Origin of the sequence: Roseovarius sp. D22-M7 (assembly GCF_037083785.1) — a bacterium.
Taxonomy (GTDB): domain Bacteria; phylum Pseudomonadota; class Alphaproteobacteria; order Rhodobacterales; family Rhodobacteraceae; genus Roseovarius.
Genome location: NZ_JBAPKY010000001.1, coordinates 170,995 through 215,440 on the forward strand (window position 1 = coordinate 170,995; position 44,446 = coordinate 215,440).

Annotated in this window: 37 protein-coding genes, 3 tRNA genes, 3 rRNA genes and 1 pseudogene (1 of these 44 cut by a window edge); 29 read left to right on the forward strand and 15 right to left on the reverse strand. The window is 65.4% G+C overall.

Annotated features, from left to right (window positions below; all coding sequences use genetic code 11):
* Positions 1 to 819, forward strand: partial view of an ABC transporter permease gene (locus V8324_RS00795; RefSeq protein WP_336418005.1) — the end only. Its footprint begins 1,704 nt before the window's first position; the window shows 819 of its 2,523 coding nt (coding positions 1,705-2,523); the start codon falls outside the window, past its left edge; it ends in the stop codon at positions 817 to 819.
* Between the two features lie 4 nt (positions 820 to 823).
* Here the strand turns inward: V8324_RS00795 and V8324_RS00800 are convergent, their stop codons facing one another.
* Together V8324_RS00800 and V8324_RS00805 are read right to left on the reverse strand one after the other, a co-directional pair.
* Positions 824 to 1,027 carry a hypothetical protein gene (locus tag V8324_RS00800; protein ID WP_336418006.1) on the reverse strand — a complete coding sequence of 68 codons (204 nt, stop codon included), beginning with the start codon at positions 1,025 to 1,027 and terminating at the stop codon, positions 824 to 826.
* A 39-nt stretch (positions 1,028 to 1,066) separates the two neighbouring features.
* Positions 1,067 to 1,711 carry a pyrimidine 5'-nucleotidase gene (locus V8324_RS00805; protein ID WP_336418007.1) on the reverse strand — a complete coding sequence of 215 codons (645 nt, stop codon included), beginning with the start codon at positions 1,709 to 1,711 and terminating at the stop codon, positions 1,067 to 1,069.
* A gap of 107 nt (positions 1,712 to 1,818) precedes the next feature.
* Between V8324_RS00805 and V8324_RS00810 the strand changes: the two genes are divergently transcribed.
* Complete coding sequence (locus V8324_RS00810) at positions 1,819 to 2,463, forward strand: GntR family transcriptional regulator (protein WP_336418008.1); 645 nt, start codon at positions 1,819 to 1,821, stop codon at positions 2,461 to 2,463.
* Here the strand turns inward: V8324_RS00810 and V8324_RS00815 are convergent.
* Both V8324_RS00815 and carA read right to left on the reverse strand, forming a co-directional pair.
* Positions 2,404 to 4,347: a glycosyltransferase family 2 protein gene (locus tag V8324_RS00815; protein WP_336418009.1), complete on the reverse strand. Its 1,944-nt coding sequence runs from the start codon at positions 4,345 to 4,347 to the stop codon at positions 2,404 to 2,406. The two genes, V8324_RS00810 and V8324_RS00815, sit on opposite strands and share 60 nt — an antisense overlap.
* 157 nt (positions 4,348 to 4,504) lie before the next feature.
* The gene (carA, locus tag V8324_RS00820; RefSeq protein WP_336418010.1) at positions 4,505 to 5,653 is read right to left on the reverse strand and encodes a glutamine-hydrolyzing carbamoyl-phosphate synthase small subunit; all 1,149 of its coding nucleotides are present in this window, start codon (positions 5,651 to 5,653) and stop codon (positions 4,505 to 4,507) included.
* A 166-nt stretch (positions 5,654 to 5,819) separates the two neighbouring features.
* Between carA and V8324_RS00825 the strand changes: the two genes are divergently transcribed.
* The 3 genes from V8324_RS00825 (at position 5,820) to msrP (ending at position 8,897) form a co-directional block, all read left to right on the forward strand.
* Positions 5,820 to 6,278 carry a GatB/YqeY domain-containing protein gene (locus tag V8324_RS00825; protein WP_336418011.1) on the forward strand — a complete coding sequence of 153 codons (459 nt, stop codon included), beginning with the start codon at positions 5,820 to 5,822 and terminating at the stop codon, positions 6,276 to 6,278.
* A gap of 143 nt (positions 6,279 to 6,421) precedes the next feature.
* Positions 6,422 to 7,915 (forward strand): FMN-binding glutamate synthase family protein, encoded by a 1,494-nt coding sequence (locus tag V8324_RS00830; protein ID WP_336418012.1) that lies wholly within the window; start codon positions 6,422 to 6,424, stop codon positions 7,913 to 7,915.
* Positions 7,916 to 7,991: 76 nt separating this feature from the next.
* Positions 7,992 to 8,897: a protein-methionine-sulfoxide reductase catalytic subunit MsrP gene (msrP, locus tag V8324_RS00835; RefSeq protein ID WP_336418013.1), complete on the forward strand. Its 906-nt coding sequence runs from the start codon at positions 7,992 to 7,994 to the stop codon at positions 8,895 to 8,897.
* 8 nt (positions 8,898 to 8,905) lie between these two features.
* Here the strand turns inward: msrP and V8324_RS00840 are convergent, their stop codons facing one another.
* Positions 8,906 to 9,304 carry a DUF2306 domain-containing protein gene (locus V8324_RS00840; protein WP_336418014.1) on the reverse strand — a complete coding sequence of 133 codons (399 nt, stop codon included), beginning with the start codon at positions 9,302 to 9,304 and terminating at the stop codon, positions 8,906 to 8,908.
* A 37-nt stretch (positions 9,305 to 9,341) separates the two neighbouring features.
* On the opposite strand from V8324_RS00840, the gene msrQ reads away from it, so the two are divergent.
* Together msrQ and V8324_RS00850 are read left to right on the forward strand one after the other, a co-directional pair.
* On the forward strand, positions 9,342 to 9,962 hold the full coding sequence (gene msrQ, locus V8324_RS00845) for a protein-methionine-sulfoxide reductase heme-binding subunit MsrQ (protein WP_336418015.1): 621 nt from the start codon (positions 9,342 to 9,344) through the stop codon (positions 9,960 to 9,962).
* Positions 9,963 to 10,743: 781 nt separating this feature from the next.
* Entirely contained in the window at positions 10,744 to 11,076 is a 333-nt protein-coding gene (locus V8324_RS00850) for a transposase (protein ID WP_336418016.1), read from the forward strand.
* 87 nt (positions 11,077 to 11,163) lie between these two features.
* Here the strand turns inward: V8324_RS00850 and V8324_RS00855 are convergent, their stop codons facing one another.
* The 3 genes from V8324_RS00855 to V8324_RS00865 form a co-directional block, all read right to left on the reverse strand.
* Positions 11,164 to 11,448: a hypothetical protein gene (locus V8324_RS00855; RefSeq protein ID WP_336418017.1), complete on the reverse strand. Its 285-nt coding sequence runs from the start codon at positions 11,446 to 11,448 to the stop codon at positions 11,164 to 11,166.
* 500 nt (positions 11,449 to 11,948) lie between these two features.
* A tRNA-Gln gene (locus V8324_RS00860) sits at positions 11,949 to 12,023 on the reverse strand.
* Between the two features lie 108 nt (positions 12,024 to 12,131).
* Positions 12,132 to 12,623, reverse strand: coding sequence for an SH3 domain-containing protein (locus tag V8324_RS00865; RefSeq protein ID WP_336418045.1), 492 nt, complete (start codon positions 12,621 to 12,623; stop codon positions 12,132 to 12,134).
* Between the two features lie 111 nt (positions 12,624 to 12,734).
* Here V8324_RS00865 and V8324_RS00870 point away from each other — a divergent pair, with 111 nt between their 5' ends.
* The 8 genes from V8324_RS00870 (at position 12,735) to rrf (ending at position 22,874) form a co-directional block, all read left to right on the forward strand.
* Positions 12,735 to 13,721, forward strand: coding sequence for a 2-hydroxyacid dehydrogenase (locus V8324_RS00870; RefSeq protein WP_336418018.1), 987 nt, complete (start codon positions 12,735 to 12,737; stop codon positions 13,719 to 13,721).
* Positions 13,722 to 13,728: 7 nt separating this feature from the next.
* The gene (locus V8324_RS00875; RefSeq protein ID WP_336418019.1) at positions 13,729 to 14,841 is read left to right on the forward strand and encodes a THUMP domain-containing class I SAM-dependent RNA methyltransferase; all 1,113 of its coding nucleotides are present in this window, start codon (positions 13,729 to 13,731) and stop codon (positions 14,839 to 14,841) included.
* A gap of 10 nt (positions 14,842 to 14,851) precedes the next feature.
* A complete protein-coding gene (ggt, locus tag V8324_RS00880; protein WP_336418020.1) occupies positions 14,852 to 16,624 on the forward strand; it encodes a gamma-glutamyltransferase in 1,773 nt (590 codons plus the stop codon).
* A 616-nt stretch (positions 16,625 to 17,240) separates the two neighbouring features.
* Positions 17,241 to 18,709 (forward strand): 16S ribosomal RNA (locus V8324_RS00885).
* Positions 18,710 to 19,029: 320 nt separating this feature from the next.
* A tRNA-Ile gene (locus V8324_RS00890) sits at positions 19,030 to 19,106 on the forward strand.
* A gap of 125 nt (positions 19,107 to 19,231) precedes the next feature.
* Positions 19,232 to 19,307: transfer RNA gene (locus tag V8324_RS00895), tRNA-Ala, on the forward strand.
* Positions 19,308 to 19,831: 524 nt separating this feature from the next.
* Positions 19,832 to 22,663, forward strand: a 23S ribosomal RNA gene (locus tag V8324_RS00900).
* 96 nt (positions 22,664 to 22,759) lie between these two features.
* Positions 22,760 to 22,874: ribosomal RNA gene (gene rrf / locus V8324_RS00905) — 5S ribosomal RNA — on the forward strand.
* Together the 16S, 23S and 5S rRNA genes with 2 tRNA genes alongside form the textbook arrangement of a ribosomal RNA operon.
* A 343-nt stretch (positions 22,875 to 23,217) precedes the next feature.
* Here the strand turns inward: rrf and egtD are convergent.
* Entirely contained in the window at positions 23,218 to 24,156 is a 939-nt protein-coding gene (gene egtD / locus V8324_RS00910; protein ID WP_336418021.1) for an L-histidine N(alpha)-methyltransferase, read from the reverse strand.
* Positions 24,157 to 24,292: 136 nt separating this feature from the next.
* Between egtD and V8324_RS00915 the strand changes: the two genes are divergently transcribed.
* From V8324_RS00915 to V8324_RS00935, 5 genes are all read left to right on the forward strand, one after another.
* Positions 24,293 to 25,273 (forward strand): phytanoyl-CoA dioxygenase family protein, encoded by a 981-nt coding sequence (locus V8324_RS00915; RefSeq protein ID WP_336418022.1) that lies wholly within the window; start codon positions 24,293 to 24,295, stop codon positions 25,271 to 25,273.
* The gene (locus V8324_RS00920) at positions 25,270 to 26,112 is read left to right on the forward strand and encodes a class I SAM-dependent methyltransferase (protein WP_336418023.1); all 843 of its coding nucleotides are present in this window, start codon (positions 25,270 to 25,272) and stop codon (positions 26,110 to 26,112) included. The genes V8324_RS00915 and V8324_RS00920 overlap by 4 nt, the downstream gene beginning before the upstream one ends.
* Positions 26,113 to 26,141: 29 nt before the next feature.
* A complete protein-coding gene (locus V8324_RS00925) occupies positions 26,142 to 27,029 on the forward strand; it encodes a class I SAM-dependent methyltransferase (protein ID WP_336418024.1) in 888 nt (295 codons plus the stop codon).
* Positions 27,026 to 27,499: a DUF427 domain-containing protein gene (locus V8324_RS00930; protein ID WP_336418025.1), complete on the forward strand. Its 474-nt coding sequence runs from the start codon at positions 27,026 to 27,028 to the stop codon at positions 27,497 to 27,499. Before V8324_RS00925 ends, V8324_RS00930 begins: the two co-directional genes overlap by 4 nt.
* Before the next feature lie 273 nt (positions 27,500 to 27,772).
* A complete protein-coding gene (locus tag V8324_RS00935) occupies positions 27,773 to 29,050 on the forward strand; it encodes a PQQ-dependent sugar dehydrogenase (RefSeq protein WP_336418026.1) in 1,278 nt (425 codons plus the stop codon).
* An 84-nt stretch (positions 29,051 to 29,134) separates the two neighbouring features.
* Here V8324_RS00935 and V8324_RS00940 read toward each other — a convergent pair whose 3' ends face one another.
* The 4 genes from V8324_RS00940 to V8324_RS00955 form a co-directional block, all read right to left on the reverse strand.
* Positions 29,135 to 30,502: a TRAP transporter large permease gene (locus tag V8324_RS00940; RefSeq protein ID WP_336418027.1), complete on the reverse strand. Its 1,368-nt coding sequence runs from the start codon at positions 30,500 to 30,502 to the stop codon at positions 29,135 to 29,137.
* A 32-nt stretch (positions 30,503 to 30,534) separates the two neighbouring features.
* Positions 30,535 to 31,131, reverse strand: a complete 597-nt coding sequence (locus tag V8324_RS00945) for a TRAP transporter small permease subunit (protein WP_336418028.1) — start codon at positions 31,129 to 31,131, stop codon at positions 30,535 to 30,537.
* Positions 31,132 to 31,179: 48 nt separating this feature from the next.
* Positions 31,180 to 32,265, reverse strand: a complete 1,086-nt coding sequence (locus V8324_RS00950; RefSeq protein ID WP_336418029.1) for a TRAP transporter substrate-binding protein — start codon at positions 32,263 to 32,265, stop codon at positions 31,180 to 31,182.
* 185 nt (positions 32,266 to 32,450) lie between these two features.
* Positions 32,451 to 33,032 (reverse strand): DUF1285 domain-containing protein, encoded by a 582-nt coding sequence (locus tag V8324_RS00955; protein WP_336418030.1) that lies wholly within the window; start codon positions 33,030 to 33,032, stop codon positions 32,451 to 32,453.
* A gap of 67 nt (positions 33,033 to 33,099) precedes the next feature.
* On the opposite strand from V8324_RS00955, the gene V8324_RS00960 reads away from it, so the two are divergent.
* The 6 genes and pseudogenes from V8324_RS00960 to V8324_RS22320 form a co-directional block, all read left to right on the forward strand.
* A complete protein-coding gene (locus V8324_RS00960) occupies positions 33,100 to 34,107 on the forward strand; it encodes an AAA family ATPase (RefSeq protein ID WP_336418031.1) in 1,008 nt (335 codons plus the stop codon).
* Positions 34,107 to 34,988 (forward strand): DUF58 domain-containing protein, encoded by an 882-nt coding sequence (locus V8324_RS00965; RefSeq protein ID WP_336418032.1) that lies wholly within the window; start codon positions 34,107 to 34,109, stop codon positions 34,986 to 34,988. The genes V8324_RS00960 and V8324_RS00965 overlap by 1 nt, the downstream gene beginning before the upstream one ends.
* The gene (locus V8324_RS00970) at positions 34,988 to 37,759 is read left to right on the forward strand and encodes a DUF4159 domain-containing protein (protein WP_336418033.1); all 2,772 of its coding nucleotides are present in this window, start codon (positions 34,988 to 34,990) and stop codon (positions 37,757 to 37,759) included. The genes V8324_RS00965 and V8324_RS00970 overlap by 1 nt, the downstream gene beginning before the upstream one ends.
* Positions 37,756 to 39,804 carry a hypothetical protein gene (locus tag V8324_RS00975; RefSeq protein WP_336418034.1) on the forward strand — a complete coding sequence of 683 codons (2,049 nt, stop codon included), beginning with the start codon at positions 37,756 to 37,758 and terminating at the stop codon, positions 39,802 to 39,804. The genes V8324_RS00970 and V8324_RS00975 overlap by 4 nt, the downstream gene beginning before the upstream one ends.
* Positions 39,805 to 40,430: 626 nt before the next feature.
* Complete coding sequence (locus tag V8324_RS00980; RefSeq protein ID WP_336418035.1) at positions 40,431 to 40,634, forward strand: hypothetical protein; 204 nt, start codon at positions 40,431 to 40,433, stop codon at positions 40,632 to 40,634.
* Positions 40,634 to 41,023: pseudogene (locus V8324_RS22320) on the forward strand (hypothetical protein); the annotation flags it as partial. The gene V8324_RS00980 and the pseudogene V8324_RS22320, both read left to right, overlap by 1 nt.
* Positions 41,024 to 41,111: 88 nt before the next feature.
* On the opposite strand, the gene V8324_RS00985 reads toward V8324_RS22320, so the two are convergent.
* Together V8324_RS00985 and V8324_RS00990 are read right to left on the reverse strand one after the other, a co-directional pair.
* A complete protein-coding gene (locus V8324_RS00985; RefSeq protein ID WP_336418036.1) occupies positions 41,112 to 41,966 on the reverse strand; it encodes an exopolysaccharide biosynthesis protein in 855 nt (284 codons plus the stop codon).
* Between the two features lie 56 nt (positions 41,967 to 42,022).
* The gene (locus tag V8324_RS00990) at positions 42,023 to 42,466 is read right to left on the reverse strand and encodes a hypothetical protein (protein WP_336418037.1); all 444 of its coding nucleotides are present in this window, start codon (positions 42,464 to 42,466) and stop codon (positions 42,023 to 42,025) included.
* Here V8324_RS00990 and V8324_RS00995 point away from each other — a divergent pair.
* The 3 genes from V8324_RS00995 (at position 42,452) to V8324_RS22325 (ending at position 44,385) form a co-directional block, all read left to right on the forward strand.
* Positions 42,452 to 43,360, forward strand: coding sequence for an alkaline phosphatase D family protein (locus V8324_RS00995; RefSeq protein WP_336418038.1), 909 nt, complete (start codon positions 42,452 to 42,454; stop codon positions 43,358 to 43,360). The genes V8324_RS00990 and V8324_RS00995 overlap by 15 nt on opposite strands.
* A gap of 263 nt (positions 43,361 to 43,623) precedes the next feature.
* Positions 43,624 to 44,226 (forward strand): sodium:calcium antiporter, encoded by a 603-nt coding sequence (locus tag V8324_RS01000; protein ID WP_336418046.1) that lies wholly within the window; start codon positions 43,624 to 43,626, stop codon positions 44,224 to 44,226.
* 12 nt (positions 44,227 to 44,238) lie between these two features.
* Positions 44,239 to 44,385 carry a hypothetical protein gene (locus V8324_RS22325; RefSeq protein ID WP_442970437.1) on the forward strand — a complete coding sequence of 49 codons (147 nt, stop codon included), beginning with the start codon at positions 44,239 to 44,241 and terminating at the stop codon, positions 44,383 to 44,385.
* Positions 44,386 to 44,446 lie beyond the last annotated feature (61 nt).

Consider the following 44,446-nt stretch of genomic DNA (forward strand, 5'->3'; position numbering starts at 1 on the left):
TGGGTGGTCGAGGGCGACCGCGCCGTCAGCTATGCCGAGGACCTGCCCGAGCGCACGACGCTGGTCGCGGGCGACTGGTGGGACGACGACTATGCCGGCCCGCCGCAGCTGAGCTTTGCGGCCGAAGAGGCGCGGGAAATGGGCATCGGGATCGGCGACGACGTCACTGTCAATATCCTTGGCCGCGACATCACGGCGCCGATCACCTCGCTGCGCGAGGTGGATTTTTCCAGCGTCGGGATGGGCTTCGTTTTGTTGATGAACCCGTCGGCGGTGGAGGACGCGCCGCATACCTTCATCGCCACGGTCTACGCCGATACCGAGGCCGCCGAGGAGGCGATCCTGCGCGATGTCACCGACCGCTATCCCAACGTGACCGCGATCAACGTGCGCGATGCGTTGAGCCGGGTGACGGATCTGCTGGCGAGCCTAGCCTCCGCCACGTCCTGGGGGGCGGCGGTGACGCTGCTGACCGGGTTCCTCGTGCTGATCGGCGCGGCGGCCGCGGACGCCCGCGCGCGCACCTACGAGGCCGCGATCCTCAAGACGCTGGGGGCGACGCGCGCGCAGATCCTGTCGAGCATCGCGCAGCGGTCGCTGATCCTCGGCGTGGCGGCGGGGGCGGTGGCGTTGGCCGCCGGGATCGGCGGCGGCTGGGCGGTCAGCCGGTTCATCATGGACACGCCGTACGCGGTGATCTGGCCCTCGGCGCTGGCGATCGTCGCGGGCGGCGTCGTGGTGACGCTGCTGGCCGGGCTGGCCTTTGCGTGGCGGCCGCTGCGTGCGTCGCCGGCGCGCATCCTGCGGGCGCAGGAGTGACGCGTCAGCCGCGCGAGCCCCACACCATCAGCACGTAGATGACCGGCACCAGAATCACCGCCGGGATATAGAGCCCGGGAATGCCCCAGATCACGACGCTGCCCGCCCAGGCGGCGATGAACAGCAGCACACCGATGAGCAGGATGGCCTCGGCCTTGCGGTCGGACTTGTCGTCATGGCTGTGCTTGGTCTGGTTGTCGTCGGTCATGTCGTGTCCATTCCTGAAAACGGGAGTGTCGCTACCCTATCACACCAGCCGCGCAAGGAAACCGCCCAGATCATCGGTGTGGTGGTGGATATGCGGCGCCGGTTCGGGCGCCTCGGCGACATGCACGGTGCGCATCCCGAGCGCATGCGGCGCGATGAGGTTGCGCGCGACATCCTCGAACATCGCGGCACGTGACGGATGGCGGCCGTCGCGGGCCAGCACCGCCTCGAACGCCCGGCTTTCGGGCTTGGGGCGGTAACCCGCGTGCTCCACCCCGTAGACGGCGTCGAACACGCCCGACAGACCGCGCCGGTCGATCACCCGTTCGGCATAGGGGGCCGAGCCGTTGGTGTGCACGATGCGGCGGCCCGGCAGCCGGGCGATGGCGGCGCGCAGACCCGGATCGGGGTCGAGATGGTCGAGCGAGATGTCGTGCACCGCCGTCAGGTAGGGGCCGGGATCAAGATCGTGCACCTGCATCAGCCCGGCCAGCGTCGTGCCGTGGTCGCGCCAGTAGTCCGCGCGCAGCGTATCCGCCGCCGCGCGGTCGATCCGCAACGCCGTCATGATATAGTCGGTCATGCGCGTGTCGATCTGGTCGAACAGCCGCGCCGAGGGCGGGTAGAGCGTGTTGTCGAGGTCGAACACCCAAGTGTCGACATGGCAGAAATGATGCTTCGGCATGTGGCGAACATAGGCGGGCGGGGCGGGGCGCGCAATCGCCGCAGGCTTGATCCGCGCCGCAAAGCGCGTAATGTCGCGGCTGACTTGCCGAAGGAGACCGACAGACCATGAAACCGCCGACCACCGACGCCTATGCCCTGCTTCTCGAGGCGATAGATGTCGGGATCTTCAAACCCGGCGATCGGCTGGTGGAAAGCGACCTCGCCGAGCGGTTCGGCGTGTCGCGCACCCCGGTCCGCGAGGCGCTGCAACGGCTCGAGACGCAATCCATGCTGACCCGCGACGGGCGCAGCCTGATCGTCGCGTCGCTGGATTACAACCAGCTGGCCGAGCTATACGTGGTGCGCGCCGAGCTGGAGGGGCTGGCGGCGCAACTGGCCGCACGCCACGCCACCCCCGAGGAGGTCGGCGTGCTGCGCGACATGGTCGAGGAGGATCGCGCGCTGCTGGGCCAGCCCACGGAACTGGCGCGCGCCAATCGGCGGTTTCACAAGCAGATCCATCTCGCGTCGCATAACCGGTTTCTGGTGCAGCAGCTCGATCTGGTGCACCGGTCGATGGCGCTGCTGGCGACGACGTCGCTGGCCGCCGAGGGGCGCGACAAGGATGCGCTGCGCGAGCATGCCGCGATCGTCACCGCGATAGAGGCGCGCGATGGCGAGGCCGCTGCGCAGGCGCTGCGCGATCACATCTCAAAGGCCTTCGTGACCCGGCTGAAGCTTGATTCCGGCGAGGTCCGGTCCGCCCTCTGATCGCTGGCGCCCGCGCGCCGCGACCGACAGGCCGTGCGCCGTCTTGTCCCAGAAGAACGGTTTCACCAAGAGTTCGAACAGCGCCTTGTAGGCGGCGATGGCCGCAAGGGGGGCGTAGAAATGCATCATCGGCACCCAAGGGACAAGGTGGCGATGCTTCGGCCGCGTGACCGAGGCGGCATGGATGGCGAGGTTGAGCACCTCGACCGTCAGGAAGAGGCTGCCCAGACCCAGAAGCGCCGAGCGCGGCAGCACCGGGTCGAGCGGGTGCGGCAGGCCGATCATCACCAGCCAGAAGCTCCAGAGCACGGGAGCCAGCAGAACCTGCGAAAGCGCACTGACGAAGTGCGCCTGGAACCCCCAGAATTTGCGTGCCCCCATCTGCGCCCATAGCCGGCCGGGATGGCGCATGTGCACCAGGTAGGTTGTCATGTAGCCCTTCAGCCAGCGCGAGCGCTGCTTGATCCAGGGCCAGGCGCGGCAGTTCGCCTCTTCCTCGGTGACGGTGCCGATCATCTCGGTGCGGTAGCCGTGGCGCGCCAGCCGAAAGCCCAGATCGGCATCCTCGGTGACGTTATGCGCGTCCCAGCCGCCCAGGGATTCCAGCACGTCGCGGCGGAAATAGAGCGTCGTCCCCCCCAGCGGGATCGCGAGACCCAGCCGCGCCATCCCCGGCAGCATGGTGCGGAACCACGTGGCGTATTCGATGGTGAAACAGCGGGCCAGCCAGTTCTGGCGGGGATTGTAATAGTCGAGGATGCCCTGCAGGCAGGCGACCTCGCGCGGGACCTGCTGGAAGCGGCGGGCGATCTTGGTGATCTGGTCGGGGTCGGGCGCGTCTTCGGCATCGAAGATGCCGATGATGTCGCCCTGGCAGAAATCGAGCGCGTAGTTCATCGCCCGCGGCTTGGTCCGGGGCTGGCCATCGGGCACCACCACCGCGCGCACCCAGGGCGGCAGGTCGATGCCGGCCAGCGTTGCTTGGGTGAGATGATCCTCTTCTTCCAGCACGAGGATCACGTCGAGCAGGCATTTGGGATAGGTCAGACGGGCCAGCCGGGCGATCAGCGCGTGCGCGATCTCGGTCTCGCGGAAGAGCGGCACGAGGATCGACACGCGTGGCAGGGGGGCCGCCTGGCCTGTCGTTTCGGGTTCCACGTCGTCATGGCCCATCATGTGCGCCACCGCCGCCATGATCTTGAGCGCGGCCGCCACCCCGAGGGTCAGCACCGCCCATGCCGCCAGCACCCCGAACACCGCCACCGGGTAAAGCGCGCAGAGCACCGCGATGCCGGACATCGCCGCCAGCGTCAGGCCGAGCCGGCGGCGCATCGACGCGCTCCAGGTGCGGCAGCTTTCGACCTCGGGGACGCGGGCCGAGGCCATGTCGCGCAACGTCTCGCGGTGGTCCTCGGCGACGCGCGCCTGCACCGCGTCGCGGGGGGCGACGGCGAGTTTCGCCAGCGACAGATCAACCGGCAGCGCGCGGCGCAGGGTCAGCAGGCTGTCGGCGCCGTTGGCGACGAGGCGCGGCGCGCCCATCTCGTCGCGGATCACCACGGCACCGTGCCGCAGCAGCAGGCGCGGATCGAGCCCGGTCTCGATGGGCGGGGCCGCGGCGAGCGTGTCGGGCTCGATCCGGCGCGCCTTGAGGCGGCGCGCGTGGGCGGCGAGCAGATCTTCCTCGTCGGCCAGCCCCTCGGCGCGCAGGATCCGGTCGAGCGAGCTGTCGCATTGGCGCTGCACCAGCGTCGCGAGTGCGGCGTCCGAGCGGCTGATCTTGCCCGCGCGGATCAGTTCGCGTCCCAGCGGATCGACGGGGGCAGGCGGCGTCCTGCGCGTGCCCGCGCCAAGACCGCCTTGACGCAGTTCAGAAATTCCCATGGCGCACCCTTGGCCTGTCGCGTTCGAAGCAGGCTAGGGAGCGGAAGGTTAACGATGTTTTAACGAATGGTTAACAGGGGGTAAAATTATCGGGGTCGTGCGTTCGCCGAGCCGCGCATCGCCGGGCCGTTTTCCAAGGGCAAGGGGCCGCGGGGGCTCAGCCGTTCATCGAGGCGGTGAAACGCTCGAAGAGGTAGAAGCTGTCCTGCGGGCCGGGGCTGGCCTCGGGGTGCTGCTGCACCGAAAAGACCGGGCGGCCCTGAAGGCGGATACCGCAATTCGAGCCGTCGAAGAGCGAGACATGGGTTTCTGTCACGCCCTCGGGCAGGCTTTGCCCGTCGACCGCGAAACCGTGATTCATCGAGGTGACCTCGACCTTGCCGGTCTCGAGATCCTTGACCGGATGGTTGGCGCCGTGATGGCCGTGGTTCATCTTGACGGTCTTGCCGCCGACCGCCAGCGCCAGCATCTGGTGCCCGAGGCAGATCCCGAACATCGGCAAGCCGCGATCCAGCACGCCGCGGATCATCGGCACGGCATATTCGCCGGTCGCCGCCGGATCGCCCGGCCCGTTCGACAGGAACACGCCGTCCGGCGAATGCGCGAGCACGTCCTCGGCGGTGGCCGTCGCGGGCAGCACCGTCACCTCGCAGCCCGCGCTGGCGAGGCACCGCAGGATGTTGCGCTTGGCGCCGTAATCGACTGCCACGACCTTGTGCCGGGCCGCGTGCTGGCGGGTGTAGCCGTCGGGCCAGGCCCATCTCATCTCGTCCCAGCGATAGACCTGCGCGCAGGTGACGTCGCGCGCGAGATCCACGCCCGTCAGCCCGGCGAAACCGCGCGCCCGGGCGACCAGTTCTGCGACGTCGAAATTGCCGTTCGGATCATGCGACAGAGCCACATGCGGCGCGCCCTGCTGGCGGATCGCGCGCGTCAGGCGGCGGGTATCGACGCCGCCGATCGCGATGCGCCCGCGCCGCGCCAGCCACTGCGACAGGTGCTGCTCGGCCCGCCAGTTGCTGGGATCGGTGGGCGACCAGCGCACGACCATGCCCGCCGCCACAGGATCCGCGGTCTCGTCATCGTCGGCGTTGACGCCGGTATTGCCGATATGCGGGAAGGTGAAGGTGACGATCTGGCCGGCATAGCTGGGATCGGTCATGATCTCCTGGTAGCCGGTCATCGCGGTGTTGAAGCACAGTTCGGCCGTGGTGTCGCCGACGGCGCCGAAGCCCTGGCCGTAGAACAGCGATCCGTCGGCAAGCGCGAGGCAGGCGGTCGGGTGAGGGCGGGGCGCGTGAGCCATCTGCGGCAACTCTCCGATGTGCATGGGTCGCGACGGTGAGTAAGCGCGCGGGCGGCAAGGGTCAAGGGCAGGCGGGCGCGGTCACACATCGGTCGGGGGTGCTTGTCTTGGCCGGGCGTCATGGCTATCTGTGCCGTCCCGCCAGCGAGCCACGAGGATGACACAGATGGAATTGCGCGACCGCATCGCCCAAGCCCTCAAGACCGCGATGAAGACCAAGGATACCAGCCGGCTGGCGACGCTTCGGCTGATCAACGCCGCGATCAAGGACCAGGAGATCGCCGGGCGCAGCGCCGATGGCGAGACGGCCGTCGGCGATGCCGAGATCATGAGCATTCTTGCCAAGATGATCAAGCAGCGCAACGAAAGCGTGCGCGCCTATGAAGAGGCCGGGCGGCTTGATCTGGCCGAACAGGAGCGTGCCGAGATCGAGGTGATCGAGGATTTCCTGCCGCGCCAGCTGAGCGAGGCCGAGATCGCCGAGGCGATCGATACCGCGATCGACGAGGTCGGCGCCAGTTCCGTGCGCGATATGGGCAAGATCATGGCAAAGCTGAAGGCCCGCTACCCCGGCCGGATGGATTTCGGCACCGTCGGGCGCAAGGTGAAGGCCCGGCTGGGCTGACCGCGGGCGGCCGATCCCGGCGGGGCGGCGTGTCACAGGCCCGTGTGGTGCGGTTTCCCGACTTGATGACCGGCCCGTCCGCGGGCAGGCTCGGTTGGTCGAAGGGGGCCATGCCTGCCCCCGGATCATGAAAAGGGGCGTCAATGGAGTATGTCACGCAGATCCTGCTGGTTCTGGCGCTTGTCTTCGTGGTGGCGCTGGGCGTCTTCGTGCTGGCGGTGCTGCTGCTCTTTGCGATCGACCGGACGCAGACCGGTGACGCGATCCGGCGCAACTACCCGGTGATCGGGCGCTTTCGCGGGCTTTTCAGCACGCTGGGCGAGTTCTTCCGGCAGTATTTCTTTGCCATGGACCGCGAGGAGATGCCCTTCAACCGTGCGCAACGCGACTGGGTCACGCATGCCACGAAGGGAAAGGGCAACACTATCGCCTTCGGCTCGACCCGCAACCTCGGGGTGCCGGGCACGCCGATCTTCGTGCCGGCGGCCTTTCCGCCGCTCGCGGGCCAGTTCGCGCCGACCGATCCGATGGTGATCGGGTCGGGGGCGCGGATACCTTTCGAGGCGCGCTCGATCTACAACATCTCGGGGATGAGCTACGGCGCGATCTCGCGCCCGGCGGTCGAGGCGCTGAGCCGGGGCGCGGCCGAGGCGGGCATATGGATGAATACCGGCGAGGGCGGCCTGAGCCCGTTTCATCTGTCGGGCGGCTGCGACATCGTCTACCAGATCGGCACGGCGAAATACGGCGTACGCGACGGCGACGGTAACCTGTGCGACGACAGCTTGCGTGCGGTGGCCGCGCATGAAAACGTGCGGATGTTCGAGGTGAAGCTCGCGCAGGGCGCCAAGCCCGGCAAGGGCGGCATCCTGCCCGGCGAGAAGGTCACCCCCGAGATCGCCGCGATCCGCGGCATTCCCGAGGGGCGCGACAGCATCTCGCCCAACCGCCACGCCGATATCGACGATTTCGGCGAGCTTCTGGACGTGATCGGCCATATCCGCGAGGTCACCGGCCGGCCCGTCGGGTTCAAAACGGTGGTGGGGTCCTCGCTGGTCTGGGAAGAGATGTTCGAGCGGATCGTGGCGCGCGGCGCCGCAAGCGCGCCGGATTTCATCACCATCGATGGTGGCGAGGGCGGCACCGGGGCGGCACCCATGCCGCTGATGGATCTCGTGGGCATGCCGATTCGCGACGCGCTGCCGCGGATGGTCGACCTGCGCGACCGCTACGGGCTGAAGGAGCGCATCCGCATGATCGCCAGCGGCAAGCTGATGGTGCCCGGCGATGTCGCCTGGGCGATCTGCGCGGGCGCCGATTTCGTGACTTCTGCGCGCGGCTTCATGTTCTCGCTGGGCTGCATCCAGGCTTTGAAATGCAACCGCAACACCTGCCCCACGGGCATCACCACGCATGATCCGCGCCTGCAGCGCGGGCTGGTGGTCGAGGACAAGTACAAAAAGGTGGCGCATTACGCGCAATCGGTGATCTCCGAGGTCGAGATGATAGCGCATTCCGTCGGCGTGACCGAGCCGCGCCAGATGCGGCGCCGGCATGTGCGGGTGGTGCAGGCCGACGGATCCTCGATCCGGCTGAACGAAAGCCGCCCCAGTTACAACACCAACACGGCCTTGTGAGGGGCATCGCTGAAACTCGCGGCTGGCGAGCGGCGTGTCTGCGCCTATATCGTGAATTACGCATCAGGAGGATATCATGGCCAATCGCTGGAAAAACACGCTGACCGAGCGCGACGTCACGCCCGAGGCCGCGTTTCTCAACCGGCGGCAGTTGATGGCCGGGGTGGCCGGTCTCGGCCTGATGGGCGCGGCCGGGCGCGCGCAGGCCGAAGGCGAGGACCTGGAGCCCAACAGCTGGGAGGATATCACCAGCTACAACAACTACTACGAGTTCGGCACCGACAAGGGCGACCCGAAACGCTATGCCGACGCGCTGACGATTGATCCTTGGAGCGTGCGAATCGACGGCATGGTGGACCGCCCCGGCGATTACGCCTTCGAGGACATCATGGCGCAGATGACCGTGGAAGAGCGGATCTACCGGCTGCGCTGTGTCGAGGCGTGGTCGATGGTGGTGCCGTGGAACGGGTTCGAGTTGGCCGACATGCTGGCGCTGGCCGGCGTGCAGTCGGGCGCGAAATTCGTCGCTTTCGAGACCGTGCTGCGCGAGGACGAGATGCGTGGCGTCAGCCGGCCGGTGCTCGACTGGCCCTATATCGAGGGGCTGCGGCTCGACGAGGCGATGCACCCGCTGACGATCATGGCGACGGGCATCTACGGCCGCGACATTCCCAACCAGAACGGCGCGCCGCTGCGGCTGGTGGTGCCGTGGAAATACGGGTTCAAGTCGATCAAGTCGGTGGTCCGCATCACGTTGACCGACACGCAGCCGCCGACCAGCTGGAACAAGGCAGCGCCGCGCGAATACGGCTTCTATTCCAACGTGAACCCGAACGTCGATCACCCGCGCTGGTCGCAGGCCACCGAGCGGCGCATCGGCGGCGGGCTGTTTTCGGCGCGGATCGAGACGAAGATGTTCAACGGGTACGAAGAAGAGGTCGCGTCGCTTTACAAGGGCATGGACCTGACAAAGAACTTCTGATCCCCGCTTCAGCCGCCGAATAGCACCGCGTGCATCCGGCGGCCCGGGACCAGCGTGAACCCGCCCGTCAGAACCAGCGCCAGCACGAAGAGCGCGCGCATGGTCTGGCGGTGGCGCGCGATATCGCCGCGCCGCGCGGCCGCGATGCCCGACCACAGCGCCCACAGGGTTATCGCCGACAGGATGTGGATGGGCGAGAATGGTCCGAAGGTGCGAAACTCGTGGATGAAGAAGCTCGACAGCGCGACCAGCGCCATCGCCGCGATCCACGACAGCCCCGCGATGCGGTGATACGACGTGCCCTTCGGCAGGACCAGTTGCAGCGCCCCGAGGGCGATCGCGGCGATCGCGACAAGGGCATGGGTCGCGATGACCGGACCGGCGGAGAGGAGCGGTGACAAGGACATGATCCCTCGCATGCCTGGGGGTGGTAACAGGAAACCGATGATGACGGTAACAGACTGGATCAACTCCAAGCAACGCCGCGTGCCGACATGGCCGTTCTATCTGGGCCTTGGGGCGGTCCCGTTCTGGTGGCTGTATCTTGGGCTGACCGGCGGTCTGGGGGTCGAGCCGATCAACGAACTCGAGCACCGGCTGGGCGAGGCGGGGCTGCAATTGCTGATCGCGTCGCTGGCGGTGACGCCGCTGCGGCGGGTGGCGAGGGTCAACCTGATCCGGTTCCGCCGCATGCTGGGGCTGATGACCTTCTATTTCGTCAGCCTGCACCTGCTGGTCTGGCTGGTGCTCGACGTGCAGATCCCGGCGCAGATCTGGGCCGATATCGTCAAGCGGCCCTATGTGACGGTGGGGTTCACGGCGTTCCTGCTGATGATCCCGCTGGCGCTGACCTCGAACAACCGCGCGGTGCGGCGGCTGGGGGCAAACTGGCGCCGGCTGCACAAGCTGAGCTACGCGGCGGCGGTGCTGGCGGCGGTGCATTTCGTCTGGCTCGCCAAGGGATTCCAGATCGAGCCGCTGATCTATCTTGGCGTGATTCTGGCGCTGCTGGCCCTGCGGCTGCCGCTGCCGCGCCGCCGGCCGCGGGCCCGCGCCGAATCTTGAGCCTTTTTCGCAGCCGACTCGCCCGAGTCTGGGGATAAGCCTGGGGATAAGTCACGAGGCCTCGAAAAACCGCGGCGCACGGGCGGAAGGGGCGCGGGCACGGCGTGGATTTCGGATCCGATCGCACCAGTCAAAGCATTGATTTAAAATAGAAAAAATGTTTGATGTAAAAAATGTGACGGCAGGCGGAAAAAGGGGTTGCAGCATTGGCGGGTAATCCGTAAATCCCTTTTCACCGGCGGCGCGGGAGTGTTGTTGGGAGATCTTGCGGTTGGACGGGTTGAGGCCTTGAAGATTTGCGGATCGGACGATATTTGGAGATTTGGNTGAGCAGACGGCCGACCCGGCACGGATGGTGCGCGAGGGTCCCGACCCTGCCTTGGACGGGGGTGGTGCGCTGGCGGAGCGGCGACCTTCAGCGCAGGATCGAGGTGCGCCTCTCGCATCGCCATGCATGAGCGCAGGGTGGGCAAGCCGTTGGCCGCGGCTCGGAGTTCGCCGGGTCTCGGTGCGCCCGCAGCACCCGAAATCCGACCCCGGGGCCCAACAGGCGTTCACAAAAACGTCGCCGCGACCGTAACCGACGCCCTGCCGAAGCACGCCCGGGACAAACCCTTGGAGATGTGGTTTCGCTGCGCGGCCCTGCGGGTCGGGATGAGGCACAGGTCGGCCCGCAGGGCACGCTCACCCTCCCACGCGCGCCGCGCGACACCCGCGACACCTGGGCCTGCATCTTCGGCGCCGTCTGCGCCCCCACCGCGGAGCCACCGCCGCGCTGCTCATGCCCACCGCCCACCTCGCCGAGATCTCCCGCACCGTCGCCGAGGGCGCACATGCCGTTCTGGTGCTCGACGGTGCCGGATGGCATGGCGCCAAGGCTCTGAAGGTGCCCGACACCATCACCCTGCTGCCGCTCCCGCCCTACGCCCCGGAGTTCAACCCGCTCGAGCACGTCCGGGCCCGCCTCCGCGCCAACCGCCTCGCCATCTCCGTGTTCGAAACCTACGAGGAGATCGTGGCACGATGCTGCGACGCTTGGAACTTCTTGGCCAACGACATCGCGACCGTGCGCTCGATTACCACCCGAGAATATGCCAAGGCGATCGAAAGCTAAGGCATTTGATAAATCGAGGGCAGCAGACTAACCGTTCGCAAGCCCAGTTGCATTGACAGCGCTGTTCGCGGCGACAGCAAATGCGTCTCAAATGGTCGCAGGGTTACTCTCCCATCCCGGCCAGGGAAAGAGAGTCCAGCGGCTTTCGACCGCGACGTGGTTAGCCAATTGCGTCTGGATCGGGAGGTCCGACAGGCCAAGAGCCGGCGTCTGGCGCTGGACGGCCATGGCCCGCAGAACGGTTTCCATCGACTGAGCGCCGTGACTGAACTGCCAGTCCCGTAGCATCGTGCAGACGAGATCGTCGGTGATCGCGCCTTTGTCGATATCCGCGGTGATCTCTGGGAAAACCCTTTCAAGCAGCGCGTGCAACAAGAGCGCCCGGTGCAAAAGGGCGGTGCCAGTCTGGTCTCCTGCAGTTGAGCCGCCGACACCGCTGACATTCAGAACTCCGCTGAGACGCGATATGAAATCAAGGATTTTGTCGTTTTTGACGGTGTCCTTCTGTTCCTCGGACGGCGGCGGTTGCCGTTTCCGGCAAATTCTTCGAATGTGTCCGCCGTGCCGCCCGCAAACACGAAGATGCCACGCCCGATCGGGCGCACCGAATCGCCATCTCGATCGCCCGTTTCGGGATCCGCGGGGGCCAGACATAGGCCGCGCCGCGGCGGGTCACGTGAGTCATTGCTCCCACCTTCAGCTCCCAGTTGGGGACCCCGTAGAGAGACAAGAATTTCGCGCCCGCGCCGCCTGAAGAGGGCGTCGTGTTGCAGTAGTGTGTCACACCCATGTGTCCCAATTGCGCCAAACCGGCGTGAGGCTGCGAATCCAATCGCAGTAAAACGTCTTAAATCAGGTGCTAAGCTGGAATGTGGCTGGGGTGGTAGGATTCGAACCTACGGTACACAGTACCAAAAACTGCTGCCTTACCACTTGGCTACACCCCAACGTGCGCCGCTCATTACTCTGGCACCTCGGTCTGTTCAAGTGCCGGGGCGAAAATATTTGCCGGCCTCGCGCGATAGCTGGTGCTTAGTCCGACTTGGATGGCACCGTCACTCCAACGTTTCGTCCGGACCGACCCCCCAGAGCGCGCTTTTCGGGGTCCAGCCGTGGTAGCCGTCCGCGGAGACGGCGCACCACGTCTGGCCGCATTCCTCGAGCCTTGCGACCACGCCCTGCTCGAGGCGCGCGACGACCATCGAATCCGCGTGCGGCCGGGCGCGCATGTCCAGCATCTGCGCGCGCACCAGCGCGGTGCGGGCGCCCGACAGAAGCGTGTAATGCACCCAGCCTCCGGCGCCGTCGCCGTCCTGCACGCGGCGCCAGTGCCCGTATTCGGCCGTCACCCGCAGGGGCATGCCGCGGTGTTTGAACACCCAGTCGATCCGGTGGGTCAGGCTGGGCCCGCGGCGCACATTGGCCTCGGACGCCTTCAGCGAGACGTAGCGCGGCAGCGGCAAGTTGGTGACCGGGCCGCGCTCTTGCGCGGCGACAAGGCCTGGGCCCATCACAAGCGCCAGCAGGGCGAGCCCCCGAAATACCATCGCTTTCATCCGATTTCCGCCTGTCTGCCTGCACGGGGTTCTTGTGCCCCGCGCGTTCTTGCGCCACCTTGCCAGCAAGCTGCGTGAAATGAAAGCGTGAGGAGGGATGTCATGCCATCTGCCCGTCTGAATGTGGTCGTGACGCGACGCCTGCCCGAACCGGTCGAGACGCGCATGAAAGAGCTTTTCGACGTGCGCCTGCGCGAGGACGATGCCCCGATGAGCCGTGAGCAACTGACCCGCGCCGTGCGCGAGGCGGATGTGCTGGTGCCGACGCTTACCGACCGTATCGATGCGGGGCTGATCGCGCAGGCCGGGGACCAGCTCAAGCTGATCGCGAATTACGGTGCGGGGGTGGATCATATCGACGTGGATACCGCGCGCCAGCACGGCATACTGGTGTCGAACACGCCGGGTGTGCTGACCGACGACACAGCCGACATGACCATGGCGCTGATCCTCGCGGTGACCCGCCGCCTGCCAGAGGGGCTCGCGCGGATGCAGTCCGGCGACTGGCAGGGCTGGTCGCCCACGGCACTTCTGGGCGGGCGCGTCGCGGGCCGCCGCCTGGGCATCCTCGGCATGGGCCGGATCGGGCAGGCGGTGGCGCGCCGGGCGGCGGCGTTCGGCATGCAGGTGCATTACCACAATCGCCACCGGCTGCGCCCCGATGTCGAGGACGCGTTGCAGGCCAGCTACTGGGAAAGCCTCGACCAGATGGTCGCGCGAATGGATGTCCTCAGCATCAACTGCCCGCACACCCCCTCGACCTTCCACCTGATGAACGCGCGGCGGCTGAAGCTGATGAAGCCCGAAGCGGTGATCGTGAACACCTCGCGCGGCGAGGTGATCGACGAGAACGCGCTGACGCGGATGCTGCGGGCCGGCGATCTCGCGGGCGCGGGCCTCGACGTCTACGAGCACGGCACCGAGATCAATCCACGCTTGCGTGAACTCGCGAATGTGGTGCTCTTGCCGCATATGGGCTCGGCCACGGTGGAGGGCCGGATCGAGATGGGCGAGAAGGTCATCATCAACATCAAGACCTTCGACGACGGCCACCGCCCGCCGGACCAGGTCGTCCCGTCGATGCTGTGACACTGCCTTGAGCCAAAGCGCACCGTTCGAGATATTTCTCGTCGCGCAGCCGGGGTTGGAAGAGGTTCTGGCCGAAGAGGCCCGCGCGGCGGGATTCGGCCCGGTCGCCCCAGGGCGCGGCGGCGTCAGCTTTCCGGGCACCTGGCCGGACGTCATGCGTGCCAACCTGCAACTGCGCGGCGCGGGTCGGGTTCTGGCCCGCATCGGCGGGTTCCGCGCCATGCACCTGGCGCAGCTCGACAAAAGGGCGCGCAAGTTCGACTGGGCGGCGCATCTGCGCCCCGACGTGCCGCTGCGTGTCGAGGTAAGCTGCCGCAAGTCGAAGATCTATCACGAAGGCGCCGCGAAGGAACGCATCGCGCGGGCGATCACCGAAAGCCTTGGCGCGCCGGTCAGCGAGCATGCCGCGCTGCGCCTGATGGCGCGGATCGAGGATGATCTGGTGACCTTCAGCCTCGACACCTCGGGCGAACCGCTGCACCGCCGCGGCTACAAGGAGGCCGTCGGCAAGGCCCCGTTGCGCGAAACGCTGGCTGCGCTCTTTTTGTGGCAATGCGGCTATGTCGGGCGGGAACCCGTGCTCGATCCAATGTGCGGGTCGGGCACCTTTCCCATCGAGGCGGCGGAAATCGCGGCTGGGCTTCCCCCCGGGCGCGCGCGCCGCTTCGCCTTCGAGGATCTGGCGGGCTTCGATGCGGATGCCTGGGTGGCATTCGGGCACTCGGCCGCACCACACCAGGTGCCGCAGCAATTCATCGGCTACGACCGCGATGCGGGGGCCGTCCGCATGGCCGCGCAGAATGCCGAGCGGGCCGAGGTGGGCGATCTGACGCGCTTCGCCTGCCAGCCGATCTCGGATCTTGTGCGGCCCGAGGGCCCGCCGGGGCTGGTGATGGTCAACCCGCCCTACGGCGCGCGGATCGGCAATCGCAAGCTCTTGTTCGGGCTTTACGCGCGCCTCGGCGAGGTCCTGATGCGCGAGATGCACGGCTGGCGCGTCGGGCTGGTGACCAGCGATGGCGGGCTGGCGAAAACCACCGGCCTGCCGTTCTTGCCACCGGGCCCACCCGTCGCGCATGGTGGGTTGAAGGTGACGCTGTGGCGCACCGATCCTTTGTAGGGAGGCGACGATGCGCGTGATGCTTCTGGTCCTCGGCCTGATCCTGGGCGCGCCGGGGCTGGCGCAGGATGCCGCGGATCGCGTGGCGCCCGAAGGCGCGGGGGCGGGTCTGTTTCAGGTGCCCGCCCTGCTCGAAGCCTCGGCCAAGGCCAAGGCGGCGGGGCGCCCGGTCAAGGCCGAAAACTGGATGATCGCCGCGGCGAATCCCCTGGCGGTCGAATCGGGCGCAAAGGTGCTGGCCAGGGGCGGGACCGCCGCGGATGCCATGGTGGCGGTGCAGGCGGTGCTGGGGCTGGTAGAGCCGCAAAGCTCCGGCCTCGGCGGCGGTGCATTCCTTGTCTGGCACGACGCCGAGTCCGGCGAGATCACCACGCTCGACGCGCGTGAAACCGCGCCGCTGGCGGTCACGCCGCAACTGTTCCTCGATGCGGATGGCGAACCGCTCGACTTCTTCGACGCGGTGGTCGGCGGGCGGTCGGTCGGCGTGCCGGGTACGCCCGCCCTGATGGCAGAGGCCCATGCCCGCTGGGGGCGCAGCCCATGGCCGGGGCTCTTCACCGATGCGATCCGGCTGGCCGAGGACGGCTTTAGCGTCAGCCCGCGGCTGGCGATGCTGGTGGCTGGCGATGTCGCGCGCCTGTCGCGATTCGCCGCGATCCGCGCCTATTTCCTGCCCGACGGCCACCCGGTGCAGGCGGGCGACACCCTGCGCAACCCCGCCTATGCCGAGACGTTGCGCAAGCTGGCCGAAGACGGCGCCCGCGGCTTTTATACCGGAGGGGTCGCCGAGGATATCGTCGCCCGTGTGCAGGGCGTGCGGGACAATCTTGGCCGGCTGAGCGGCACCGATCTTGCGATCTACCGGGTGAAAGAGCGCGCGGCGGTCTGCAGCCCCTACCGCGAATTCGAGGTCTGCGGCATGGGTCCGCCCTCTTCGGGCGGCGTGACGGTCGCACAGATCCTCGGCCTGCTCGAACCGTTCGATCTAGCGGATCTCGGCCCCGAAAGCGCGCAAGCCTGGCGCCTGATCGGCGATGCCAGCCGATTGGCGTTTGCGGACCGGGGACGTTACCTCGCCGACAGCGATTTCGTGCCGGTGCCCGTCGCGGGGCTGCTCGCACCGGACTACCTGAAATCGCGCTCCGCGTTGCTGCGCCGCGAGGACGCGCTGCCGCAGGTCGCGCCGGGCGCGCCGGAGTTCGAGCACGCGCTGGACTGGGGCGAGGGCCGGCGGGGCGAGCGGCCCTCGACCTCGCATGTCTCGATCGTCGATCGCGACGGCAACGCGCTGAGCATGACCTCGAGCATCGAGAACGCGTTCGGGTCACGCCTGATGGTGCGGGGGTTCCTGCTCAACAACCAACTGACAGACTTCTCGTTCGCGACCCACGACGGCGGGCGCCCGATTGCCAACGCGGCAGCCCCCGGCAAGCGCCCGCGCTCCTCGATGGCGCCGACGATCCTGCGAAGGGACGGCCGGCCGGTGCTTGTCCTTGGCAGTCCCGGGGGCAGCCGCATCATCGGCTATGTTGCCAAAACGATCCTCGCCTGGGTGGACTGGGGGATGGACCCGCAACAGGCGGCCGGATTGCCGCACTTGGTGAACCGCTTTGGCCCTTTCGAACTGGAACCGGTGGCGGACGGCCTTGCCGATGAATTGCGCGGGCTGGGATACGACGTGAGCATCACCGACCAGACCTCGGGCCTGCACGTGATCGAGATCGGGCAGGGTCTGCTCGGCGGTGCCGATCCGCGCCGCGAAGGTTTGGCCTACGGCGACTGAGGTGGCACGGCTGGCCTCGCCCCAGGCCAGGAAGGCCGCGGAAAAAAGCGCCGTGGCGCGGAAAATTTCACTTTTCTGTAAAAAACGTCTTGCGCCCGAGTGTGGGTATGGGTAGAAGCCCTTTCACCGGCGGCGCGGGAGTGTTGTTGGGAGATCTTGCGGTTGGACGGGTTGAGGCCTTGAAGATTTGCGGATCGGACGATATTTGGAGATTTGGTTGGCGGGTTGCGCTAGGTAGTTTGGCGCTTCCTGTTGGTTTTGTCTCCGCGCTCTTTGAAAATTTGCAATCTGAAGAGATATGTGGGCGGTTTGGTTCGTTTCGATGGATCAACGTCTGTATATCAACGCCGGTAGGGTTTGGTGCTCGAGTAGCCGCAAGGTGGTAGCACACTTACAATCCCGATGACCGGTGTCAGCTTCACTGTCTTGTATGGACGTCTGCTCTTCGGAGACGATGTGCATCAGACAGATGACTTTCAATGCAGGTCGTACCTAGCCGGGTCGACCATATTGCGGAGCGCTTGTGCGTGGTTGATGCCGCGCTCAAGTAACGAAGCGGTAGCGCATTGAAGATGTGCAGAGGTTCGACGTCAAGGATAACCGGGCAACCGGTTTTCAACTTGAGAGTTTGATCCTGGCTCAGAACGAACGCTGGCGGCAGGCCTAACACATGCAAGTCGAGCGATCCCTTCGGGGATAGCGGCGGACGGGTGAGTAACGCGTGGGAACGTACCCTCTTCTGCGGGATAGCCACTGGAAACGGTGAGTAATACCGCATACGCCCTTTTGGGGAAAGATTTATCGGAGGAGGATCGGCCCGCGTTGGATTAGGTAGTTGGTGGGGTAACGGCCTACCAAGCCTACGATCCATAGCTGGTTTTAGAGGATGATCAGCCACACTGGGACTGAGACACGGCCCAGACTCCTACGGGAGGCAGCAGTGGGGAATCTTAGACAATGGGGGCAACCCTGATCTAGCCATGCCGCGTGAGTGACGAAGGTCTTAGGATCGTAAAGCTCTTTCGCCTGTGATGATAATGACAGTAGCAGGTAAAGAAACCCCGGCTAACTCCGTGCCAGCAGCCGCGGTAATACGGAGGGGGTTAGCGTTGTTCGGAATTACTGGGCGTAAAGCGCACGTAGGCGGACCATCAAGTTGGGGGTGAAATCCCGGGGCTCAACCCCGGAACTGCCTTCAAAACTGGTGGTCTGGAGTTCGAGAGAGGTGAGTGGAATTCCGAGTGTAGAGGTGAAATTCGTAGATATTCGGAGGAACATCAGTGGCGAAGGCGGCTCACTGGCTCGATACTGACGCTGAGGTGCGAAAGTGTGGGGAGCAAACAGGATTAGATACCCTGGTAGTCCACACCGTAAACGATGAATGCCAGTCGTCGGGTAGCATGCTATTCGGTGACACACCTAACGGATTAAGCATTCCGCCTGGGGAGTACGGTCGCAAGATTAAAACTCAAAGGAATTGACGGGGGCCCGCACAAGCGGTGGAGCATGTGGTTTAATTCGAAGCAACGCGCAGAACCTTACCAACCCTTGACATGGATATCGCGGTTACCGGAGACGGTTTCCTTCAGTTCGGCTGGATATCACACAGGTGCTGCATGGCTGTCGTCAGCTCGTGTCGTGAGATGTTCGGTTAAGTCCGGCAACGAGCGCAACCCACATTTTCAGTTGCCAGCAGGTCAAGCTGGGCACTCTGGAGAAACTGCCCGTGATAAGCGGGAGGAAGGTGTGGATGACGTCAAGTCCTCATGGCCCTTACGGGTTGGGCTACACACGTGCTACAATGGTGGTGACAATGGGTTAATCCCCAAAAACCATCTCAGTTCGGATTGGGGTCTGCAACTCGACCCCATGAAGTCGGAATCGCTAGTAATCGCGTAACAGCATGACGCGGTGAATACGTTCCCGGGCCTTGTACACACCGCCCGTCACACCATGGGAGTTGGGTTTACCCGACGGCCGTGCGCTAACCCTTCGGGGAGGCAGCGGACCACGGTAAGCTCAGCGACTGGGGTGAAGTCGTAACAAGGTAGCCGTAGGGGAACCTGCGGCTGGATCACCTCCTTTCTAAGGATGTTTCTGGATTCATGGCGAGACCATATTCGCGCTCAAGCAGCCGGAGGCGGTAGCGCACTGAACGTGAAACACTTAGCAGATCGGCAATCAAAGCCGGTCATATACCGAGCCGGACCGTCCTCATATCTCTTCAGACACGTCTTCAGACCCGCCGGCCTGTCAGGGTCGGTCGCTCAGGTGGGCAGCCGCGCACGCCTGATACGCGTGAGGTCGGAGGTTCAGGCCTTCCTGGGGCATTGGCGAAGATGGCCTCGGCAATGGCTTGGCATCGCCAGGCCCGGGTGCTACGGCCCACCGGCGAGATGGCCAGAGGGTCGGTAGCTCAGGTGGTTAGAGCGCACGCCTGATAAGCGTGAGGTCGGAGGTTCAAGTCCTCCTCGACCCACCATCTCCTTCGGGATGGCCTCGAAAAGCCGCAGGCGGCAGGCCAGAAAACCGGCCTCAAGCAGCCGACAGGCGGCAGGCCAAGCATTCGGCCTCAAGTAGCCGAATAGGCGGTAGGCCAAGAGTCACGGGGCCTTAGCTCAGCTGGGAGAGCGCCTGATTTGCATTCAGGAGGTCAGGAGTTCGATCCTCCTAGGCTCCACCAATCTTCGCTGCGCTCAGAATGGTGCAGCCTAGGTTCATTGTGCACCAATTCTCAAGTGAATTGGTGAGTGCCCCACCATTCCTCGGCGCGTGTGGAGCAGACGCAAGAACATATCTTCAAGCGGTCCATTAGACCTTTTGAACGTCTGTTCTTCAGACGATCTGTCCGCGCCGCAAGGCGTTAGGACAGATACTGTCCTCAAGTAGCCGCAAGGCGGTAGGACAGAACATTGACATCGTTTAGAGAGATACAAATCAACACTGTTTGATGCCCGCGCGTAAGCGGTGCATCTCGGTTTGGTTCCACCGGGGGCTTGTCCCTCGTGGAAGGCATGTCTCGGGCTGCTTCCTCAACCCGTCGCATGTATCCCGGCCGAAACGAACAGAGTTGTCCAAGTCAAGTACACTAACCAAATGCGTCATCGAAAGATGATGCGGGAAATGTATGCTTTCGATCGGAAAAATGGCTGTGGTTTGTTACCAGCTTCCACCGCCGCGCAAGCCAGTCTTGCTTTTTCTGGATCGAATCAAGCGCGAAAAGGGCGTTTGGTGAATGCCTTGGCAGTAAGAGGCGATGAAGGACGTGATACTCTGCGATAAGCCGTGAGGAGCCGAGAATAGGCCTTGATCCACGGATTTCCGAATGGGGCAACCCACCTGATACTCGATTGTTGATAACCTTGCGGTTATCACCAGTCGGGTGAAACAGGTACTTGTTGACTGAATACATAGGTCTTCAAGAGCAAACCCGGGGAACTGAAACATCTAAGTACCCGGAGGAAAGGACAGCAATAGCGACTCCCCTAGTAGCGGCGAGCGAACGGGGACCAGCCGAGCCCGAGACGTGACCGGAACATGTTGGGAAGCATGGCCATAGCGGGTGACAGCCCCGTACGGGAAGCGTCAAGGGACGTATCAAGTAGGGCGGGACACGTGAAATCCTGTCTGAAGATCGGAGGACCACCTTCGAAGGCTAAGTACTCCTTACTGACCGATAGTGAACCAGTACCGTGAGGGAAAGGTGAAAAGCACCCCGACGAGGGGAGTGAAACAGTACCTGAAACCGAACGCCTACAATCAGTTGGAGCTCCCTTGCGGAGTGACGGCGTACCTTTTGTATAATGGGTCATCGACTTGGTCTATCCAGCAAGCTTAAGCCGTTAGGTGTAGGCGCAGCGAAAGCGAGTCTTAAATGGGCGCATGAGTTGGATGGATCAGACCCGAAACCGAGTGATCTAGGCATGACCAGGATGAAGGTAAGGTAACACTTACTGAAGGTCCGAACCCACACCTGTTGAAAAAGGTCGGGATGAGTTGTGCCTAGGGGTGAAAGGCCAATCAAACTCGGAGATAGCTGGTTCTCTGCGAAATCTATTTAGGTAGAGCGTCATCTTTATACCCCCGGGGGTAGAGCACTGGATGGGTAATGGGGCCCCACAGGCTTACTGATCCTAACCAAACTCCGAATACCGGGGAGTACTGGATGGCAGACAGACGGTGGATGCTAACGTCCATCGTCGAGAGGGAAACAACCCTGACCGACAGCTAAGGCCCCCAATTCATGGCTAAGTGGGAAAGCAGGTGGGACGACCAAAACAACCAGGAGGTTGGCTTAGAAGCAGCCATCCTTTAAAGATAGCGTAACAGCTCACTGGTCTAAACAAGTTGTCCTGCGGCGAAGATGTAACGGGGCTCAAGCCATGAGCCGAAGCTTCGGATGCGCGCAAGCGCGTGGTAGCAGAGCGTGGTGTGACATAGTTCACTGTCTCTTTAGCGACTTCGGTCGTTACGGAGACAAGGAGCTTTCGATGAAGCCGGGGCGTGAGCCATCCGGTGGAGAGATCACCAGTGAGAATGATGACATGAGTAGCGACAAAGAGTGTGAGAGACACTCTCGCCGAAAGTCCAAGGGTTCCTGCTTAAAGCTAATCTGAGCAGGGTGAGCCGACCCCTAAGGCGAGGCCGAAAGGCGTAGTCGATGGGAACCGGGTTAATATTCCCGGGCCAGATGGAAGTGACGGATCGCGAAGATTGTTCGCCCTTATCGGATTGGGCGGGCCGTCAAGCGGTTCCTGGAAATAGCTCCATCGCTAGATCGTACCCTAAACCGACACAGGTGGACTGGTAGAGCATACCAAGGCGCTTGAGAGAACGATGTTGAAGGAACTCGGCAAAATACCTCCGTAAGTTCGCGAGAAGGAGGCCCGGGTTCAAGGCAACTTGGATCCGGGGGCACAAACCAGGGGGTGGCGACTGTTTACTAAAAACACAGGGCTCTGCGAAGTCGCAAGACGACGTATAGGGTCTGACGCCTGCCCGGTGCCTGAAGGTTAAAAGGAGAGGTGAGAGCCTTGAATTGAAGCCCAGGTAAACGGCGGCCGTAACTATAACGGTCCTAAGGTAGCGAAATTCCTTGTCGGGTAAGTTCCGACCTGCACGAATGGCGTAACGACTTCCCCGCTGTCTCCAACATCGACTCAGCGAAATTGAATTGCCTGTCAAGATGCAGGCTTCCCGCGGTTAGACGGAAAGACCCCGTGCACCTTTACTACAGCTTCGCACTGGCATCAGGATTGTGATGTGCAGGATAGGTGGTAGGCTTTGAAACCGTGACGCCAGTCGCGGTGGAGCCACCCTTGAGATACCACCCTTCGCACTCTTGATGTCTAACCGCGGCCCGTTATCCGGGTCCGGGACCCTGCGTGGCGGGTAGTTTGACTGGGGCGGTCGCCTCCTAAAGCGTAACGGAGGCGCGCGAAGGTTGGCTCAGAGCGGTCGGAAATCGCTCGTTGAGTGCAATGGCATAAGCCAGCCTGACTGCGAGACAGACATGTCGAGCAGAGTCGAAAGACGGCCATAGTGATCCGGTGGTCCCGAGTGGAAGGGCCATCGCTCAACGGATAAAAGGTACGCCGGGGATAACAGGCTGATACTGCCCAAGAGTCCATATCGACGGCAGTGTTTGGCACCTCGATGTCGGCTCATCTCATCCTGGGGCTGGAGCAGGTCCCAAGGGTACGGCTGTTCGCCGTTTAAAGAGGTACGTGAGCTGGGTTTAGAACGTCGTGAGACAGTTCGGTCCCTATCTGCCGTGGGTGTAGGATACTTGAGAGGAGTTGCCCCTAGTACGAGAGGACCGGGGTGAACGATCCACTGGTGGACCTGTTGTGGCGCCAGCCGCAGTGCAGGGTAGCTATGATCGGACAGGATAACCGCTGAAGGCATCTAAGCGGGAAGCCCCCCTCAAAACAAGGTATCCCTGAGGGCCGTGGTAGACCACCACGTCGATAGGCCGGAGATGTAAGCGCAGCAATGCGTTCAGTTGACCGGTACTAATGGCCCGATAGGCTTGATTCGATCCAGTAAAAGACAGACTGGACGCAATCGATCGCATACACACCAAAACATGTGCCTGACTTGGACAACGACGTTGATAATTGAGGATTTCCCCGGTTTGGTGGTCATAGCGTAAGCAAAACACCCGGTCCCATCCCGAACCCGGTCGTTAAGTGCTACAGCGCCAATGGTACTGCGTCTCAAGACGTGGGAGAGTAGGTCGCCGCCAAACCTGGAAAATCCTCAAAAAAACACCTCTCTAACGATGACAAATGAACCAGGACGAAATCCAAGCCGATAGGCCGGGCAGGGCACAAGGCGCCGCACCCGCCCGGACATCGTCATCGGCCAAGTACAAAAACCCCAAACAGGCCATCTGTAAGACCGCATGTCTGTAAGCGCGATCTGGGGCCCACCTTCTTCTGACTTATGATTTCTGGGAATCCGTCCCTGTCTTGGAATAGGGAAGGAGTTTCTCCGTGGAGGANCCTCTCTAACGATGACAAATGAACCAGGACGAAATCCAAGCCGATAGGCCGGGCAGAGCGAAAGGCGCCGCACCCGCCCGGACATCGTCATCGGCCAAGTACAAAAACCCCAAACAGGCCATCCGCGTCGGTGAGGAAATCGTCTACGCGCCAACCCGCGCTTGTGGCTAGGTCCGAAAGCCTCTCGACTGTGTACTTGTGGCTGTTCTCGGTATGGATCGTCTCGCCCGGCGCAAACGCCACCAGCTCATCGCCGACGCGCACCACCTGATCGTTCTGGCTTTCGAGGTGCATCTCGACACGGGCCTCGCCGGCGTTCCAGAGAGCAAGATGACGGAAGGTGTCGAGGTCGAACTCGGCGCCCACCTCGCGGTTGAGGCGGGTCAGCAGGTTGAGGTTGAACCGCGCCGTCACGCCCTGCGCGTCGTCATAGGCGGCGACGAGAGTTTCGGGTGCCTTTACCAGATCGACCCCGAGGATCAACGCCTGGTGATGCGGCCAGTGGCCGAGCCGCGCGAGCAGCGCCTCGGCCGCCTCAGGCGCGAGGTTGCCGATCGTCGAGCCCGGAAAGAACCCCACCACAGGCGCCCTGCCGAGATCGGGCAGGCGCACCGGCGTCATGAAATCCGCCACCACTGGCGTGACCGTCAGCGCCGGGTAATCGGCGGCAAGATCCGAGGCCGTGGCGTGCAGGAAGTCTTCGGAGATATCGACCGGGACATAGGCCGAAAGCTGGGGCAGGCCGTCGAGCAACAGCCGCGTCTTGACGCTGGCGCCGCTGCCCAGCTCCACCAGCGCCGCGCCTTCGGGCACATGCGCGGCGATGCGCGGCAGTTGCGCCTCGAGGATCGCCCGCTCTGTCCGGGCGGGATAATATTCCGCAAGTTGCGTGATCTCTTCGAAAATCTCGCTGCCGAGCGCGTCGTAGAACCATTTGGGCGAAAGGCCCTTTGGGGTTTGCGACAGGCCCGCGACGGCGTCGGAATGAAGGGCGCGATTGGTGATCCGCGACGTGCTTGCGTCCATGATGTCCTCGTCTCGATTTGTTTGCAATGGCGGGTAGATAAGTCGTCGGGGCGCAACATCCAGCCAATCCCGGGTTCGCGCTTGCCGCGGCGTCTGCTTGACTTACCTGTCGACGCGATCAAGGAAAGGATGCGCCATGCCCGAGACCGCCACGACCGATGCCACCGACGTCAGCCAGCCCTGGGACCAAGACAACCAGGCATGGTGGGACTGGTATGTAAGCCTTGCCGACAATGACGGGGCCGATGCGCCGGTGGTGGCAGCGCCGCCGCTGCCGGACGTGGCGATCCCGTCCGATGACGGGGTGATTGCGGAATTGGCCAAGCCATATCCCCTGACGGACGACCAGATCGCGTTTTTCCAGGCGAACGGGTTCATCAAGCTGAAAGAGGTGTTCTCGCCCGGCGCGGTGATGAAGCTGCGTGCCGAACTGATCCGCCTGTTGAAGGCCGAGTTCTACGTCGATCCCGATACCGGCGCGCACGACCGCTTCCTCAGCCTCGAGATGATCTGGCCCGACAACCCGCTTCTGCGGGCCTATGTGCTGTCGCCACGGCTGGGGCAGATCTCCGCCGATCTTCTGAAGGTGGCCTCGGTCCGGCTGTATCATGACAACGTGCTGGCCAAGCAGGCCGGCTGCGGGCGCACGCCGTGGCATTTCGACGATCATCACTTTCCGCTGGACACGCATGACGTGGTCACCGCGTGGGCCCCCGCGCAGCCGATCCCCTTGGAAATGGGGCCGCTGGCGTTTGCCTATCCGCTGGACGTGCACAAGCTGGTCGATGCCGTGACCTTCGAGAAGACCGGCACCGGCTACGATCGCGGCGTGGCCGAGGTATTCGCGCGGGGCGGTGTCGCCGTGGACGAGACCGAGTTCGAGATCGGCGAGGTCAGCTTTCACCACAATCTCAGCTTTCATACCGCCGCCCGCAACCGAACCGATCGCAGCCGGGTGGTTCTTGCCAACACCTATTACGCCGATGGGGCGCGGATCGTGGATGCGCCCACCATGGTCTCGGGCGACTGGCAGAAATTTATGCCGGGCGTCGGGCCGGGCGACGTGGCGGCAAGCGAACTGAACCCGATCTGCTGGCCTGTGGAGGACGGGGCATGAGCGACGATATCCTGACGCGCAGCACCGCGCACTGGTCCGAGGCCGGGCGCGCCGGCATGGACGCGTTCTACACGCTGGCCACCGACGATTACCGGCATCTGGCCGAAGCGCGCGATTGGGCCGGCTGGCTGGCGGCTGCGCAACAGCAGGCGGGCGACCGGTCGCTGCGGCTTCTGGACGTGGCCTGCGGGTCGGGCAAGTTTCCCAACGCGCTTGTCCGGCACGCGCGCGTGGCCGAGGCCGGGTTGCGGCCCGTCGCCACGGATCTGCTGGACCCCTCGGCGTTCTCCATCGCCGAGGCGCGTGCGGCGCTTCCCGCGCCCTTCATGCCCGCCGCCGAGCATGAGACGACACTGCAGGATTTCACCCCGCCGCCTGATGGCTATGACATCGTGTGGGCGACGCATGCACTTTATGCCGTTCCGGCCAAGGATTTGCCGAAAGCCGCCGAGCAGTTCTGCGCCGCGATGGGCCCCGGCGGGTGCGGGGTGATCGCGCACAGTGCCGCGGCCGGGCATTACGTCGAGTTTCACCGGCGTTACCTGAACGCGTTCGGGTCCGCGGATGCCGCGCCTTACATCTCCGCCGAGGATCTGGCGGCGGCGTTGCGCGCCGCGGGCGCGCAGGTCGGGGTGACCGAGGTGCGCTATGACAGCGTAGCAGGCGCCGACGCGACCGAGGCCGTCGAGGGCTACCTGCAGCGCTGCGTCTTCGATGACGGCGTCTCGCTGGCCGAGATGCAGGCGCAATCGCCCGTGGCCGAATGGGTGGCTGCAGCGCGCCGGGAAGACAGCTGGCGCTTCCCGCAGGTCGTGCACCTGATGGATGTCACTGCCTGAACGGTTTTCCCAAAAAATGGAGATTTGGCGTGAACGATCACAGCCCCTTGCGGTCGGCGTGGACCGAAAGCCTTGAACGCGGCCAGGCCCCAAATGCGGCTGCGCTGCGTGCCCATCTGCGGGCCGTGCACCGCGACCATGCCGGTTTTACAGAAACCTGCGCGCGCGCCTGCCGTGACGCGGCCGGGCGCACCAGCTACGACTGGCTGGCAGAGGTGGTGCCCGAGGGCATAGCGGCACAGGTGCTGGATCTCGCCTGCGGGTCGGGGCCGCTGCTGAAGATCCTGCACGACCGAAAGGCCGGCCTGCGGCTGACCGGGGTGGACATGTGCCCCGAGGAGCTGGCGCTGGCCCGCGCACAGTTGCCAGTGGGCGCCGCGCGGCTCATGCAGGCCGAGGCGCAGGACATGGCGCAGATCCCCGACGGATCGGTCGATGCCGTGCTGTGCCACTGGGCGCTGACCCTGATGGACCCGGTCGCGCCGGTGCTGGACGAGGTGCGCCGCGTGCTGGCCCCGGGAGGCCGTTTCGCCGCTCTCGTGGACGGGCCGATGGAGGCCGCACCGGGCTATGCGGGCGTGCACGACCTGATCTACGGCCATGTGCAGGCGGAACTGCCCGGGTATGGCGTCGTCGATCTGGGCGATCCGCGCGTGCGCGGTGCCGACAGCCTGAGCGATCTTGTCCGCGCGGCCTTCCCCGATGCGACGGTGACGGTCGAAACCGGCGTCGTCGCGATGGAGGGTCCCGCTAACGACGTGGCCGAAGCTGCCGCGGGGTTCTTTTACGCGGCGTTCATCCTGTCGCCCGCGCGCCGCGTGCGGATGCTGGCGGACCTGGCCGGGCTTCTGGCGATCCCCGGCACGGCGCAAGGCCGCTTCGCCATGCCGATCAACCGTCTGCTGGTCACGACATGACGGGCCTGCCGCGCGAGAATGTGCAGGACTATCCGCGCCCCCCGGCGCTGGAATCCGTCGCGCAGACGCTGACCATCCGTCTTGGCGGGGCGCTGGTCGCGCAGACCGTGCGCGCCCTACGGGTGCTGGAAACCCATCACGCGCCAACTTACTATCTGCCGCCCGAGGATGTCACGGCCACCCTGCGCCCCGTGCCCGGCGGCAGCTTTTGCGAATGGAAGGGCGCCGCGCGCTATTACGACGTGATCGCCGGCGGGACCACCGCGCCGCGCGCCGCGTGGAGCTATGACGCCCCCTCGGGCCGGTTCGCGGCGCTGGCGGGGTATCTGGCGTTCTATGCCGGGTCGATGGACGAGGCGTGGGTGGGCGAGACCCGCGTGGTGCCGCAGCCCGGCGATTTCTACGGCGGCTGGGTGACACCCAACCTCGACGGGCGCATCAAGGGCGCGCCCGGCACCCGGCACTGGTAGCCGTCAGGGCCTGCGACAAAGGCGCGTCATCGCGAACAGCCGGTCGACGCGGTCGCGCGCCGGGCCCGGTCGGGGGTTTCCGTCCGACTGTTCCCTGACCATGATCAGACCAACCGGGGCGCGGCCGTTTTGCCGCGGGGCGCGCCCTTTGTGCCTATTGACGTTGCGCGACGCCCGACCCTACCCTCTTTCCTGTGCGAAGCCTTTTCGCATCCGCGGACACCGACGATGCCTGTCGCCGCATCCGCTTTTCCAAAGGGAGGATCTGATCTCATGAAACAACTACACGACTTGCGCGCCCTGCCGCTGGTCTCGATCGCGGCGATGATGGCCGCGGTGCCGGCGCTCGCGCAGACCAATACCAGCAGCCTCGACCACGAGGTGGTGCTGTCGGATCTTGATGCGCCGTGGGACATGGCATTTCTGCCCGACGGCACGATGTTCTTCACCGAGAAATGCCACGGCCTGTCGGTGCGCCTGCCCGACGGCACGGTGAACGCCCTGCTTGGCGTCGGCGATACCGCAGGCTATGCCACCAACGGCGAGGACCTTTTCTGCGAGGGGCAGGCCGGCATGATGGGCGTCGCCGTCGATCCCGATTTCGCCGACAACCGCCGGATCTACGTCTATTCGACCTCGAACATGTCCGATCCGCATACCAACCGGCTGATGCGGTTCGAGGTGAACGGGGATCTGACCGACGTGTCGGGCCGCACCGATCTGGTCGACGACGTGCCCTACAAGATGGAAGCGACCGACCAGCCCTTCGGTGGGCCGGGCGCGCATAATGGCGGCCGCGTGGCGTTCGGCCCCGAGGGGCACCTGTTCCTGACCACCGGCGACAACCACAATGCCGAGGTGCCGCAAAGCCCGACGATGATGGGCTCGAAGGTGCTGCGCCTCGACACAGACGGCAACGCCGCCGAGGGCAACGCCCCGCCCGAGGGCTTCGATCCGCGGACCTACACCTACGGGCACCGCAACGTGCAGGGCCTCGCCTTCCATCCCGGCACCGGCACGCCGATCACCGCCGAGCACGGGCCGTGGCATTCCGACGAGATCACGGTGCTGGAGAATGGCGGCAATGGCGGCTGGGATCCGCGTCCCAACATGGCCGGGCGCGGCGACTGCCCGGACGGCTATTGCGGCTACGAGCCCAACCAGATGGAGGGCATGAACCGGTACGAACGGCGGGCCTACATGCCGATGACCGATTTCGAGACCTATCCCGACGCGATGCCCCCGATCTGGACCAACAATGGCTGGTCGCAGGGCATATCCGGCGCCGCGTTCCTGGAGGGCGAGGCCTGGGGCGACTGGGAAGGCGCCATGGTGGTCAGCTATCTCGGGATCGGCTTCGGCGGCACGCCGGTGGGTGAGCGTATCGACGTGGTCGAACTCGACGAGGGCGAGATCTCGGTTTTCGACGTGACCGAGATGACCTTGCCGATGGAATCACAGCGCTTCCGCGCGCTCGCTACCGGGCCCGATGGCAGCCTCTACGTGTCCTCCGAAGAGGGCATGATCCACAAGCTCACCCCCACCGACTGAGCCCGCGCTGCCCAGCAAGACGAAAAGGCCGCACCGCCCTGCAAGGCGGTGCGGCTTTTGCTTTGTCCGGGCTATCGCGTCCGGTCATCCGTAGACGGCGGTGGGCAGCCAGGTCACGATCTCGGGTATGAAGACCATCGTCAGCACAACGATCAGCTGGATCAGCACGAATGGCACCACACCGGCGTAGATGTCGCGCGTGGTGATCGATCGCGGTGCGGCGCCCTTGAGGTAGAACAGCGAGAAACCAACGGGCGGCGTGATGAACGAAGTCTGAAGCGCGACCGCGAAGACCACCACGAACCAGATCGGATCGAAGCCCAGCCCGACGATCACCGGCCCGACCAGCGGCAGGAAGATCAGCGTGATCTCCAGCCAGTCGAGGAAGAACCCCGCGAGGAACGCGAAGAACAGAACCGTCAGCACCACCCCGACCGCGCCGAACGGGATCGCCGTGATCGCGCTCTCGATCATCTGGTCGCCGCCAAGGCCGCGCATCACCAGCGCAAAGGCCGTGGCGCCGACGAAGATCGCGAAGATGAAGGCGGTGGTCAGCGTGGTGCGCACCGCGACCATCCAGATCACCTTGAGGCTCAGCCGGCGATTGGCGAGCGCCAGAAGCGTCGCCCCGAAGGCGCCGATCCCCGACGCCTCGGTGGGGGTGGCGATGCCTAGGAAGATCGTCCCGAGCACGGCAAGGATCAACCCCACCGGCGGCAGCACGGCGATGAGCGTGTCGAGCACCAACTTCCCCGAGAATGGCTCGACGGACTTGGGGCGCGGTGCGAGGGAGGGCTTCAGCACCACGGCAAGGACCACGTAGATCAGGTAGGCCACGCCCAGCAGCACGCCGGGGACGATCGCGCCCATGAACAGCTCGCCCACCGACAGCGACAGCTGGTCGGCCATGATGATCAGCATGATCGAGGGCGGGATCAGGATGCCCAGCGTGCCGGATGCGGCGACCACGCCCGCGGCGAGGCGCTTGTCGTAGCCTGCTTCCAGCATGATTGGCAAGGATATCGTCGCCAGCAGCACCACCGACGCGCCGACGATCCCCGTCGACGCGGCCAGCAGGATGCCGATCAGCACCACCGCCATGGCCAGCCCGCCGCTGACGCGCCCGAGGGTCTCGGAAAACGACCGCATCAGCTTCTCGGCCAGCCCCGACTGGTCCAGCATCAGCCCCATGAAGACGAACATCGGCAAGGCCACCAGCACCGCGTTCTCCATCGTGCCGTATATGCGCTGCACGATGATCCGGTAGTCGCGCCAGCTGTCGAAGAACAGCGTGTTGACGTCGAACTGGCTGGCCAGCTGGATGGTTATGAACGCGACCACCAGCGAGGTCCCGGCCAGCGACCATGCCACCGGCACGCCGGTGAAGAGCAGCCCGATGAACATGAAGAGCATCAACAGCACGAGAAGTTCGTTAGCGGCGAGGCCAAGCATTGCGTGTCTCTTTTTTTTCCGGGTGAAAGCTATCAGTTCACTGCGCGCAGGAACGCGACCATGCGCACCAAGCGCGCCAGCGCCGCGAGGATCAGAAGGCCCATCGCCAGCGGGATCACCGACTTGATGATCCACCGCGACGGCAAGCCGCCGGGCGAGCGCGAGCCCTCGTTGAGACGCATGGAAAATTCCACGAAGGCCAGCGAATCGTAAAGGATGAGCCCCGCGAAGGGGATCACCAGGATCAGCAGCGCGCCGATCTCGATCCGGGCGCGGCGCCGCTTGCTCCAGCCATCGGCCAGCACGTCGACGCGGACATGCTTGTCATGCACCAGCGTGTAAGACAGTCCGACCATGAACCCGAAGGCGTAGAGATGCCATTGCAGCTCTTCCAGCGCCACGATCGACCCGCCGAGCACGTAGCGCATGATCACGTTGGCAAGGATCGCCACGACCAGGATGATCCAGGTCGCATGCGCGAAGATCGAGATGAACGTCACCACCCCGTCTAGGATGCGCGATACCAGCGGGTTGGGGGCGGCCTCGTCCACGAGCGGTGCATGGTCCAGAACCTTATCGACATTCTCGATCGGATTGGACTCGTCAAACTCACCTTTCTTGTCGGACATCGGCCACCCCTCCCCATTGGTCACGCGTCGTCGTCAGTATCGCAAACCTTACTCGGACGCTTCCTTGTCCCAGGTCCAGTCGCGCGGCAGATAGCCCAGTTCGTGCCACGGCTTGTTGGCCGCCTGGAACGCCTTCATCGAGTCGTAGACCTTCGCGAACTGCGCGTCGTTCTCGCTTTCGCGCTCCATGACGACCTCGGTGGCGTCGCGGAACTCCTGCAGCACCTCATCGGGAAGTTGTATCGCCTCCACGCCCTTTTCCTCGAACGAGCTCAGGACCGGCCCCTGCAGCGCCTCGCCGCGGGCCATGGCATAGACCGTGCCGGCCATGCAGGTGGTCTCGATCACCGCCTGGGTCTGGGCGGACAGATCGTTCCAGACATCCATGTTCACGTAGAGGAACTGCGAGGTCGAGGGCTGGTGCCAGCCGGGCAGGTGGTAATAGTCGGCCACCTGGTAGAAGCCGAGTTGATCGTCGACCGTCGGCAGCGAGAATTCGGTCGCGTCCAGCACGCCGGTCTCCAGCGCCTGGTAAAGCTCGCCGCCCGGAAGCACGGTGACGGACATGCCCACTTCCTTCATGATTTCGCCGCCAACGCCGGCGGCGCGCATGTTCAGTCCGCTCAGCTGATCGACGCTCTCGATCGGGAACTTGAACCAGCCGGCGGCCTCGGGCGGGATCGTCCCGCACAGGATCGGATAGACGTTGAAGGGCTCGAACGTCTCTTTCAGAAGCGCGTCACCCTCGCCCTCGTACATCCAAGCGACATAGCCGTGCGGCTCCAGCCCGAAGGGTGTCGCGCCGAACAGTGCGGCCGCCGGGACCTGCCCGCGCTCGTAGCCCATCCAGCTGTAACCGGCGTCGATCTGGCCCGTCGCGGCGCTCTCGAACACCGCCAGCGCCGGGATCATCGCGCCGGGTTCCACGACCTGCAAGTTTATCTTGCCGCCCGAAACCGCTTCCAGCCGCTCGGCCACCCACGGCAGCGTGTCGCCAAGCGCGGTCAGGCTCGAGGCAAAGCTGATCGGGACGGCCCAGTTGATCTCGTCGATTTCGGCGGTGGCAGGCATGGCGAAAGCCCCAAGTGTCACGGCGAATGTCGTGCCGCGCAGCGCCATCTTCGTTTTACTCACGTTGTCTCTCCCTGTTTTCTTTGACAGCGGTGCCCGGTCGGACCCGCCGATGCCCACACAAATCACGTAGTTTCCGAATCGAAGCAAGATTTTTCTGCCGTCGCAACAAACGGCCCCCTTTCCCGAACCGCGGCTCGGACGGGGCCGCGGCGGTGGTCGTGCCCGACATCGCCCCCGGACGCGACTCAGGGCAGTTCGGTCTCGGGGATGATTCTGAAGAATGCGCCGCCCGACCACAACCCGAACCAGCCCTCCTGCCGGTCGCCGATCTCGACCAGACGGTAAAAGCTCTTGCGGTCGATCAGCGCCTCAAGCCCCGCGCGCACATGCACATAGGGCGAGGGCTCGCCGGTCCCGGCGTCGCGCTCGACGCGAATCGGGTGCTCGGGGCCGGCGGTGACGCGGTCGCCGACATTGGTCTCGAAGGTCAGCGTCATGTCCCGGCCGGTGCCCGCCGCCTCGAAATCGACGGCCACGAAGGGCGCGTCATCTACGGTGATCCCCACTTTCTCGACCGGCGTGACCAGAAAATAGGCATCCCCGTCGCGTCGCAGGATCGTCGAGAACAGCCGCACAAGGCCCGGCCGGCTGATCGGCGAGCCTTGGTAGAACCACGTGCCGTCACGGGCGATCCGCATGTCGAGATCGCCGCAAAAGGGCGGGTTCCAGTCATGGACGGGGGGCAGGCCCCTGGCTTGTGCCTTGGCGGCGCGGGCGGTCTCGGCAAGCCCTTCGGCGGTCGGCGGCGAGACGGATTTTTCGCTCATTGCTTTTGCCATTTCCATATTGCGAGATACACTTATTAGTAGATAGCGCCGTAACCGGAGATTTTCCATGACCGACGACCCCGATCTTCTCGCCGGCCTCGACGCGCTGGAGGCCAAGCTGGCCGAGGCCCGCAGCTCGATCACCCGGCGCTTCGTCGGACAGGAGCGCGTCGTTGACCTGTCGCTCTCGGCGCTGCTATGTGGCGGGCACGGTCTGTTGATCGGGCTGCCGGGCCTCGGCAAGACGCGGCTTGTGGAAACCCTCGGCACGGTGATGGGGCTCGACACCAACCGGGTGCAGTTCACCCCCGACCTCATGCCCGCCGACATCCTTGGCAGCGAGGTGCTGGAAACCGCCGCCGACGGGGCCCGCGCGTTCAAGTTCATCGACGGGCCGATCTTCTGCCAGCTTCTGATGGCCGACGAGATCAACCGCGCCAGCCCGCGCACGCAATCGGCGCTGCTGCAATCCATGCAGGAACGCCAGGTCACGGTGGCGGGCCAGAACCGCGCACTTCCCAAGCCCTTTCACGTACTGGCCACCCAGAACCCTATCGAGCAGGAAGGCACCTACCCCCTGCCCGAGGCGCAGCTCGACCGGTTCCTCTTGCAGATCGAGGTGCCGTACCCCGACCGCGATACCGAGCGCGCGATCCTGCTGACCACCACCGGCACAGAGGACGAAGCGGCGCATGCCGTCTTCACCTCCGCCGAGTTGATCGCGGCCCAGACGATGCTGCGCCGCATGCCGGTGGGCGAGACGGTGTTGGAGATGATACTCGACCTCGTGCGCGCCTGCCGCCCGGATGACAGCACCGCCGATGATCGCGTCCGCGAAAGCGTGGCGTGGGGTCCGGGGCCGCGCGCGGCCCAGGCCTTGATGCTGACGGTGCGCGCGCGGGCGATGCTGCAGGGGCGTCTGGCGCCCGATGCCGGCGACGTGGCCGCATTGGCGCTGCCGGTGCTTGGCCACCGCATGGCGCTCAACTTTGCCGCCCGCGCGCGCGGCGATAGCCTTGATGCGCTGATCGCCCGCACCGTCGAGGAGATCACCCAAGGCAGGGCCGCCGCCTGATGACCGATGCCGCCGCCCAAGCCCTGCGTCCGCGCGCCGAGGCCGAGGCCGCCCGCCTGGCGCCGCTTCTGGCGCGCGCCGATCATCTTGCGGGGACGGTCCTGCTGGGCGAGCACGGGCGCCGCCGCGCGGGTCAGGGCGACGATTTCTGGCAATACCGCCCCGTCCAGCAGGGCGACAGCCGCGGCATGATCGACTGGCGCCGCTCGGCGCGGTCGGACGCGGAATTCGTGCGCCAGCGCGAATGGCAGATCGCGCAAAGCGTGATGCTCTGGGTCGATCCCGCCGCCTCGATGCGGTTTGCCAGCGATCCCGGCCTGCCCGAGAAGGCCGATCGCGCACGCCTTCTGGCGCTGGCGATCGCCGTCTGCCTCGTGCGCGGGGGCGAGCGGGTGGGCCTAACCGGCACAGCCCTGCCACCGCGCCGCGGTCAGGCGCAGCTGTCGCGACTGGGTCTCGCCCTTGCCGAGGACAGCGTCGAAGACTATGCCAGCCCCGACATGGCGGGGCTGTTGGCGCAGGGGCGCGCGCTGCTGGTGTCGGATTTCATGGGCGATCTCGACGGGGTGCGACATGCGCTGACACAAGCGGCCGATCGCGGCGTGCGCGGCGTGGTCTACCAGGTTCTGGATCCGGCCGAGGAAGCGTTCCCCTATCGCGGCCGCACCGTGTTCGAAAGCATGGGCGGCACCCTGACGCACGAGACGCTGAAGGCCGGCGATCTTCGCGATCGCTACCTCGCGCGGCTGGCCGAGCGAAAGGACGCGCTGGTTTCGCTGTGCAACGCGACCGGCTGGCGCTACGGGCTGCACCATACCGGCGACAGCGCACAATCGGCGCTGCTGTGGCTTTACCGCGCGCTCGATCAGGGGGCGCGCTGATGCTGGGACCGCTCGCATTCGCGGCCCCGTGGCTGCTATTGGCGTTGGCCGCATTGCCGATCCTGTGGCTCATCCTGCGCGCTGTGCCGCCCGCGCCGATCCGGCGGCGGTTTCCCGGCGTTGCGCTGCTTCTGGGGCTTTCGGACGACGACACGGTGACCGACCGCACGCCGTGGTGGCTGCTGCTGCTGCGGATGCTGGCGGTGGCGGCGATCATCATCGGGCTCGCCGGGCCGATCCTGAACCCGCGCGCCGACGGCGAGGCAGCCTCCGGCGCTCCGCTGCTGATCGTCACCGATGCAAGCTGGGCCAGCGCCCGCGACTGGTCGGCGCAGGTCTCGGTGATCGACGAGCTTTTGGCCGATGCGTCCCGCTCCGGACGGGCCGCGGCGATCCTCGATCTGGGCGATCCCGAGCCGCCCCGCTTTCAGGCCGCAGAGACCGTGCGCGCCCGCCTGCCGGGGCTGGCCCCGTCGCCCTGGGTACCCACGCCCGACCGCTACGCCGTCGCCGCCGGGATGCTCGACGAGAACGCGGTCGAGACGCGCTGGATCTCCGACGGGCTGGACCATGCAGGGCGCGCGACGCTTCTGGAGGCACTCGAGGCTCGCGGCCCGGTCACCGTCCATGAAAGTCCGCGCGCCATCCTCGCGCTGCGCCCCGCGGCCCTGTCCGACGGCATGGTGGACCTGACCGCGCTGCGCGCCCGCCCCGGCCCCGCGCGCGACATCACAGTGAACGCGCACGGCCTCGATCCGGCGGGTGTCCCGCGGGTGCTTGCGACCCTGCCGATGACATTCGAAGCGGACGCGGCGCAGACCACAGGCAGCCTTTCGCTGCCGCCCGAACTGCGCGCCCGCATCACCCGGTTCGAAATCGCGGGGGCGTCGCAGGCCGGCGCGGTCACGCTCACCGATGACGGGCTGAAGCGGCGCGAGGTGGCGCTGATCGCCGGCCGCGAGGAACGCGAGGAACTCGAACTGCTGTCGCCGCTGCACTATCTCGAACAGGCCTTCGCCCCTTCGGCCGACCTGATCGAGGGGTCGCTGATGGACGTGCTGCCGGCCAACCCGGACGTGATCGTGCTGGCCGACGTGGCGACGCTGTCGAATGCCGAAGAGACGGCGCTTTCCGAATGGATCGACGCGGGCGGGCTGCTGCTGCGCTTTGCCGGCCCGCGCGTCGCGGCCAGCGACGTGTCGCGCCGGCAAGAGGCGCCGCTGATGCCTGTGCGCCTGCGCGCCGGTGGGCGCACTGTCGGCGGCGCGATGAGCTGGGGGGACCCCAAGACGCTGGCACCGTTCCCCGAGGGCAGCCCGTTCCAAGGCCTCGCCATCCCCGGCGACGTGACCGTCAGCGCGCAGGTCATGGCCCAGCCCGACCCCACCCTGTCCGAGCGGGTGATCGCCCAGCTCGGCGACGGCACGCCGCTGGTCACCCGCAAGCGAATCGGCACCGGGCAGGTCGTGCTCTTTCACGTCACCGCCAATGCCGAATGGTCCACGCTGCCGCTATCGGGGCTCTTCGTGCAGATGCTCGAACGGCTCGCGGCCGCGTCGGCGGTGACCCCGCCCGATGCGGCAGAGCTTGCCGGCACGACATGGCAGCCGTCCCGCGTGCTCGACGCGTTCGGCCGGCTCGACGATGCCGGCACCCGCCCCGGCATCCCCGGCGAGGCGCTGCTCGACGCACCCCTGGGCCCGGACCTTCTGCCGGGGCTCTACGACGGGCCCGACCGGAGCGTCGCGCGCAACGTGATCGCCGCCGACACCACGCTCGCACCCGCCACATGGCCCGCGCGCATCCCCGTCGACGGGCTGGCGCGCGCGCCCGAACAACCGCTCGGCGGCTGGCTTCTGGCGGCGGCGCTGATCCTGCTGACCGCCGATATCGTGGCCTCGCTAGCGCTGTCGGGCCGACTTGGGGTCGGGCGCGCCGCGCGCACCGCGACCGGCGTGGCCCTCGCGCTCTGCCTCGGCCTCGCCGCGCCGCAGACAGCCCGCGCCCAAGATAACGACGCCCGGGCGATCGAAGCCACCTCCGAGGTCGTGCTGGCGCATGTCCTGACCCGCAACGACCAGGTCGACAGGGCCGCGCGCGCCGGTCTGCGGGGTCTCGGGCGAACGCTGACCTTCCGCACCACGGTCGAACCCGCCGAGCCCATCGGCGTCGACCTAGAACGCGACGAGCTTGCCTTCTACCCGATCCTCTACTGGCCGATCACCACCGATCAGCCTGTCCCCTCGGGCGACGCCTACGCCAAGCTCAACACCTATCTTCGCAGCGGCGGCATGATCGTCTTCGACACCCGCGACGCCGACATCGCGGGCTTCGGCGCGTCCTCGCCCAACGGGGCCCGGCTGCAACGCCTGGCCGAGCCGCTGGACATCCCGCCGCTGGAACCGGTGCCCGACGACCACGTGCTGACCCGCACCTTCTACCTGCTGAACGATTTCCCCGGCCGCCACCAGGGCCGCGATGTCTGGGTCGAGGCCGCCCCCCCAGATGCCGAACGGATCGAGGGGATGCCGTTCCGCAACCTAAATGACGGTGTCACCCCGGTTGTGATCGGCGGCAATGACTGGGCGTCGGCCTGGGCGGTGGACGAACGCGGCAACCCGCTCTTCTCTGTCGGCCGCGGCTATGCCGGCGAGCGCCAGCGCGAGATGGCCTACCGTTTTGGTGTCAACCTCGTGATGCATGTGCTGACCGGCAACTACAAATCCGATCAGGTGCACGTGCCCGCCCTGCTCGACAGGCTGGGCCAATGACCGTCAGCGTGATCTTCGACCCGCTGCTGCCGGTGTGGCTGATCGCCGCACTTGGCGGGCTGGTCGCGGCGGGCCTGATCCTCGCGCTGCGGCGCGGCCTTTCTGGCTGGGCGTTCCGTGGCGGGGCGGGGCTTGTGGTACTGGCGGCGCTTCTTGGGCTCAGCTACCAGCAGGAAGACCGCACCCCGCTCAGCGACATCGTGCTGCTTCTCGAGGATGAGAGCGCCAGCCAGGATCTGGCCGACCGCGCCGCGATGACCGCCGACATGGCCGACACCCTCGCCGACCGGTTCGAGGCGCGCGACAACACCGAGGTGCGACGTATCACCGTGGCGGACGCGCCCGACAATGCCGGCACCCGTGCCATGACGGCCCTGTCGCAGGCCATTGCCGAGGAACCGCGCGGCCGCATCGCCGGCGCGATCCTGCTGTCGGACGGGCGCGTCCACGACGTCGAAAATGCCCCCGACATGCCTGCCCCGCTGCACCTTTTGCATAGCGGGCGGGACGGCGACTGGGACCGTCGCCTGAGGATCGACAACGCCCCCGCCTTCGCCATCCTCGACGAGGAGGTGGAACTGACCCTGCGCATCGACGATGACGGTGCCGCCCCCGAGGGGGTCAGCGAAGTGCCGCTCGACATCTCGATCGACGGGGCCGAACCGCGCCGCTTCACCGTGCCGGTGGGCGAGGAGATCACCCTGCCGGTGACCCTGCCCCATGCCGGGCGCAACGTGCTGGAATTCACCACGCCGATGGCCGACGGCGAGCTCACAGACCGCAACAACACCGCGCTGGTGCAGATCAACGGCGTGCGCGACCGCCTCAGCGTGCTGCTGGTCTCGGGCCAGCCGCATCCCGGCACCCGCACCTGGCGCAACCTGCTGAAATCCGACAGCTCCGTCGACCTGGTGCATTTCACCATCCTGCGCCCCCCCGACAAGCAGGACGGCGTGCCGGTGCGGGAACTGTCACTGATCGCCTTCCCGACGCGCGAACTGTTCCTTGAAAAGGTCGATGATTTCGACTTGATCATCTTCGATCGCTACAAGCGCCGCGGCATCCTGCCGGCGCTCTATCTCGACAATGTCCGCCGCTATGTCGAGGAAGGCGGCGCGGTGCTTCTGTCGGCAGGTCCGGCCTTCGCCGGCGCCGAAAGCATCTATCGCGGCCCGTTCGAAGAATTCGTCCCCGCCCGTCCCACCGCCCGCGTGGTCGAAGAGGGCTACCGTCCGTCCGTGACCGATCTCGGCGACCGCCACCCCGTCACCTCGGGCCTCGAGGCGCAGTTCGACGGCGATTGGGGCCGCTGGATGCGCCAGATCGAGGTGACGCCCTCGGGCGGCGACGTGGTGATGACCGGCGCGGATGACCGCCCGCTGCTGATGCTTGATCGCGTGGGCGAGGGGCGCGTGGCGCTGATGGCCTCGGATCATGCGTGGCTGTGGGATCGCGGGTTCGAGGGCGGGGGCCCGCAGCTCGAACTGCTGCGCCGCCTTGCGCACTGGATGATGAAGGAACCCGAGCTCGAGGAAGAGGCCCTGCGCGCCGAGGCTTTGGGCCAGCAGATGCGCATTATCCGCCGGTCGCTCTCGGATGAGGTGGGACCGGTAACGATCACCACCCCCTCGGGCGAGGTGGTCGAGCGCGATCTCGAAGAAGTGTCGCCCGGCCGGTTCGAGACGCTTTACGATGGCCCCGAGATCGGCCTTTACCGGCTCGAGAACGGCGACCAAGAGGCGGTGATCGGCCTCGGCCCCGCCGCCCCGGTGGAATTCGAGCGCACCATCGCCTCCGGCGACGTGCTGCGCCCCGCGATTGACGCGGCCAATGGCGGCGTGCAGGCGATGGCCGACGGCGCCCCCCGCATCCGCGAGGTCCGCGCCGGCCGCCCCGGCGCCGGGCGCGGCTGGATCGGCATTACCCCGCGCGGCGCCTACGAGACCGCCAGCGTCAGCCAGACCGCGCTGCTTCCGCCGTGGCTGGTGCTGCTGCTGGTCGCGGGTCTCATCCTTGCCGGCTGGCTGCGCGAAGGGCGGCGCTGAGGAGACGCCGGCGAGACGCTAGAGCGGAAAAGCCTTCAGAAGACGGTCGCTTACAGTCAGTAAGCTTCGGTTGCAGATGGCTTTTTTCAGCCGTTAAAAGACATTCGACAAGAGCATGTCGCCGGGGCGGCTTATGAAGATCGGGCGGGTTCCGGCATTCGCCGCGATGGCAAGGTGAACGTGTGGGGAAGCTGGGAGCCGACATTCATATCGGCCCAAATCGCCAAGCGTGCTGCACTGCCGGATGACTGCGACAAGCACCCGGCCAGTGATGCAGACGTTTCAAGAGACGTCTGTGCCACACATCGTTTCGAACGGTCCGGACAGGGAGGTTACGCTTGTGACGGCAACACAAGACCGGCTTCAGCCTGCAACGATTGCCGATGGTCAAACCCGACCGCTTTCAGGATTTCGGCGGCTGCTACGGTCGCAGAAATCGCGAAATCCCCTTCATCTTGCCCGGGATGACCTTTCCTGCCGCGAGATGCCTGTGTTCACACAACCAGACCCGTTCGAGGCGCAGATAACGAGGCGAGGCATGATGAGCCGTGATCGCAAACGCCACGAGGGCCACGACCTCGACATAAAGGATCATTCAGATCACCGACGAGGATCCCACGGCCCAAGTGACCCTTGTGGATGGCGAGACCTGGTTCAAAGCACAGCTGCGTCACGATCGGATCCATCGCCATGTCGATGCCACCGGTGCGGTCCGCTACACGGTGGAGCACATTCCCGAAGATGACGGCCGCGAGGTGCATGCTCACTCCAAGTTCGGCGAGGTGGATGCCGCCACCTTCCGGGTCGAGGATTCCTCCGAGTTTCTTTAATGGGATCGCCACATGATGGGGTTCTACGACTGAACCGGGATCATCAAAGAACTGCGGGGCGTCGGAGACGCGGGCTGTGTCGTCCATCAGGCGGCGGACTGGCACCCCGGCGCGAACGTGGACATTTCTCCCCGCCCAAGGTCTCGACCAGGCCCTTCCACGCACTGACTGACGAGGGCGAGACGGGCAATACCCTCCTCATGGAGGCGGATGTGACATTCCGGGACATCTCGATGCGGGCCGTCGGCGCAAGAAGGCCCGATGGCGGGCGGTCCTCGATCAAGCGGGTGCCCGGCCACCCACGTGACTTCATCTACATGAAATCGGTGGAGGTCGGCGATCGGACTGAAATCTGGATCAGGACGGAAAATCGCCATGGCACCCTTCTGTTTGACGAGGGAAGCTGCACGATTTCAAGTGCAAGGGGATCGAGTTCGTCTGCCCGGCGCGGCGGCCGCGCCACCAACCGGCGTCTTGCTAAAGGACGAAGAACGGCACCGCGCCTGCCGCGGCGAGGATCGAAATGCCGACCAGAACGAAAACCCCATCTCGGGTCAGCAGGGCGATCGAGAAGGCCAGTACCGCCGCGCCAAGGATCGACGACGAGAACGGCACGATCTCCAGCACCGGCATCAATACCCCCGACATCACGCAGAGCGATTGCGGCAGGATGCGTCCGCGCGGTCCGACGAAGCGGCCCAGCCGCCCCTTCTGGGTGTGGCGGTCGAGAAAATCCGCTACGCGCCGCATCCATTTCAGCGCAACACGCAGCTTGTCGCCCGGGACGGTGCGCCGCGTCACGACCTCCGGAAGAAAAAGATGACTGCGTTTGAACAACATCTGTCCCGCGATGAAGGCGATGCTGATGCCGCAGAGCGACGAAAAGAACGGGATCCCGCTCAGCGGCGACACGACCAGCACGGCGGGCACCATGATTGCGGATACGAAGGACGCCGCGCCAAAGGATTCCAAAAGATCCCCCAGTCCAACCTCGTCCGTCTGGGCGCACCGCTCCAGCCGGTCGACAATATCGCGCACTAGCCGGTCCGACACCTCATCCAGTGCGGTTGCCGGCGATTTCCGTCCCTGGTGCGACATCTGTTCCTTCCAGCACCCGGTGCAGCCCCGCCACGAAGCACCGTGCTCGCGGCAGTCGCGGGTTAACTCAGCTTGCCAAGTCTTGCGCAACCTGCATGTCGAGGTCGCCTGCGGAGCCGTTCGTCCCCGGAAACCGTTCGAGCAGTTTCGAGTGCTCGTGCAGAATTCCTGTTGTTCCGACGCAGATAGGGTGTGGCTGGCCGCTGCGCAAGATACGCGGTCGGGCTCCGGCACCGGACAGCCGACGAAAACGACGATCCCTTGAGAGAGATGGCTCAGGGACCCTGGCCTCATCGTGTGAACCAAACTGGCGAATGGAGTCCGTCCGCCAGCTTGTGATATTGCCTCAACTGCAATAGCTGACCGGACATGGGTATCGAGATCACTGTCACCATCGGCCCCATCCTGTTCCTCGACGATGGTCGCGCCCGGGAAATGCGCCTATCCGCGCTCTTCATCACCGAACGGGATGCTGCGCCGCCGCCGGGGATATCCGCCGGAAACACGGCGGCGCATCCCGTGGCGATCGCCGGATTCGACCGCGCGACGGTCTGGCGCGCCCGGTTCTCCCTGCCGACAGACGACCGTCGGGATACTTCCGGAATGGGGAAGCCTACGCCGTCGCGTCCGATCTGCGCCTTGCTTACGTGTCGTGCAACGGCGAGGAGGTCGGCGATCTCGAGCGTGAGGGCTCGGAGCGCAACGTCATGTGAGACCGGTTGCGCAACGAACATCTCAGGCACTCCTTTGCGCTGATGCTGCATGGTGGCGACCAAGTCTATGCCGACGAGGTCACGCTCGTCCACGATTTGAGCGAGGGCTGGCCCGAGGTTTTGCCACGCGACCCGTCACGCGCCGCGCTGGCCGATCTGCGGCATCATCTGCGCGAGAGGTTCTTCGAACGTTACGCAATGCTTTACGCCGCGCCGCAATTCGCCTGGCTCGCGGCGCGGGTGCCCTCGCTGATGCAATGGGGCGATCACGATATCTGCGACGGCTGGGGATCGCTGCGGCGGTCGCGCACCTATTCACCGGTCGGCCAGATCCTGTTCGACGCCGCCCGCGAAGCCTTCCTGATCTTTCATCATGCGACGACCGAGGGCGATCTTCCGGCGCGCTTCGCCGACCCGTCCGGCACGCACCTGGGCTGGTCCGTCGAGACCGGGGGCCTGCGCATCCTCGCACCCGATCTGCGCTCGGAGCGCACGCGGCGCAATATCATGGGGCCTGGCGGCTGGGCGATGATGGACGCCGAGGGAGCGCGCGAGGCGAAGGGCAAGACGCTTTTGTTGTCCAGTGTTCCGCTGCTTGGCCTCCGCCTGTCGCTGCTGGGGGCCGCGATGATGGCGGTCCCGCGCATGCAGAAATACGAGGACGACCTGCGCGACCAATGGCAAAGCCGCGCGCATCGCGACGAATGGCGGCGGATGCTGCGCCTCGTGCGCGACATGGCGCGGCGGGATGTTAAGGACGTGACCGCGCGCGGGAGAGATTCACCTGGCCACGCGGGCGGTCATGGACCTTGGCGACGGCCTGCACCTGCATCAGCTGGTCGCCTCGGGGATCGCGCACCGGGCCCCGCCGAAGGCATGGGCGCGCGTTCTGGGCGCCTTGTCGTGGCTGGGTGAAGAATTGCTCCCGGACCACCCGATCCGCATTGCACGGCTCCCCGGTCAGCCGAGACGTTACGTGGCCGAGCGCAACTACCTCGTCCTTGACCGGCGGAACAACACCTGGCGCGCCTGGTGGGAGCTGGAAACCTCCAGCACGACACCGGCCCTCGCTATCTGACGCACCCACCCGAGCAGGAGGATACCTCATGCCCGAAATACTGCTCTGGATCGCTGTCGCGATCGTCGCAACCGGCATCGTCTGAAAGGGCAGCGGCCTTCTGGAATGCGCGAGCGAGCGGCTTTCGGCCTATTACCGCCTTCCCGACATCGTGCAGGGCCCTGTGGTGGTCGCCATTGGATCCAGCTTTCCCGAGCTGTCAACGGTCGTCATCTCGGCGGCCCTGCATGGTGCCTTCGACGTCGGGGTTGCGGCCATTGTCCGGCGCTGCCCTCTTCAACAAACTGGTGATATACTGTTGATCCCCGGTCTCGCCGGCCTCGTCGGCCGCGAGCAGATCAGCACCAATCGCGATCTCTTCTACAAGGAATCGCAGTTCTACATTATCGCGGTGGCGATCCTGACGCTCAGCTTTTCATTCGCCGTGATCTCCTTTCCCGTGGACCGCCCGCCCGGCACGATCCAGGGCGAGATGACGCGCGGGTTGGCGATCGTCCCGCTGCCGCTCTCCTTACGCTACGTGTTCGTCCAGCATCAGGACACGCTCGACCACGAGGGCAAACAGGATCTTAGCGACATCAGGCCGCTTCGCGAATGGGGGCAGTTGGGTATGCCGCTCGTCATCATCGTCGTGGGCATGGACGGCCTCGTCCGGGCGGCGATCAACTTCGGCGAGATCTTCGACACACCCGGCTTCCTGTGAGGCACCACCGTGGTGGCCCCGGGCACGTCGGTGCCCGATGCCTTCGTGTCCGTGCGCGCGGCACGTGCGGGGCGGGGCATCACGAGCCTTGCCAAAGTGCTGGGCAGCAATGTCTTCGACCTGCAGGGCATTGTTGCAGAACTCAGGCCTGAGGTATGACTTCCCCTTACCCCACTGAGGTCAGCCCACGCGAGCGATCTCGGCGGTGCCGAGGGCGTTG

What these genes read in the sequence shown, in the direction of transcription:
- V8324_RS00810 (WP_336418008.1), top strand. Translation starts at nt 1,819, where the DNA reads ATGAAACCGCCGACCACCGACGCCTATGCCCTGCTTCTCGAGGCGATA.
- ggt (WP_336418020.1), top strand. Translation starts at nt 14,852, where the DNA reads ATGCGCGTGATGCTTCTGGTCCTCGGCCTGATCCTGGGCGCGCCGGGG.
- V8324_RS00800 (WP_336418006.1), bottom strand. Translation starts at nt 1,027, where the DNA reads ATGACCGACGACAACCAGACCAAGCACAGCCATGACGACAAGTCCGAC.
- V8324_RS00960 (WP_336418031.1), top strand. Translation starts at nt 33,100, where the DNA reads ATGACCGACGACCCCGATCTTCTCGCCGGCCTCGACGCGCTGGAGGCC.
- V8324_RS00990 (WP_336418037.1), bottom strand. Translation starts at nt 42,466, where the DNA reads ATGTTCGTTGCGCAACCGGTCTCACATGACGTTGCGCTCCGAGCCCTC.
- V8324_RS00865 (WP_336418045.1), bottom strand. Translation starts at nt 12,623, where the DNA reads ATGGTATTTCGGGGGCTCGCCCTGCTGGCGCTTGTGATGGGCCCAGGC.
- egtD (WP_336418021.1), bottom strand. Translation starts at nt 24,156, where the DNA reads ATGGACGCAAGCACGTCGCGGATCACCAATCGCGCCCTTCATTCCGAC.
- msrP (WP_336418013.1), top strand. Translation starts at nt 7,992, where the DNA reads ATGGCCAATCGCTGGAAAAACACGCTGACCGAGCGCGACGTCACGCCC.
- msrQ (WP_336418015.1), top strand. Translation starts at nt 9,342, where the DNA reads ATGATGACGGTAACAGACTGGATCAACTCCAAGCAACGCCGCGTGCCG.
- V8324_RS00830 (WP_336418012.1), top strand. Translation starts at nt 6,422, where the DNA reads ATGGAGTATGTCACGCAGATCCTGCTGGTTCTGGCGCTTGTCTTCGTG.
- V8324_RS00850 (WP_336418016.1), top strand. Translation starts at nt 10,744, where the DNA reads ATGCCCACCGCCCACCTCGCCGAGATCTCCCGCACCGTCGCCGAGGGC.
- carA (WP_336418010.1), bottom strand. Translation starts at nt 5,653, where the DNA reads ATGGCTCACGCGCCCCGCCCTCACCCGACCGCCTGCCTCGCGCTTGCC.
- V8324_RS00970 (WP_336418033.1), top strand. Translation starts at nt 34,988, where the DNA reads ATGCTGGGACCGCTCGCATTCGCGGCCCCGTGGCTGCTATTGGCGTTG.
- V8324_RS00930 (WP_336418025.1), top strand. Translation starts at nt 27,026, where the DNA reads ATGACGGGCCTGCCGCGCGAGAATGTGCAGGACTATCCGCGCCCCCCG.
- V8324_RS00955 (WP_336418030.1), bottom strand. Translation starts at nt 33,032, where the DNA reads ATGAGCGAAAAATCCGTCTCGCCGCCGACCGCCGAAGGGCTTGCCGAG.
- V8324_RS00920 (WP_336418023.1), top strand. Translation starts at nt 25,270, where the DNA reads ATGAGCGACGATATCCTGACGCGCAGCACCGCGCACTGGTCCGAGGCC.
- V8324_RS00945 (WP_336418028.1), bottom strand. Translation starts at nt 31,131, where the DNA reads ATGTCCGACAAGAAAGGTGAGTTTGACGAGTCCAATCCGATCGAGAAT.
- V8324_RS00815 (WP_336418009.1), bottom strand. Translation starts at nt 4,347, where the DNA reads ATGGGAATTTCTGAACTGCGTCAAGGCGGTCTTGGCGCGGGCACGCGC.
- V8324_RS00975 (WP_336418034.1), top strand. Translation starts at nt 37,756, where the DNA reads ATGACCGTCAGCGTGATCTTCGACCCGCTGCTGCCGGTGTGGCTGATC.
- V8324_RS00805 (WP_336418007.1), bottom strand. Translation starts at nt 1,711, where the DNA reads ATGCCGAAGCATCATTTCTGCCATGTCGACACTTGGGTGTTCGACCTC.
- V8324_RS00870 (WP_336418018.1), top strand. Translation starts at nt 12,735, where the DNA reads ATGCCATCTGCCCGTCTGAATGTGGTCGTGACGCGACGCCTGCCCGAA.
- V8324_RS00965 (WP_336418032.1), top strand. Translation starts at nt 34,107, where the DNA reads ATGACCGATGCCGCCGCCCAAGCCCTGCGTCCGCGCGCCGAGGCCGAG.
- V8324_RS00840 (WP_336418014.1), bottom strand. Translation starts at nt 9,304, where the DNA reads ATGTCCTTGTCACCGCTCCTCTCCGCCGGTCCGGTCATCGCGACCCAT.
- V8324_RS00915 (WP_336418022.1), top strand. Translation starts at nt 24,293, where the DNA reads ATGCCCGAGACCGCCACGACCGATGCCACCGACGTCAGCCAGCCCTGG.
- V8324_RS00940 (WP_336418027.1), bottom strand. Translation starts at nt 30,502, where the DNA reads ATGCTTGGCCTCGCCGCTAACGAACTTCTCGTGCTGTTGATGCTCTTC.
- V8324_RS00935 (WP_336418026.1), top strand. Translation starts at nt 27,773, where the DNA reads ATGAAACAACTACACGACTTGCGCGCCCTGCCGCTGGTCTCGATCGCG.
- V8324_RS00825 (WP_336418011.1), top strand. Translation starts at nt 5,820, where the DNA reads ATGGAATTGCGCGACCGCATCGCCCAAGCCCTCAAGACCGCGATGAAG.